The sequence below is a fragment of the Candidatus Planktophila sp. genome, from assembly GCF_036734405.1.
Lineage (GTDB): Bacteria > Actinomycetota > Actinomycetes > Nanopelagicales > Nanopelagicaceae > Planktophila.
Genome location: NZ_DAIMYR010000002.1, coordinates 286,286 through 343,956, shown reverse-complemented (window position 1 = coordinate 343,956; position 57,671 = coordinate 286,286). Strand labels below are relative to the sequence as shown.

The following is a 57,671-nucleotide window of genomic DNA, read 5'->3' as shown; positions in this document are numbered from 1 at the left end:
CTATCGACCGGCTTTACATTCTTGCCACACTGATTGTCTTCTTGATTCGCGACATAGTTCCAGTCTGGATGATTGCAATAATTCTTGGGCGCGATCTAATCCTGGCCGTGATCACATTGCTTATGAATCGCAAAGGGTTGCCACCTTTTACGGTCACCTATCTTGGAAAAGCTGCAACCTTTAACCTCTTGTACGCCTTTCCCTTCTTGCTGTTGGCTCAATCCGATGGCGCGTGGGGGAGCATCGCATTTGTTGCGGGGTGGAGTTTTGCTATCTGGGGAATTGCCCTCTACATTTCGACAGGTATCAGTTACGCGCGCGAAGGTATTTCGCAGATGAGAGGAAACCGTGTCATCAATTCCTAATGAGTTTTCCTACACTAAGGAACATGAGTGGGTTTCTTCAGAAAACCTGATTTACACAATGGGTATTACTGATTACGCACAAGCTGCACTGGGCGACATTGTTTATGTACAACTGCCTGCAATAGGCGAGGCAGTAACTGCAGGAAAAGTTTGTGGTGAAGTTGAGTCAACAAAGAGTGTTTCAGAAATTTACGCACCTGTTACTGGAACGATTGTTGCCATAAATGATTCTCTATCTAATTCTCCAGAAACAATCAACTCGGACCCATATGGTGCTGGTTGGCTTGCAAAGATCGAGGTCGCGACCGCTCCGACAGACCTACTTACCGCGGCACAGTACGGCGAAATTACCGCTTGACCTTATCGCTCTAACTCTCTAGTGTCACCCTTAAGTTGACGTTAAGGAGGTAGGGCAGTGGCTGCAGAACAACCGCAGAACGAACTTACTTCCACAATCCACTTGGGTCTTCGTGAGGTTTCAGATCCTTCGAAAAACCACCTTGATGAGCAGTTAGCCCTTCTTTCCCCAGAGGACCGAGCTGTTATCGCGCAGATTCAAAGTTCTGCGGGTGAAAAGGCAATGATTTTGATTGCTCGCGGACCCAATAAAGGATCACGGTTCTTAGTGACCGCAGAAGGTGCATCAATTGGTCGTTCAGCAACTAGTTCGATTTTCTTAGATGACATCACGGTTTCACGGACACACGCAACAATTACTAAAGATGGCAATAGTTTTGTTTTAAAGGATGCAGGTTCTCTTAACGGAACTTACATCAACAATATTTCTGTCACCGAACATCTTCTTGTTTCTGGTGATGAGTTTCAAATCGGTAAGTTTCATTTGCTTTTCGTCGGTTCCAACTAGGGGAGTAGTCATGGCAGTTCCAGCGCGCGCATATTTGAGCATCGGTGAAGTCCTTAACCGTTTGCGTGGAGATTTTGCGGATATCACCATCTCAAAGATTCGCTTTTTAGAATCTGAAGGATTGATTGAACCGCAACGCACACCATCGGGTTACCGAAAGTTCACTAGCTCTGATCTAGAGCGCTTGCGTTATGTGCTACTTGCTCAACGCGATCAGTACCTACCGCTAAAGGTTATTAAAGATAATCTCGATGCAATCGATCGTGGACTACAACCTGCAGCAGTTGGCGGCGTGGCATCGCCTCGCACCCCAATTGGTCTAGCAACGATTGATGGCGAGATGGCACCAAGTGCCTTTGGTGACAGCAATGAGATGCGCCTTTCTCGCGAAGAGCTTTTAAAGAACAGCGGCCTGGCTGAGGAACAACTTGTTGAATTGGAAGGGTACGGATTAATTGCCCCTCGTGGACGTCATTACGATGGAGATGCTTTAACTATTGCTAAGGCTGTAACTGAAATGGGTGGCTTCGGAATTGAAGCGCGCCATCTGCGTTCATTCAAGTCAGCAGCAGATCGTGAAATTGGTTTAATCGAGCAAGTGATCACGCCGCTTACTCGACAAAAGAGCGCCGAATCTAAGGCTCGTGCTGAAGAGGTTCAAAAGGAGATTGCATCTCTTTCTATTCGCTTACACGCCGCGTTGGTTCGTGGCGGTCTCAACCGTCTTCGCTCTTGATTTATAGCGACAGAGGAAAGTTATGTTGATCCCTATGGAGGTCATCGGCGTTCGCGTCGAGATGCCTTCCAATCAGCCAATAGTCCTGCTCAAGGAAGTTGATGGCACACGTTTCTTGCCGATTTGGGTTGGAGCGGTAGAAGCCACCGCCATTGCTTTTGCCCAACAAGGAGTAGAACCTCCGCGGCCCTTGACCCACGATTTAATGAAGAACTTAGTTGAGCTCTTTGATGCGACGCTGATTGCCGTACATGTCACGGAAATCAAGGATGGAACTTTCTACGCAACCCTGAATCTAAGGGATTCAAAGGGGGAGCCTTTAAGTATCTCGGCCAGACCATCTGATGCGATCGCCTTGGCGGTTAGAACCCACAGCAATATTTTGGCCACAGAAGAACTGTTGAATGAAGTTGGCATTGAGATCCCTCAGGGGGAAGGCGAAAATCAGGAGGTCGAGAAATTCCGCGAATTCTTGGATCAGATTAACCCCGAAGACTTTGCCGGATAGCGCGGGAAACCCTCAACCTCTAGTAGAGGTTTGCTTCGTGTCGGTCGTTGTTTCCCCCCACGGCTAGCCGTACATTAATCTCACTCCCCAAGAGAATCGAGCATTCCCCGTGTCCCCAGAAGAGATGGAAATCGGCTACAGAGGCGCTACTGCCTGCTCTGCTGCTGGAATTAGCTACCGTCAGTTGGATTATTGGGCACGCACAGGATTAGTTGAACCAAGCATTAGAACTGCAAGTGGTTCAGGAACCCAACGCTTATACGGCTTCCGCGATATTTTGGTGTTAAAGATTGTTAAGCGTTTATTGGATGCTGGAGTTTCGCTGCAGAATATTCGCACAGCTGTTGAGCATCTTCGAAATAGGGGAGTCACAGAACTTGAGCGCATCACATTGATGAGCGATGGCGCATCGATCTATGAGTGTGCAAGCCCGGATGAGATTATCGATTTGTTGCAAGGTGGCCAAGGTGTCTTTGGTATCGCCGTCGGCAAGGTCTGGCACGAGGTCGAGGGATCGCTATCTGTCCTTCAGGGTGAAGTAAATGGTCAGCCAACAGGTGTTGAAAATAACGATGAGCTTTCGTTGCGTAGAAAGAGCAAAGGCGCCTAATTCACCTTATTCTTCAACCCTGCCCTCGCACACTTTGGCGAGAGGCCATGTATGGGATGAGGGATCGTAGTGAGCCATTCTTTTGAAGATCGACATATTGGTCCAACTTCAATTGATGAAGCCGCCATGCTTAAGCATCTTGGTTATTCAGATCTAGCCTCATTTATCAAAGATGTAGTCCCATCGAACATAGCAATTAACGGAGTCATAGAAAAAGCTTTGGATCTTGGTAAGAGTGAAGTGCAAGTTATCACAGAACTTCGTGAGATTGCTTCAGAAAATAAAGTTTTCCGTTCCCTGATAGGAACTGGATATTACGGGACTATCGTTCCACCGGTAATCAAGCGAAATGTTTTGGAAAATCCATCGTGGTACACCGCATATACGCCGTATCAACCAGAAATTTCTCAAGGTCGCTTAGAGGCGCTCTTTGCCTTTCAAACCATGGTGTGTGAACTAACGGGCTTAGATATTTCTAATGCGTCGATGCTAGATGAAAGCACGGCAGCAGCTGAAGCAATGACCTTGGCAAGACGTGCTTCAAAGTTAAGCGATGATGCAGTTTTCTTGATTGAAGAACATGTGCATCCACAAACTAAAGCGGTAGTTATCACGCGTGCAAAGCCACTTGGAATCACCGTTGTAGAAGTTGATTCCGGGCACGTTGTTCGCGATGGTTATGATGGCGAATTTTTCGGCGCCCTATTGCAGTACCCAGACACAACAGGCACTGTTATTGATTACACAACATTTGCCGAATATGCGCATTCAAAAAATGCTTTTGTGATCGCTGCAACTGATCTTCTGGCATTAACAATGTTGAAGGCACCAGGGGAGTGGGGCGCCGACATCGCTGTTGGTACCGCCCAACGCTTTGGTGTTCCCATGGGATTTGGTGGACCGCACGCAGGTTTCTTGGCGGTGCGAAGTGGTTTAGAGCGTTCCATGCCGGGCCGCTTGGTTGGTCAAAGCATTGATGCCACCGGCAAGCCTGCATTTCGTTTAGCACTACAAACCCGCGAACAACATATTCGTCGAGACAAGGCAACATCAAACATTTGCACAGCTCAGGTGTTGCTTGCAAACATGAGCGCTTTCTATGCGATGTGGCATGGACCAATTGGTCTGCGTGAAATTGCAGAACGAGTACATGGCTTTGCTGCTCGTCTGCACGCGGCAAGTGGTAACCGAGAAGATGTTATTTTTGATACGGTCCATATCGTCGTAAAGGATGCAAAGGCCATCCACGACAAAGCAACAGCTAAAGGCATTAACTTTGCCAGGGTTAGCGATACTGAAGTTCGAGTTTCATTTGATGAGCAAACAACTGAAGAATTATTTCATCAGGTTCTTGAGATATTTGGTTTGAAAGATGCAGCAGGGGAGAAGATCCCTTCCAAATTTTTGCGAACAAGCAAGTACCTAACACACCCGGTTTTCAACACAAATCACAGCGAGACCGGAATGATGCGCTACCTGCGTAACTTGGCGGATAAGGATCTAGCGCTGGATAGAACGATGATTCCGTTGGGTTCCTGCACAATGAAACTGAACTCTGTGACAGAAATGGAAGCGGTCACTTGGCCAGAGTTCTCATCACTTCATCCATTTGCACCTGCTGATCAAAGCATCGGTACTCGCAAATTGATTGCTCAGCTATCTGACTGGTTGGTTGCCATTACTGGTTACGACGCAGTGTCATTGCAACCAAATGCCGGAAGCCAAGGCGAGTTTGCTGGATTACTTGCGATTCGAAATTACCATGATTCACGGGGCGACCAGGCACGCACAATCTGCCTAATCCCATCTAGTGCCCACGGCACAAATGCTGCATCAGCAGTAATGGCGGGCATGAAGGTTGTGGTTATCGATTGTGATGAAAGCGGAAACGTTTCGGTTGCCGATATCAAGGCAAAAATTGCAGAACACGGCGATGCTCTGGCTGCGCTGATGATTACTTATCCATCTACACATGGTGTTTTCGAAACTGCGGTTTCCGAAATCTGCGAATTAATTCATGATGCTGGCGGTCAGGTTTATGTAGACGGCGCCAACTTGAACGCTCTGGTTGGCGTTGCTCAACCTGGAAAATTCGGCGCTGATGTTTCGCACTTAAATCTGCACAAGACTTTTGCGATTCCACATGGTGGAGGTGGCCCAGGTGTTGGTCCAGTAATTGTTCGTGCGCATCTTTCTCCATTTTTACCTAACCATCCGATGGATTCATCTGCTGGTCCTGCAACTGGTCCCGGACCAATTTCGGGCGCACCATTTGGATCAGCAAGCATCTTGCCGATTTCATGGGCGTACATCCGTTTGCTAGGGGGAGAAGGTCTGACCCATGCAACGCAGGTAGCGATTTTGTCTGCCAATTACATGGCAGCGCGTCTTGCTGATTCATATCCGATTCTTTACACCGGTGCTAACGGTCGAATTGCACATGAATGCATTCTGGATATTCGTGGATTGACCAGAGATTGCGGAGTCTCAGTTGATGACATCGCAAAGCGGTTGATGGATTATGGTTTCCACGCACCAACTATGTCTTTCCCGGTAGCTGGAACCTTGATGATTGAACCAACTGAATCAGAAGACATTCGGGAGATTCATCGCTTTATCGATGCCATGATTTCGATCCGTGCCGAAATCCAAGAGGTGCTAGATGGAAAGATCAGCATTGAAGATTCAGCGCTGCGCCACGCGCCGCACACAGCTTTGTCTGTTGTAAACAGTGACTGGGATAGGGGTTATAGCCGTGAAAAGGGCGGTTATCCGGTCGCTTTAGAGGGTCTTGTAGCGGGCGAATCAATTGGTTCCAAGATGAAGTATTGGCCGCCGGTATCGCGCATCGACGGTGCTCACGGAGACCGTAATCTGGTCTGCGCCTGCACGCCGATGGATGACTATCGCTAAGGGTAGTTGGCAATAGGAGAGGTTGGCGAAAAGAAGCCGTCCCTTTTCCTTTCTTACTTTACATAATGCAACTTATCGGCGTTATACATACGCTCGGCGGGCAACCATGAGCAGCACGAATAGCACGCCTACCAAGGCCCAGTCACCTGCTGCATCCCGAGGCGTTTTACCTTCCAATAGTTCAACTTCGGCGCGAATCGTTTCAGCCGTTCCCATAGAACTTTTCTGAAGAACTTTTCCATCTGAATTGATGACCGCGGAATAACCTGTTGTAGATACTGAAACGATATTTCTGCCATGTTCTATAGCTCGTACCCGAGTTATCGACAATTGCTGTGCACTTTCAGCTGACATTCCAAAGGTTGCACTATTGGTTTGAACCGCCAAAATATTGGCTGAGACGGCAGCTTCATGAAGTAACTGATCATCAACTAGTTCGAAGCAAATAATGGGTGCGATTACCGCAGATTTTATGGTAAAGAGAACTTGTTCTTGCCCGGGTTCAAAATCGGTAACCCGGTCGGTGTACGGCGAAATTTTAGAGGCCAAAGAGCGCAATGGAATGTATTCACCAAAGGGCGTCAAATGCTGCTTTATGTAGATAGGCGGAAGTTCTCCGCCCCACAAAATTGAGGTATTGAGAAACTTATTTCCTTTGCCCATGATCGCGCCGATTATTAGTGGCTTATCTACCGAATCCAGAGCTTTTTTTACATCCACATTGGTAAATGGATCCACATCGACTGCATTCTCTGGCCATAAAACAAAATCGACATTTGAATCTTTGGCGAGTTCAGCCTGCGTTCTTTCGAAATGATTGTTAAAGACTGCCTTAGCCCGCGAATTAAAATCCAGTCCCATTTGCGGAACATTTCCCTGGATCATTAACACTTTGGTGGTTGCTACGGGATTCAGATTAAACGGAATCAAAACAAGCAAAAAGGGAATCAAAGTAATTACTGCAAATTGTCGCTTTAGCGCAATAAACAGAATCAAACTCGAAATCAAAGCCAGTGCTGATAACGCAGAAGCTCCACCAATAGCTGCTATTTTCGAATACGGTGCGTCAGCTTGTGTGTAGGCGATACGTACCCAACCGAATCCCCCAAAAGGAAATCTATTTCTAATCTCTTCGAGCATTACATAGATCAGCGGGTAGGCGGCCATCCCCCAACGCGAAACCAGTGCAAGTGGTAGATAAAAAACAGAAAGTCCAAGCGCTAAAATTAACCAGGGTACTGAGCCAACAAAAGTGCTACTCCAATGCAAAACAATCAAATTCATTACTGATGCAAAGATGAATGTCGACAGTACTTTTCGCTTAGTTAGCGACAATGCAAACATATGAGCAGCTAAGGCAATCGGTGCTACCCACCACTTCCCCACCGGTTCAAAGGCAGCTGAAAGCAGAGCGCCGGATAAGGCCGAAAGAAGAAGTGCTACCAACCCAATGCACTGATCAAACGATCAACACTTGCCCCCAAGGCATAGCGCTCCTTGAATTGATAAATTTCTGAAAGATCTTTTGGTGCTTTCGGTAAAGTTAGATCAACTTTTGGTAACGGTGCATCGCGGGCAACGCGAACCAATTTAGGTGCAATCTTAAGATAATCCGCGCCGGCAATGATTTTTTTGGCTAACGCTGGCGGCAATGATTCGTGGGCTTGCATAGCACCAGCAAGCGCGTCCTCGGCGGTTGCAAAATTGTTGGCAATGACAGCTGCACCTTTTTCGCCAATCCCTTTGACCCCAGGTAATCCATCTGATGGATCTCCGCGGAACATCGCAAAGAGATCGTACCTATCGCCGGGAATTTGGTACTTGTCAGCAACGTATTTAATATCCACCAAATCATGTTGGGAAATTCCTTTAGCAAGATAAACAACCTTGATATCCCGAGCATCATCGACCATCTGGAACAAATCTCGATCTCCAGTAACTATTCGGATCGGGCCTTTTTCGATTTCGGCATACGTTGCCATAACATCATCAGCTTCGTAGTCGTCAACACCAACAACTGGGATACCAAACAAATCAAGTAAATCCAAAAGAATTGGAATCTGCGGAGTGAGAGTTTCTGGCTCCTCCTCCTCTTCCCCACCCTCTTCTTCTAAACGATTAGCTTTGTATTCAGGAAAAATATCTACTCTCCAACTTGGACGCCAATCGCCATCTAGACATGCAACTAAACGATCAGGTTTATACACATTCATTAAACGGGCGGTCATATCTACATAACCACGGATTGCATTAACTGAAGTGCCATCTGGTGCCAGCAATGTGTCAGGCATTCCGTAGTAAGCGCGATACCAAAGCGATGCGCTATCAAGGAGCATTAATGTCATATATCCCCCATTAGATAAGCAACTACTCCGCGGTCGATTCGCTTGACTGCATCTTTACAGACCGGGCGAAGTTTTTCACTAGCTCCACCAATTTGGTTTAATAAATCAACTAATTGCTTGGTGGAGCGAACAAAGTCACCGACTGACATATCGCTTCCCTTTAAGACACTGTTGAGTGAATTACCACTTGCCCATTTATAGGAGATAAAACAGAAACCTGCATCAGGTTCTCGTTGAGTTTTAACGCCAAAATCATTTTCAATCTGTTCCAACGCAGCCCACAAAGAAATAATTTCAGTCAGGGTGGATGTAACCTTTTGACTAGGAAGTTTGGGGGCAAGGTTCTCTTGTGAACGTGACTCAAAGATCATGCAGGAAACAACCGATAACAACTCAGTAGCGTTCAAGTCATCCAGAAGTCCGCGTCGGATTGATTCGGTGAGCAATAGATCGGATTCGGCGTAAATCTTGGTCAAGATCTTGCCCTGAACTGTTGGCTTTTCTCCGTCAATGTATTGCAAATGATCAAGCACCTGACATATTTGGTCGAAGGTTTTAGCTATTACATGTGTGCGATTTTCCACACGCGCAGTTAAGCCATCATTCTCGCGCGTTAACCGACCAGCACGCTCTGCTAAACGCGCATGGTCTTCGCGTTCGGCGCATCCGTGACTTGGGTGCGACTTTAAACTTTTTCGTAAATCTGCGAGCTCGCCTTCCATATGACCACGTTGTCTATTATCAAATGTCTTGCGCTGATCTCGACGACTCAATAAAACTTCTATTTCTTTGATAGAGCGTCTTAAACGTGCATATTCGGAAAAATCACCAAGATGACATTGCGCATCCTTCATTAACTCCTGGATCAATGTCTCATTCTTCCGAATCTGTCGAGTCAGTCCTACTACGGCGCGATCTGCCTGGAATTGCGCAAAGGATGATTCAAGTGATCTTCGTGCGGTTTCTCGGCCAAATCGTGCAATTAAATTGATTGCCATGTTGTAGGTAGGAGAAAAAGATGAGCGCAAAGGATACGTACGAGTTGATGCAAGGCCGGCTGCAGATGCTGAATCAACTGTGGGCGACCACTGAATGACTGCATTACCTTCGATATCGATTCCTCGGCGACCAGCACGACCAGTTAACTGCGTGTACTCCCCTGGAGTGATCGGAACATGGGCTTCACCATTGAACTTGATCAGCTTTTCCAAAACGACCGTTCTAGCCGGCATGTTTATTCCTAGTGCAAGGGTTTCAGTTGCAAACACTGCCTTAACCAACCCGCGTTGGAATAAGTCTTCTACCGCGCCTTTAAAACTGGGCAATAGGCCAGCATGGTGGGCGGCGATGCCTCGTTCTAGAGCGGTTAGCCACTCTTGAAAACCGAGAACTTCTAAATCTTCTTCGGCAATATTTTGGGTGTACCTAAGTGCGGTTTGGCGAATCTCAGTGCGCTCTTCCGGTGAGGTTAAGCGAAGACCGGCGTGCAAACATTGTTTTACCGCAGCATCACAACCAACGCGAGAGAAGATAAAGGTAATGGCCGGCAAGAGGTTTTCGCGTTGCAGCTTCTCAATGATTTCAGCCCGGCTCATTCGGTCGGAAGGCTCTGCAAACCTGCCCCGCCTGTTGCGACCTAAAGACGCTCGCCTGATCGCTTCACGCTCACGTTGAAGGATTTCGGGATTAATCTTTCCTGGTTGATCAAAAAGATCCATCAAGCGATTACCAATAAGGACATGCTGGAACAATGGAATCGGACGGATCTCACTGACGATGACTTCGGTTTCACCGCGGACCTCGCCCAACCATTCTCCAAACTCTTCAGCATTAGATACAGTGGCTGACAAGGAAATCACTTGCACGCTTTCCATAAGGTGAATCAAAACTTCTTCCCAGACCGCTCCGCGAAATTTGTCCGCCAGATAGTGAACTTCATCCATGACGACGCATCCCAAGTTGGTCAAAGTGTTTGAACCTGCATACAGCATGTTACGAAGCACCTCAGTCGTCATAACCAAAATCTCTGCTTCACCATTTATGCTGGTGTCACCTGTTAAGAGTCCCACACGATCTTCACCGAACTTAGCTACAAATTCTGAATACTTTTGATTGGACAACGCCTTAATTGGAGTGGTGTAAAAACATTTCTTTCCAGCCTGCAGGGCGAAGAATGCCGCGAACTCACCGACTACTGTTTTACCTGCTCCGGTCGGTGCGGCCACCAATACACCTTTTCCATCTTCAACGGCGTGGCAAGCTGCAACTTGAAAAGGATCGAATTCAAAATCAAAGGTGAGTAAAAATTCAGTGGTTACTGGATGCTGGCCCCGCAACTTAGCTGCTGCATAACGTTCCGCTGGCGTCGTCATGCGACCCACGTCCTTAGTGCGCCTGGAATACACTCAGCGGTTATTGGTAACTGTCCAATTCTTTCACCGTCGGCGTAGGCGACCGCCTTAGCTTCGATTGTCACATTTCGACTTCTTACTATTTCAACGGCTGGATGAGAAATGTGTGACCCAGCAAAAACACGTGGAAAAACTTTTATAAACTCTATTGTCGATACCGGATGCAAAACCATCACATCAAAAAGCCCATCGACGATGTTCGCATTTGGACATACCAACATCCCGCCACCATATGAGCGGCCGTTAGACACCGCAATCAGCATGGCTTCGGTCGAAATAGTTCGATCATCAAGAGTTATCTCGTAATGTCGTGGTTTGAATCGTGGAAGCTCGATTGCAATAGCCGCGTTGTATTTCATTGGTCCTTTAGGCCAAGCCATTGTGTTGGCTTTTTCGTTGACCACAGCATCAAACCCAGTAGACAAAATGGCACCAAACCATTCACCATCCACTAGTCCCAGATCGACCGCCGTCGGTTCTTGAGTCGTGATTGCTTCAAGTTGCAGATCGAAGGAATCTAGTTTCCACCCTAAAGTTCGGACAAAATCATTACCAGTTCCAGCGGGAATTATTGCTAGCGGAATCTGCGCTGAAACTAGCCGTTGTAGAACGTTGTGCAGAAGTCCATCTCCCCCAACTGCAATCACTCCAGGTGTATCAGGAAATTTTTCAATAAATTGTGAAAGGTGATCACCAAGTGCGACCGATGAGTTGCCAGTAATTATTGTGTACGGGATTCTTCTTTGCGTCAGCCAACCAGCCACATATGTTCCAACCGTGGTCCCCCTGCCCTGACCTGCTACAGGGTTGATCACCAAGGCCCACATAGGAAGACCCTATCGGCTATTCCTTAATAGATGTCGCTGGTTCAATCGCGGAGCTGCCAGTTTCTACTGAATCTGCTTTCTTATCTCGACGACGATCGACCAGGACTGCAATTAATCCAGCCATAAAGTAGAAGAGAATCAAAGGTCCGGATAAGAGGACCATGCTTAAAGGATCGGCGGTTGGTGACAGTGCGGCAACGAAAAAGAAAATAGTAAAGATCCAAATTCTCCACGGCCTCAAAATAGTTTTACCGCGCAAGAATCCAATGAGATTAAATGTCAGCAGGAAGATTGGTAATTCAAAAGCAAGACCTACAAAAAGAATGAGTCGAAGAACGAAATCCAAATAATCATCAAACCTAACTAGGTTGCTAATCGAATCTGGAGTGAAACCAAAAAGAGCTTTGATAGCAACAGGCAAAATGAAATACCCGAGAGTCGCGCCCATTGCGAAGAATGGTGTGGCTGCAGCAACAAACATCACGCTGGTTCGTTTTTCTTTTCTATGAAGCGCCGGAGCAATGAAGGCCCACAACTGATACAACCAGAAAGGGGCTGAAACGATTATTCCAGTTAGTAATGCAACCTTGATCTGCAAATCCAGAGGACCAAGAACACCGCTGATGTAAAGCGCGCCGCAACTAGCAGCCCCAGATTCTTGAGCGGCTCGTAAGTCGCATACTGGTTTAGCTAGGGTGACGATGATTGAATCGTAGAAATACCACCCTCCACTGAAAGCAACCAATACTGCAATCGCGGAACGAAGAACTCGTTTTCGTAATTCGCGTAAGTGGTCTAGAAGGGGCATCCGTGCTTCATTAACAGATGCCATTTATCTACTTCTCGGTTTTGCCGTCTTCTTCGATCACGGTGTCATCAGCCTTCATTTCCTTCATTTCACTCTTGAAAATGCGCATAGAGCGACCAAGTGAACGGGCTGAATCGGGCAAACGCTTAGCACCGAACAAAACAAGTACAACTATGAGAAGGATGACGATCTCTCTTGGACCCAAATTCATAACGTTAACTCCTTGGCTAATATTTGAGCCTAGGCTACATCAGATCCCTTTGAATGGGTAGGCGGTTTCAGCGTGCTTTGTAACGATCCAGCATCGATTGGGCCATCACCGCTATTGATTTTCTAATTTCTGGGGGCGACTTCAAGGACACAGCATTTCCTGAGGCCAAGACTGATCGCTCAACCCACTGCTGCGAAAAACTCTCAAATTCAAAGTGAGAATTTACAGCCAAATCGGTTTTCTTGAACCGCTCAGCGATCTCACGGGTAGGAGTTAGAACTTTAACCGCGCAGGTGTACCTCGAGTTTTGATTGGAGTTCAGGGGTACAGCATTAGAAACATCATGTGCCTTTGCACTTTGAATCCGATCGATTCGAAACTGCCTGAAGTCGGCTGCAGTTAAGCAATAAGAACTTAAGTAGCGTTGACCGTCCGCTTCGATAATTTCAATCGGATGAATAATTCGGCTACTGACTTCATCGCGATACAAGGAATGGTAGGAAATTTCTAGTCCGGATCTAGTTTTCATGGCTTCTGTGATCGCACTCGAGACATCTTGGTTAACAACTGATGTAGCCGATAATGCACTAGGAAGTTTTATTAAAGTTGCCAACCGCTGCGATAGAAATTCAATTCTTTCTAATAGGTCATTTCGATCCGCAGTTAAAGCCGAACGCAACAGGTCCAAACCGAGAAGAAGGGCCACTCCCTCATCAAAAGTTATAGATCGTGGCTTTGCGAGTGTGTCAGCGTTATGAATAGTTACGAATCCAGACTCGAAATCTAAGTCCATTAACTCCAGAGGCGTGTACCCAGGAAGCCCACACATCCACAAAGTCGTCAGGTCATCTGTCATTTGACCCTGACTTACTTCAAATACCTGTGATAGCTCCTTTAAAGAGATTCCTTGATGAGAACTAATGTAGGGAACAAGGTCCAAAAGCCTTGCCGTACGTTCTAAAGGCGAAGAGAATTTTTTAGCCATGATTTTTCACCAAAGCCTCAAGATGGGTTACAACGAGATCCCTTAGTACGGCAGGTTCTTGCACAAAAGCATCTAACCCATGCCACAACACCAATGAACATAAAGAATCCATGCTCAGAATCGGAATTCTGATTTGATCCCATTCTCCAAGTGAATGTGTTGACACAGCCAAGGCGCGAAGCGAAGCAGCTTTACCTACTCGGACATCAACTAGAGCAAATTCATTGACCGTTGATTCTGAAAAAGTTTTTCGAGGGTCAAAACCAATTGGGGTTTCAAAATCACTTGGTCCCGCGCCGGAAGTGATAGAACCGTGAATTCGATCTACTCTGAAGGTTCGAATCTCTTGGATGTCCTGATCAACGCCCGAGAGATACCAGTAACCATTACGAGTCGACAACGCAATAGGAACTATGTGCCGAGCGTTGACATTCAAAGCTGTATCTAGGTAGGAAAATTCAAGTAATCCCTTTTGCGCAATTGCCTTAGTGATCAGAGAAAGATCCTGTCCCCCATCACTTAACTTTTGAACTGTGCCGGGAATAGATATCTCATCACTTGGTATACCAATAGAGCGAAGTTTTAAGAGCGCTTTTTGTGCGGCATCCCCAAAAGAAGCTTCCTGCCACGCTTCTGCAGCCAATGAGAGCAATGAAACTTCAGTCGACGAAATGTCGCCCAATTCAAACTGATATTTTTCTTGCTTGATCCGGTAGCCCGCTTCATCATTGAATAAAGGATCAAAACTGCCGACTTCAATTTCAATTCCTAGCGAGCGAAGATCATCCTTGTCTCGTTCAAACATTCGTTCTTTTGTTTCAGCGCTACCATCGTAGCCTTCAACAGATTTGAAAATTTCAGATTTTGTGAGAAATCTTTTAGTTGCTAGTAGGGCGATGGTTAGATTGATTAAACGCTCAATCTTCCGAGACACCGTAAGCACCCTTCGCCGGACGTCGTCGACGTGCCAAAACTTCAACACCTGGAGCCATTCTGCGGCTTTGAATCAGAAAACCGGTGTGCCCAATCATGCGCTGTTGAGGACGTACCGCTAAACCTTCATGATGCCAACCACGAACAAGAGTTTCCGAACTCTCAGGTTCGGTGAAGCGTCCATCTTCCTTTAAAGCTTCTGCGGTAGCTGAAAGTTGAGTTGTGGTTGCCACATAAGCAAGAAATACTCCACCAGGACGCAATGCTCGTGCGGAAATATCGATGCACTCCCATGGTGCAAGCATGTCCAAAATCACTCGGTCGTATTCGGAATCAAAACTCTGATCCTGTAGATCTCCTACCGTCAAAGACCAGTTTTCAGGGGCAGATTCGAAATAGGAATCGACATTGGAGCGAGCGTTATCAGCAAAGTCTTGCCTACGTTCAACCGAATGCACTGTTCCAGTTGGTCCTGTAGATCGCAACAAGGAAATAGTCAACGCACCGCTTCCTACGCCGGCTTCAAGTACTCGTGCACCTGGATAGATATCAGCAACTCCAACAATCATTGCTGCATCTTTTGGATAAACAATCGTCGCCCCGCGCGGCATAGTTAAGACGTAATCAGCTAGTAAAGGTTTAAAAGCGGTGAATTTCAATCCGGCAGTTGTGCTAACTACCGATCCTTCCGGCATACCAATCAACTCATCGTGGGTAATCCACCCTTTGTGTGTATGCCACTCTTTTCCAGGGGTAATCGTGAAGCTGTACAACTTTCCCTTTGGATCGGTCAATTGAATGCGATCGCCGGCTCCGAAATACCCAAGATTAGACACGGGAGCATCTTAGGCGAAAATGTTGCGCAAAGTACGAGTATCTTCAGTCAGGTGAATGAAGCAAACAATCTACGTCTATCACCCAGCGCGGTGAGCGAGTACGTGAATTGTCCGCAGCTCTATAAGTACCGCAAGATTGAGAAGTTACCTGAACCGCCGTCGCTAGATGCTGAACGTGGAACCCTGGTTCACACAGTTTTGCAGGATCTTTTTGAATATCCGAGCAATGAACGAACACCACAAACCGCGATAGATCTATTACCTTCGCGGTGGAGCGCTCAATTGTCGCAAAAACCAGAGCTTGTTGAAATGGTTTCCAATGAAAAAGAATGGCTCGATAGAGCCTCTTCACTGTTGACGACCTATTTCACTCTTGAAAATCCTGCAACCTTTGAAGCAACGCACCGTGAAATGCATTTAGAGAATGATTTTGACACAAATGTTTACTTGCACGGCTACGTTGATCGTTTGGATATTGCACCCACTGGCGAAGTTAGGATCGTTGACTATAAGACTGGCAAATCGCCAAAGCCCGGTTGGGAAGAGAAAGCTCTGTTTCAACTTCGAGTATATGCACTTCTTTATTGGAAGAAAACAGGCGTACTCCCCCGACTGCTGCAACTGATTTATCTGGGTGATGGTCGAGTCGTAAAGAGCAATCCGACGCAAAGTGAAGTTGAATCCGTTGAGAAAGTTTTACATCGTGTTGCAAAAGACATTTTCACTTCAATAGATAAAGAGTATTGGCCACCCAAGCCTTCACGTTTGTGTGACTGGTGTTACTTTAAAAAGATTTGCCCGGCGCACAATAATTAAATTGTGGCGGAAAAGTCTTCAAGCAAGTGCTGAAGTTTTTCATAACTCAACTGTTCTAAGGAAGAGATTACGCGAACTTTTGCTGATTCTTGGATAGTTACTAGGTGTGGAACCGCAATTAAATACGCCCCACTGGACATGGCCGCATTCATACCGGTCAATGAATCTTCAAAAACCAAACAGTTTTGTATGTTTGAAGCTGTCATCGTTGCGGCTTTTAGGTAGCAATCTGGATGTGGCTTTGTATTGGGGACGTCATCTGAACTTATGGAAAAAGGGAACAACTGATGACCCAAGTTATCCAAAACGGCGTCAACGATGATGCGTGGACTAGCTGAGACTAAACCAGTTTTAACGCCTCTACTTTGTAGATCACGAACTAGATTCAAGGCACCCGGCATGGTGGGAGTATTACCTCGCATTTTCAGAGCTTGGGTGTCAATCAAAGTCTGCGTGAAGTACTCAGGTGTTTCCGCGCCATTGCATTTGTCATGCATGTATTTGCCAACGCGCGATAGAGGTCCACCAAGGCAGGCAACTTGATCCTCGTCGGTCCAGTTGTATCCAAACTTACGGGTTACCTCAATCTCAGACTTAAACCATTCTGGTTCTGAATCAACCATAAGGCCATCCATATCGAAAAAGACCGCGTCAAAGAAACCGGCGCTCATTAGTTTGCGTTGAAATATTTAGCTTCAGGGTGATGCACGATGATGGCAGATGTTGACTGCTCAGGATGTAGTTGGAATTCTTCAGAAAGTTCCACACCGATTCGACCTGGATCCAGCAGTTCGCAGAGTTGTATTTGTTGCTCTAAATCTGGACAGGCTGGATAACCAAATGAATAGCGCGAGCCTCGGTATCCCTGATCCAAGATCCCTTGCAAATCAGATGAGTCATCATTCTTAACTGACAGTTCTTCACGAACACGGGCGTGCCAGTGTTCAGCCAGGCTTTCGGTTAACTGAACTGAAAGACCATGCAGCTCCAAATACTCACGGTAATTATTAGCTGCAAAAAGTTTAGCCGCCGCTTCGCTAACCGTTGAACCCATAGTGACCACATGGAAAGCAACAACATCAGTTTTTCCTGACTCCTTCGAGGCAAAGAAATCACTGACACATAAACGACGATCCCGTGTTTGTCGTGGGAAAGTAAACCTAGTTCGCTCTTGTCCTTTTTGTTCACCTTCGTGATGCAGAATTACTAAGTCATTTCCTTCGCTGTAACATGGAAAATATCCATAAACCACTGCAGCGTTAAGCCAGCCACTTGATTGAACTTCATTGAGCAGTGAGCGCAAGCGCGGCCGACCTTCGGCTTCAACCATGTTTTCATACTCGCCGCGATTACCCTTTAGGCCCCACTGACCCACAAACAAAGCTCGCTCATCCAACATCCCCGCATAGTCGCTCAGTTGAATGCCTTTTACGACGCGAGAACCAAAGAAAGGCGGATTTGGAATATCAACATCAAGTGCAACATCACTACGACGAGTATCAATCGGAAGATCTTCATTCTTGACCCGAGTGTTGGCAACTTTTCTCTCGCGAAGTGCGGGCAAAGCCGCACCAGGTTCACCACGCTTTACCGCCATGATTGAATCCATTAGGCGCAAACCTTCGAAAGCATCACGGGCATAGCGAACTTCGCCTGGAAACAGCGCTGCTAAATCCTGTTCCACATACGCACGCGTAAGTGCAGCGCCTCCAAGAACGATCGGCCATTTTTGGTCCAACCCTCTTGCGGTTATCTCCTGAAGATTCTCCTTCATGATTACCGTTGATTTAACAAGTAACCCACTCATTCCAATAGCGTCTGCATTTGAATCTATTGCACCGTCAATAATCTGATTAATGGTTTGCTTAATGCCGATGTTCACAACTCGGTAACCATTGTTAGTAAGAATGATGTCAACCAAATTCTTACCAATATCGTGCACATCGCCCTTTACGGTTGCGAGCAACATGGTGCCGCGACCTTCATCGCCTGTTTTTTCCATAAAAGGTTCGAGCTGAGCCACAGCGGTCTTCATTACTTCAGCGCTCTGAAGAACGAAGGGCAACTGCATCTCACCCTTGCCAAACAGTTCTCCAACGATCTTCATGCCTTCTAGTAAATGACTGTTAATGATTTCTAGTGGTGGCGTTCCTAAAGCCATCGCTTCTTTCAGGTCATCGTCTAGGCCAACTTTCTCGCCATCAATAATTCGGCGCTGAAGTCGCTCATATAGCGGCAAGGCGGCAAGCGCTTCGGCACGAGCATTTTTGCTAGTTGCCAGTTCTACGCCATCAAATAGTTGCAAAAACTCCTGAAGTGGATCGTAGGTGCACTCATCACCATTGAAAGTACGGCGATCATAAATGAGATCTAGTGCTACCTGTTTTTGACGCTCATCAATTCTTGCCATCGGCGTGATTTTTGAGGGATGGACGATGGCCGAATCAAGACCAGCTTGAACGCACTCATGAAGGAATACGGAGTTGAGAACTACGCGTGCTGCAGGATTCAAACCAAAGGAAACGTTGCTTACGCCAAGTGTCGTTTGCACTTGCGGGAACTCCGTTTTCAAGCGACGAATAGCTTCGATTGTTTCGATGCCATCCTTACGAGTTTCTTCCTGACCGGTTGCAATTGGAAAGGTAAGACAATCGATCAAGATGTCGCCAACGTTCATACCCCAGTTATCTCGAAGATCAACAATCAAGCGACGAGCTACGCGTAATTTCCACTCGGCATCACGTGCTTGACCTTCTTCATCAATAGTTAACGCGACAACGCTTGCACCATGTTCCTGAACAAGCGGCATGATTTTTGCAAAACGTGATGTTGGACCATCACCATCTTCGTAATTGACTGAATTGATAACGCAGCGACCACCTAGATGCTCTAGCCCAGCTTTCAAAACAGCCGGTTCGGTTGAATCAAGAACAATTGGAAGGGTGCTTGCGGTAGCAAATCGTGAAGCTAACTGACTCATGTCTGCTGCCCCGTCTCGACCTACGTAATCAACGGACAGATCCAACATATGCGCACCATCTCGAATCTGGTCACGCGCGATTTCTACGCACTTCTCCCAGTCCTCAGCCAGTAAAGCATCTCTAAAAGCTCGTGAACCATTCGCATTGGTTCGCTCACCAATTGCTAAATATGTTTTGTCCTGTCTAAAGGGCACATACTGATACAAAGAAGAAGCCCCAGGATCTAGATCAGGGGTTCGTGTTGCAATTGGTTTACCACTAACTTTTTCGACGACAGCTGACAAATGTTCAGGTGTGGTTCCACAGCAACCACCGACTAGTGAAATCCCATAATCGTTAACAAAACCCTCGAGTGCTACAGCAAGTTCATTAGGTCCAAGTGGATAGGAAGCTCCGTTTGCACCTAGCACCGGCAAACCGGCATTTGGCATTACAGAGATAGCCACTTTGGCATTTTTGCTCAGGTAACGAAGGTGTTCAGACATTTCAGTGGGGCCGGTTGCGCAATTTAGGCCGATCAAATCAATTCCCATAGGTTCTAATGTGTTGAGCGCCGCACCGATTTCAGAACCTAGAAGCATCGTTCCAGTTGTTTCTACAGTTACTTGCGCAATTAAGACAATATCGCGATCAGTTTCACCAATAGCTAGTCGACAACCATTGATCGCTGCTTTAACTTGCAGTAAATCCTGCGAAGTTTCAACCAATAAAGCATCACATCCGGAATCAGACAATCCCTTTGCAGCTGTGTAATAGGCAATCTTTAAATTCTCATATGTTGTGTGTCCAAGACTTGGAAGTTTCGTTCCGGGTCCTAGTGAGCCCAGAACGAATCTAGGTTTTGCAGTCGTAGAGAAAGCGTCGGCAGCCGCTCTCGCAATTTTTCCTCCGGCGAAGGCAAGTTCATAAATTCGATCTTCAATTCCATAGTCGGCTAAGTTGGACCAATTGGCACCAAATGTGTTTGTCTCAATCGCATCTACGCCTGCAGCTAGATATTCATTATGAACGGAACGAACAATGTCGGGGCGACTAACATTTAAAATCTCATTGCAACCTTCGTGATTTTGGAAGTCTTCTAAGGTTGGATTTGCGGCTTGGAGCATGGTGCCCATAGCGCCATCTGCGACAACTACCCGCGATGCTAAGGCTTCACGAAGCAGCCCAGGACGCTTGGTAGATGTACTCATTTGCCCAAGGTTACCTTAAGGTTGCTTTCATGGAGATTCATCAGATTCCTCTTCTCAGAGAACCCATCATGATCATGGCCTTTTCGGGGTGGAATGATGCAGCAGAAGCGGCATCTGGAGCCGTTGAGCATTTGCTATCTGGTTGGCGCGATAAGAACGATGATGTTCTTCCCGAATTGATTGCAAATGTTGAATCCGAGGACTTTTACGACTTTCAAGTAAATCGTCCTGTCGTATCTGTCGATGAATCTGAGATTCGTAGCATCACCTGGCCATCCACCCAAGTGTTCGGAATGGCTATTCCGTCGATGAGTCGGGATTTAGTGATCGTTACAGGCGTTGAGCCATCCATGAAATGGAAGAGTTTTACTTCTGACATTTTAGATCTTGCAGATGATCTAGAAGTTTCATTGATTGTTTCTCTTGGTTCGCTGTTAGCAGACGTTCCCCACACGCGACCAATCACAGTCACCGGAACCGGTGCCCACCCATCAATAGCACACCGACTTGGTGTGTCGGTATCAAAATACGAAGGTCCAACTGGAATCTTGGGAATTATTCAAGATGGTTGCATGCGCAGAGGAATTGACGCAATTTCTTTGTGGGCCGCGGTTCCTCACTATGCAGCAAATGCGCCTTCTCCTAAAGCCACGCTAGCGCTGATTAATACTTTAGAAGAGTTTTTGAACATAAAGATTCCTTTATCGGATTTGCCGGATCGCGCCGATGCGTGGGAAAACGAGGTGAATGATTTAGCCGCTGAAGATTCCGAAATCGCTGAATATGTAAAAGCGCTAGAAGAAAGTAAAGACGCCGCCGAACTTCCAGACATATCAGGTGACACGATTGCTAAGGAATTTGAACGATATTTACGAAGACAACAGGAAGATTAAATCTTTAAACCCAAAAGTGCATCCAGCGCAACCCTTAATTGATCGCTATTTCCACCCTGTGCACCTGAAAGCGTCAAGGAGCTCCAGCTTTTAAGTTGAGACACAATTAGTGGTGTATCCAAATCATCGCTAAGTGCCACGACCATAGAATTGATTAAATCTTGAGTTGGTGCGCAATCTTGTTGTGCAAGTGCAGCGGTCAGTTGATCAATCGCCTCTTGCGCCTCTTGCAAAACATCATCACTCCACATTCGGTCGGATCGGTAATGATCCGACATGAGCGCCCAGCGAATGACCATGGGGTCAACGCCATCAGCAATCAGACGGGAAACAAAGACCAGGTTTCCTTTGCTCTTACTCATTTTTTCGCCATCAAGACCGATCATTCCGGCATGTACATAAGAAGCAGCTAGCTCCTTGCCATTAATAACTCGCGCTTGAGCGGCACACATTTCATGATGAGGGAAAATCAGATCACTTCCCCCACCTTGAATATCAATCAAAGTTTCTTCCAAATCGGACGGCTCTAAATACTCCAGCGCAATTGCGGTGCATTCAATGTGCCAACCGGGTCTACCTTTTCCTAAACTCGAATCCCATCCAGGTTCATTTACTCTTTGAGACATCCATACGAGGCAATCAAGTGGATCAGATTTTCCTACGCGGTCAGGGTCTCCCCCGCGCTCTTTGAAAATTTCCAGCATTTTGGCTTGGGAAAAGTTTGATCGACTTCCGAAATCAGGATCCTTCTTGACCGAAAAGTACAAGTCACTGTCAACCGGATAAATACTGGATTGCTCTTCTAACTCTGAAATCGCTTGTACTACCAATGGAATCGCCTCAACTGCGCCGATGTAATGTGCAGGAGGTATAACTCTTAAATGGACCATGTCCGAGCGGAATAAATCAATCTGTTGCTGCGCTAATTCGCTCCAGTCAACACCATCTCGATTAGCTCGCTCCAAGAGTGGATCATCTATATCTGTGATGTTCTGAACATAGGAAACGTGCGCTCCAGTTGCTCGCAAGTAGCGATTAATCAAATCAAAGGTTAAGTACGTTGCTGCGTGTCCCAAATGGGTTGCATCGTATGGCGTAATTCCACACACATACATTCGATAGGTGCGCTTCTTTTCCAAGGCTTTCTTGCTCGATGTTGCGGTATCGGTCAAAACCAAAGCGGGAAAATCTTTAACCTGGACCACACTAGGAACAGCTACCTCAGTCCAAGAATTCATGGGCTAATCGTATTACTAAGTTAGAAAGCCGGCCACGGCACTGCTGGCCAATTAGGGTTGGGCTGAGGAAAGGTACCTTCATTTAATAGTCGCTGGACTCTTGCTGCCAGGGCGTCTATCTCTTGCGTCGTTAACAAGGTTTCCAATTGTGTTCGCAACTCACCTTCGAGAGAGATTACTGCTTTCTTGAGTATTTCAATTTCGTTGGTGGTTAAGAAATCACCCGCCCATTGCCAAAGAACGGTACGCAGTTTGTCTTCGACGTGGAAAGTGACGCCATGATCGCAGCCAAAAACAACATCATCATTGATTGGCAGAAGATGACCAATTTTTCGATCTGTATTATTTATAACCGCGTCAAAAAGTGCCATCGCACGAAGTCCCGGATGATCAGTTGCGAAGAATTTTGCTAGATCGATACTTTCATCAATGGTGATCCACTCTTGCGCCATGCCTTCGCCGTAAGGACCGTCTCGCAAAACAGTTAGAGGCACAACGTTAAAGCCGAGATACTCGCTTACTAGATATGCAGCGTATTCACGATGAGCTAAGTAGCCATCTGGAAAATCCCAAAGTGGTCGCTCACCAGCTTTTGGTTTATAGATGCACACCATTTCTTGGCCAGCTATATCAGCTATTGCATACAAAGTTGCGTTAGATGCATCTACTAAACGACCGGTCACACGCAGAACGCCGTCTCGGAGATTAATTAACTTAGCGTCGGTAGCCATTAGCCCTAGGACACAAATGCCCTCTTGGATCAATCGGTATCCCACAGAAAGGGCATGGTAAACGGCCAGCGTTTACTACTGCTTTTGACCGTTGCGCAAAGGCTAAAGCCATTCCTAAAGAAAAGTTGATTTCAAGAACCTGACCTTCGGCCTCTTGCTCATCATCTTCTAATTCATAGAGTTCGAATGAGAGAAGCTGCTCTGCCTCATTCCAGGCCAATGAGATTGCTCCGACCTGGAACTCTTCATCCACCGGTGTATCTAACGGGGCGTCATCTTGGGGTTCAGTGGTTACCGATATTAAGGGACTGCTCTTTCGGACTTCGGCAACTATTAATTCAAGACGATTTGCGATTGCTTGTACCTGTGCTTTTTCCAGCGCGACACTGACAATGCGATTCTTATCTCGCGCCTGAACAAAGAATGCACGCTCACCTGGTGCACCGATAGTTCCTGCGACGCATCTTTCAGGATTGGTAAAGACATGTCTCACTTACCAGCGCCCCCGCCTAGTAAGTTCTTCGATCGCTTGGGATCAAGCAGCAAATCCGTAACGACTGCGCGTGTGTCATTGACCAGCAAAATTCGGGGTTTGATCCCGGAGAATTCAAGGATTGAAACGGATGCCGGATCAATCACAATTCGCTGAAACTCATCCAGATGCATTCCTAATGCCGATGCGACGATGGATTTAATAACATCACCATGGCTCACAAAAACCGCCACTTTCGAATCTGGCAACGAGGCAGCTTGATGAACTGAAGTCATTGCTCGGGACTGCATCGCGGCAATTCCTTCGCCTTCTGGAAAGTACATTCGACTAGGTGACTCTTGAACCGTTTTCCATTCCTTTTTTCGCGCCAAAGAAACCAGTCGCTTACCGCTCCATTGACCGTAATCAACTTCGTTGAGATTTGGATCAATCATGGGTACGAACATCGAGTTCGCTGAAAGCACGCAACCGTTGAGCCACGGTGAGATTGTTTCAAAACATCTTTCCATCGGTGAAATACGTAGCTGTGCTACTGGGAAACTTCCTAGACGAGCGGAAAGTTCCTCGGACTGTTTTATTCCCTTAGGCGACAAGTGAACATTAGGGATTCGACCGGACAACACACCTGAGGCATTGGACTCGGAGTGAGCATGTCGAATTAAAACTAGGCGCATAATGAAAGGCTATCGCAGCTTTTGCTATCAGGCCTTGCTAAGGTCACGCCATGGAAAAACGACGAGCGGGAAACAGCGGCTTAGCTCTCTCTCGCCTCGGTTTGGGAACAATGACCTGGGGTCGTGATACCGATGAGATAGAAGCGGCAGACCAATGTCGAGCTTTCTTAGATGCAGGTGGCAATTTCTTGGATACCGCCGCAACATACGGCGATGGAGATAGTGAGCGCGTCATCGGTGGTCTGGTAGGAACGCTTTTCCCAAGGGATGAAGTCATCATTGCCACCAAAGCTGGAATCAGTTTTTCCGAAGGTGTTCGTAAGGTCGATGCGTCACGACACTCTTTGATCGCCGATCTTGATCGCTCACTGAATCGTCTTGGAACTGATTTTGTAGATATTTGGCAGGTTCATAATTGGGATGAGACGACTCCCCTAGATGACACCTTATCCGCGCTGGATTACGCATACACAACTGGACGTGCGCGCTACGTAGGAGTGAGTAATTTTTCGGGTTGGCAGTTAGCCCGCGCTGCGACTAAACAGCAATCAAATTCTATGAAGGCTCCTTTAACGACAGTTCAGAGTGAATACTCATTGCTCAATCGATCGGCAGAGTATGAACTAATTGATGCAACCCTTGAGTGTGGTTTAGGTTTTTTGGCATGGGCACCATTGGCTCGCGGTGTTTTGACCGGAAAGTATCGCAAAGGAGTTCCAAGTGATTCACGTGGCGCAGCACCGCATTTTGCAAAGCATATTGAACCTTATCTCGATGCTCGTTCATCAAAAATTGTCGAAGCGGTAGCAGTTGCCGCCGAAGGTTTAGGTTTCTCACCGCTTGAGGTTGCACTAGCGTGGGTACGAGATGCACCAGGAGTTACTAGTGCGTTGATCGGTGCCAGAACTGGAGCACAACTTCGTGGCGTTCTAAAGAGTGAAGAGATTTCACTTCCTGGAATCGTCCGAACAGCCCTTGATGAAGTAAGTCTTTAGGCGTGTTCTAAAAAGTCTTTCAGAACTCTAGTACCGAAAGTTAGACCTTCTACGGGAACTCTTTCGTCAACACCATGAAACATCGCCATGAAATTGAAATCCGCATCCAATTTCAAAGGCGAAAATCCATATCCGATGATTCCTAGATCAGCTAGAGCTTTATTATCCGTTCCACCGCTCATGACATATGGAACTGGGATAGCAACAGAGTCTTCTTTTATAAGTGCATTGCACATGGCATCGACCAGATCGCCTTCGAAAGGAACTTCAAGTGCTTTGTCACGAGTGATGGTTTCGACAGTAACGTTCTCACCGATCAAGCTTTTAATTGTTGAATTGAGTTCATCCTCAAATCCAGGAATGAATCGACCATCGATAACCGCACTTGCTGAACCAGGAATCACATTTGCCTTATATCCAGCATCCAACATCGTTGGATTTGCGGTGTTTTGCAGCGTTGCACCAATCATGGTTGAAGCGAAACCGATCTCCTTGAGCAAAGGACGTAGATCCTCTTCGTTGTATGGCTTACCTGTCTCTTCTGCAATGCGCTTAAAGAAAGCTTTCACAGTCTTGCTATAACGTTGTGGCCATTCGAAGCGGCCAATCTTCGCAACTGCCTCTGTTAGGCGCGTGATTGCATTGTCATCATTCATCATGGAGCCATGACCAGCGCGACCTTGTGCAGTCAGGCGCATCCAGTGAATTCCTTTTTCGGCTGTTTCAATCAGATAAAGACGCTTTCCACCAGTTACGGTGACTGAGAAGCCACCAACTTCAGATACTGCCTCTGTGCATCCGGCAAAAACCTCGGGATGATTCTTCACCATGAAGTGAGAACCGAAAACACTGCCAGCTTCTTCATCGGCAAAGAACGCTAGAACAATGTCGCGCTCTGGAACGAAACTAGTTCGCTGCCAATCCCTTACAGTTGCAAGGATCATCGCATCCATATTTTTCATATCTACAGCGCCACGTCCCCAAATAAATCCATCTTTAATCACAGCAGAAAATGGATCAACAGACCAATCATCTGCATTAGCGGGAACAACATCAATATGTCCGTGTACTACTAAACCTGGACGTGCCGGATTGCTTCCCTTAATGCGTGCGATCACATTGCATCGCCCTGGTGCAGATTCATAGACAGTTGGTTCAATTCCAACTTCAGTCAACAACTTTGCGATGTATTCGGCTACTTCCTTTTCATCACCTTTGCCATCTCCAAAATTAACGCTCGGAATTCGAATTAATTCCTGACAGATTCGGATGGCCTCTAGTTCAAGTTCGCTGTGTGTAGTACTCATTTCGCTATTCTCGCACCCAATTGCTATCCTTTGCTATCACTTAGTCCGGGTGGCGGAATTGGCAGACGCGCTAGCTTGAGGTGTTAGTTCCCGCAAGGGATTAGGGGTTCAAGTCCCCTCTCGGACACATGAAAATAGATGATGCACTATCGCTCATCCGCGAAATTCCTGATTATCCAAAACCAGGTATTCGCTTTCAAGACATAACACCTTTATTAGCCAACGGCGAAGCATTCATTGCAATTACTGAAGAATTCGCCACCTACGCCGATTCCTCTACTTTGATTGCTGGCATTGAAGCACGCGGATTTATTTTTGCATCAGCGGTAGCCAACCACTTACGAAGTGGCTTCGTTCCTATTCGAAAAGCGGGAAAACTTCCACACTCGACAATTTCTGAGAGTTATGGCCTTGAATATGGCAATGATACTTTAGAACTGCACATTGATGCTGTTACACCTGGTTCCAAGGTTCTGCTGATCGATGACGTTTTAGCTACAGGCGGAACAATCAGTGCGGCGATCGAATTAATTCAGCGGCTCGGTGGGCAGGTCACTCATGTACTCGCGCTCCTTGAAATCAGTGGGCTTCCTGGACGAGAGAGACTTAATCAAAAATACCCAGAGATTCCCGTTACTTCGCTGCTAGTTTCTTAGCACTATGGCAGGATGCGCCACATGGCTGAATTGATTTACTACTGCGGAACCATGGATAGCGGAAAATCCACTCTCGCTCTTCAAACCGCGCATAATCATCAAAGCCGAGGACGTACAGGGTTGATTTTCACCAACAAAGATAGAGCCGGTTCTGGCGTCATCTCATCTCGTTTAGGTCTTTCCAGTCCTGCAATAGAAGTTTCGCCAGAACTAGACATTCATAAACTGGTTGTAGATAAATTGTCTATGGGTGAACGCGTCGATTACATCATCTGTGATGAGGCTCAGTTCTACGAAAGTGTCCAAATTGATCAATTAGCTCGCGTTGTGGATGGTCTCGGAATCGATGTTTTCGCATTTGGAATCTTGGCCGACTTTAGAACCAAACTTTTTCCAGGTTCGGCGCGATTAGTCGAACTTGCAGATCGAGTAAATACTCTGCAAGTGGAAGCGCTGTGTTGGTGCGGCTCCCGTGCAACGCACAATGCGCGAACAGTTGGTGGCGTAATGGTTGTAGAAGGCGAACAAGTTGTTGTTGGAGATGTTACGCCGGATGCAGCGGTAGCCTATGAAGTTCTCTGCCGCAGACACCACATGCGTCAAGTTACTGCCCGAGCATCACGTGCGGCTCACACATCTTCCATCCCCCTACCGTTCAAGGAGTAATAATGAAATCACGCGGTTATGCAGCTCTTTCAGCAAAATCCGACCTTACTGCCTATGAATTTGATCGTAGAGCAGTTGGCGAATATGACGTTGCTTTAGATATTTCATACGCAGGCATCTGTCATAGCGATATTCACCAGGTTGCCGAAGAGTGGGGTCCTGCAATATTTCCCATGGTTCCTGGCCACGAAATTGCCGGTGTTGTGACCTCTATTGGAAGCAAGGTGACAAAGTTTTCAGTTGGCGACAAAATCGGCGTTGGAGTCTTTGTTGATTCGTGTCGTAAGTGTGCAAGTTGTGTTCAAGGATTGCAGCAATACTGCGTTGAAGGAATGACGGGAACGTATAACGGATTGGAGCGTGACGGAACAACTGTTGCGATGGGCGGTTATTCCAATAATTTTGTCATCAATCAAGATTATGCGGTACGAATCCCTGACAACTTGCCAATCGAAGGAGTAGCGCCTCTGCTGTGTGCTGGAATTACCTTGTATTCACCCATCAAACACTGGAAAGTTAAATCCGGCATGAAGGTAGCGGTGATGGGGTTGGGCGGCCTGGGACACATGGGTGTTAAGTTTGCAGTAGCAATGGGCGCCGAGGTCACAGTCTTGTCTCACTCCCCTAGCAAAGAAGCTGATGCAATCGCTATGGGCGCACATCATTTCGTGAGTACCAAAGATGCAAGTAACTTAGCTCCGCTAGCTAAAACATTCGATCTTATTTTGAACACGGTAAGTGCCGAATTGGTTATCGGCGACTACCTGAATCTATTGAAACTAGATGGCACACTCGTAGTAATTGGTCTTCCGGGTAAACCATACGAAGTACATGTTGGAACTTTGCTCAATGGTCGTCGCTCCATTGCAGGCTCAATGATTGGCGGAATTCCGGAGATGCAGGAAATGCTTGATTTCTGTGCTGAACATTCGATCGTAAGTGATGTTGAAGTTATTAAACCGGATTACATCAACGAGGCGTACAAGCGAACCGTCGCAAGTGATGTCAAATACCGCTTCGTGATTGATGCAGCCAGTTTTTAAAGGGCGTGCACAGCAAGGGCTAGAATCGGTGCAATGGCTAAAGCCGGCAACAGGTTTCCAACCGCAACGCTTTTAATGTTGAGTAATTTTAAGGCGATACAAATCAACATAATTCCACCAACAATTGTCATGGCGTCTACTTGATAGCCAGCTAAAACTTCACCCAGTCCGAAGCCAATAACTGTCCATACTCCTTGATAAATACCAACAGGTATCGCTGAAACAGCAACTCCCCAACCAAGTGAAGTGGCAAAAGCCATCGCAGCGAAAAAGTCGAGCGTACTTTTGAGGATCAACTGATCTATACCAGTTCCCATTCCATCACTAATACTTCCTAGGATCGCTAGCGGTCCGATAGCAAAAAGTAGTGAGGCGGCAACAAAACCTTCAACAAAATTTGATTCACTCGATGCTCTAAATCGAATTCGCAATCGTTCGCCCAAAGAATCTAATCGGTTTTCCAGTTTCAAAGCCGAACCGATCAGGCCCCCAATTAACAGCGAGCCTAAAACCACCAGCAAACTCCAGCCTTGTGGAAGGGCGTTGTTGTAACGATCTGACCACAAAGGGATCAAAGCTGTTGCTGCGCCGAGCAAGGTAACCAGACCCAGAACATCTGTTAACAAAGTTCTGGTTCTTATAGGCATTCGATTTCCAACAAGAACACCGAGAGAGGCCCCAGAAACAATCGTTATGACATTGATGATTGTGCCGATACCAGGAAACATTTGCTGATTATACTCATGCAATGTCTAACCCATTTCTAGAGTTCTTGCGTCCGCATAAAACCGTTCCACAGACCCCTTGGACCGCTAGTTCTCGTTGGGACTTAAAGCCCTTTCGTGTTGGTGTTCTTTTCTTTGGCCTTTTCATTTTTGGATTGGGCGATGCACTAGTTATTCAAAGCACGATCGGTAATGGCTCTTGGTCAGTGTTGGCACAAGGTGTTTCCGGAAAACTTGCTATCACTATGGGCTGGTCCACTTTTGCGATAAGTACCTTGGTTTTGTTGTTGTGGATTCCACTTCGAGAAAAACCGGGCTTTGGAACTATTTCAAATATCGTAATTATTGCTTTCGCGATTCAAGTTGGGGTTACTTTTTTTCCAGCACAAAATAATTATGCAATCGGCATTGCTTATTGTCTGATTGGAATTGCTATGGTCGGTTTTGGTTCTGCCCTGTACATAACATGTGGCTTAGGGCCAGGTCCTCGCGATGGTCTGATGACCGCCCTTCACAACCGTTCGGGTGTGCGAATAGGTCGGGTTCGATTGGCTATAGAGAGCTCGGTCTTGATCGCTGGCTGGCTTCTGGGCGGAACTGTGGGCCTTGGAACTGTGCTCTTCACCCTGCTGATTGGCCAATCTATCGCCATCGCCTTGGGAGTCGTTTCTCGGGTTACTTCCAGGTAACACATAGGATAAAGATCTTCCCAAGGGTTGTGCGCCCTACCGCACACGGGGTCGCAAACACCCCCGTTAACAAAATTAGAAGGGCACTACTTCATGCTGGATTCATATTTCAAAATCTCTGAGCGGGGCTCTTCAATTGCCCAAGAGGTTCGAGGCGGACTCGTAACCTTCTTCACGATGGCCTACATCGTGGCTCTTAATCCAATTATTTTGGCGTATTCGCCAGATGCAAATGGTCAGTTCCTCTTCGGTGGAGATGCACCAGCACCTGCAATGGTTGCAGCGACAACTGCACTAGTAGCTGGTGTAATGACAATCCTTATGGGATCGATTGCCAACTATCCATTAGCAATTGCCACCGGCCTTGGTCTCAATACTTTCGTAGCAGTTGGTATTGCATCGAAGATGTCATGGGGCGCAGCAATGGGTCTAGTTGTTCTAGAAGGTTTGATCATCTTGGTATTGGTGCTCACCGGTTTCCGTGTAGCAGTATTCAAGGCGGTTCCACCACAGATCAAGATCGCAATCTCAGTCGGTATCGGTCTATTCATTGCGCTAATTGGTCTTGTTGATGCAGGGTTCGTACGCCGTACCGCTAGTGGTCCAGTTCCAGTAGGTCTAGGTGTCAATGGCAATCTTGTTGGCTGGCCAACAGTTGTCTTCGTTTTTGGAACTCTTCTTATTGTCGCGCTTATGGTGCGCAAAGTTAAGGGTGCGATCCTTATCGGAATCGCTGCCGCTACTGGTCTAGCGATTGCTATCCAACAAGCTTTCAACATCAAGCCGAACTTCACTCCAGGAAATCCCCCAACCATCGTAGACGGCGGTTGGCAGCTAGGAATTCCAACGGTTCCAAAAGAGGTAGTTGCTGTTCCAGAGTTTGATTTCACTGGTCAGTTCGATCTTTTCGGTGCATTCAGCGTAGATAATGTTTCTCTCATCGCTGCAGTCTTGCTTCTTTTCACATTGCTGCTATCAGACTTCTTCGACACGGTCGGAACAGTTACAGCAATTGGTCACGAATCAGGTCTTGCTGACAAAGATGGAAACGTAGATAACATCCAAAAGATTCTTTTGGTTGACTCTGTAGCAGCTGCTGCAGGTGGTGCAGCCGGTATTTCTTCCAACACCAGCTACATTGAATCAGCAGCAGGTGTTGGTGAAGGCGCACGTACTGGTCTTGCATCAGTTGTGACAGGAATTGCATTCCTGCTCACCACCTTCTTGGCCCCACTAGTTGCAATCATTCCTTATGAGGCTGCAACACCTGCTTTGATCATTGTCGGATTCTTGATGATGTCTCAGATCAAGAATATTGACTGGGATGACATGGGTATCGGAGTCCCTGCCTTCCTAACAATCATCTTGATGCCATTTACTTACAACATCTCAGTAGGTATTGGTGCAGGATTCATTACTCACGTAGTGATTCGTTTGGTCCAAGGTCGTGGCAAAGAGGTTCATCCTTTGCTTTACCTAGTATCAGGCTTGTTCATGGTGTACTTCTTGTCTTCACCACTGAATGCTTGGCTTGGCTAAATAGTTCAATAAGAGAGGCCCCCGGGAAACCGGGGGCTTTTTCTTTTACCAAGAAATAGTGTTGTGTCCCTTTAACAATAGCTTCGCGTTGATTTGAGAAAAGGGCTTTGATCCGAAGAATCCGCGATAAGCAGACAATGGACTGGGGTGTACTGAGGCAACAACGTTTTCATCTGGAAAGAAACTCTTCAGCTCTAACGCAGACTTACCCCACAACACGGCAATCACATCGTTTTTCCCAAGGATCTGCGCCACGGCAGTGGTGATCTCTTGCCAACCTAACTTTTCATGCGCCAATGATTTACCTACATCGGTAGTCAAGATTCGATTGATCAACATAATTCCCTGGTCACACCAATCACTGAGATCTCCCTGACTTCGGGTTATGCCAAGATCGCTCTGTAGCTCTTTAAAAATGTTGCGAAGTGAAGCGGGAAGCGATGTAACAGTATTTTCAACTGAAAAAGCTAAGCCATGCGCATGACCTAAAGTCGGATAAGGATCTTGGCCGAAGAAGACAACGCGCGTGGAAGATAAGGGCTGACTGAGGGCTCTAAAAATATAGTCATAAGAAGGGGCGATATCTCGTTGCTGAACATAAGCATCTATCGTCTGGATGAGTGGCTTAAGCGAAACCAACTCCTGTTGCCACTGCGGGTGCAGTTGCTCAAACAGAGGCACGGGCGAAGAAACGGCCAGCTTCAGGTGTCACCGTAATGGATGTACCAAAAACAGCGGAAACATGCTCTGAAGTAATAACTTGATCGATGGGGCCAGACACTGCGACTAAACCATCTTTGATAAGCAATGCGTGCGTAGTGCCGACAGGTATCTCTTCAATGTGATGTGTTACCAGGATCGTTGCCGGAGCCAGCGGGTCGGCCGCAAAATTGGCGAACCGCTTTAGCAAATCTTCTCTACCGCCTAGATCAAGACCGGCAGCGGGTTCGTCAAGTAAAAGAAGTTCTGGATCTGTCATCAATGCCCGTGAGATTTGCACACGCTTTTTCTCGCCTTCGCTTAAAGTTCCGTAAAGACGATCACCTAATTCCCGAACACCGAAGTTAGTAAGTAGCGCCATCGCCCGCGATTCATCCCAAAGGTCATAGCTCTCGTTCCAGCGTCCCAGAATTGCATAAGCGGCAGTCAGTACAACATCTTTAACCATTTCATCGCCAGGGATGTCTTCGGCTATAACAGAGCCACACAACCCAATTCTGGTTCTTAGCTCGAAAAGATCCACTTTTCCCATTTGTTTATCAAGTACAGAAACAGACCCCTGCGTCGGAAACATTTTTGTTGCCAAAATTTGAAGAAGTGTTGATTTGCCAGCGCCATTGGGACCGAGAACAACCCAGCGTTCTCCATGTGAAATCGAAAAGTTGATTGGTCCCAGAATTACTCGATCGCCACGGCGAACCGAAACCTCGTTGAGAGTTAGGACTGAGCTACTCATAGATGCAAAAGATACTGGTTAGATCGCTCAATCGTGCGTAAACCCCGCGAAAAGCATTAGTGATTCACGATAAACTATCCCCCTTATGACAACATCTAGCCGCGAGGCGGAGCAGTTCTCTGGATTAATCCTTCTTACCGGCGAGGATAAGCCTGGTTTAGCCCATGCACTCTTCACAGCTCTTTCGCCATTTTCGGTAGCGGTAATCGATCTTGATCAAATCATCATTAAAGACCGTTTGATTCTGACTCTCCAAATTTCTCTAAATCCTGCGCATCAAAATGCCATCGAAGAGGATCTCAACCTTCTTGCCAGTGATCTAGCAGTCGATATCGCCGCAGTGTTTTCTTCCTCGCCTGCTCAGCGAGAAAAGCCAACATGCTTAATGATTAAGTTGAGTTCTGAGAAGTTGCACCCTAAGCATTTGTCCGAAATTACCCAAGCACTTTTTAACGCTGGAGCAAACATTGAAGATCTCACACGAACTGCGACATTTCCGCTTGAAGTAACAATTAAACTCTCTGGGATTTCGCAGAATGATCTACAAACATCCCTGGCGGTTCTTCAAAATTCAACAGAGTTTTCATTGACCATCGGTGCCTAACGATGACTTTACGAAAAAGATTAGTCCAGTTAGATGTCGATTCCACATTCATACAACAAGAAGTGATCGAACTTCTGGCGGCCAAAGCTGGGGTGCTAGATGAAGTCGCTCGAATTACGCAATCTGCTATGCGCGGCGAATTGGATTTTTCTCAGAGTTTGATTTCTCGCGTGGCATTGCTTAAGGGTCTTCCTGAAGATTGCATCAGCCAGATTGCGCAAGAAATCCGATTAACCGATGGTGCGGCCGAGCTGGTGTCGCTTTTGCATGAGCAAGGCCATTATGTTTCCTTGGTTTCAGGAGGCTTTTCCAACATTCTGCAACCACTTGTTGATGAACTCAAAATTGACTTCTATAGGGCAAACTTGCTTGAAGTTATTGATGGACACTTAACCGGCAAGGTTGTTGGCGCAATCATAGATCGGGCCGCTAAAGCCGACGCTTTAAAGGAATTTGCACAGAAATGTGCAGTTGATTTGAGTGACACAGTGGCCATTGGAGATGGCGCAAATGATTTGGACATGATGGCTATCGCCGGAATCAGTATTGCTTTTAACGCCAAACCTATTGTTGAGGCTGCAGCCGATTACTCCATTAAAGAGCAAACTTTGCGTTCAGTTCCCTCACTTATCCAGTTATAAACTACAAGCGACAAGCGTGGATATCTGTCACCAAGATACCGCGCGCTCCAAGTGTCCATAGTTCATCCATCACACGATTTGTGTCTTTCCTTAACACCATTGCTCTGACCGCAACCCAATCTTGTTTCTGCAATGGAGAAATTGTCGGCGACTCTAAGCCTGGTGTGATTGCACATGCCTGATCTATCAAACTCTTTAGTACGTCGTAATCAAGCAGAACGTACTGGCGCGCAGTCACAACTCCCTGAAGACGTCGAATAAGAACTTCCAGGCCTGCAGGAACGTCGGTTCCTTTCCGCTTAATTACAACTGCCTCACTGACTAATATCGGATCGCCAAAAACCTGTAACCCGGCTTGTCGCAGAGTATTTCCAGTACTGACAACATCTGCAATCACATCTGCAACACCAAGCCGGACAGAACTTTCAACAGCTCCATCTAGGCGAACTATGTGTGCTGATATTCCAAAACTCTTTAGCGTGTGTTCGACCAAGCCGGGGTAAGCAGTGGCTATTCGCTTGCCTGCGATGTCGGCAATCTTCCATTCCTTCCCAGTTGGTGCTGCGAATCGAAAGGTAGAACTACCAAAATCCAAACCAAGAATTTCCTCGGCAGATGCAACTGAATCAATCAGCAAGTCTCGACCGGTTATTCCCGCTTCCAACTCCCCTGATCCCACATAAATTGCGATATCTCTAGGACGCAAGTAATAAAATTCGACGGAATTATCAGGGTCAACCAAAACCAAGTCGCGGACATCTGTGCGCTGTCGATAACCAGCCTCTTTCAAAATCTCGACAGAGCTCTCTGCCAACGAACCCTTATTTGGAACTGCGATTCTTAACATGGGGCCCCTTACAAGTATTTATAGATGTCGTTGAGTGATAATCCGCGTGCAAGCATCAAAGTTTGGAGGTGATACAAAAGTTGACTGATTTCTTCGGCTAATTCTTCATTGCTCTGGTGTTCAGCGGCTAACCAAACCTCTCCGGCCTCTTCCAAAATCTTCTTTCCGATCGCGTGGACTCCAGCGTCTATTGCTGCGACCGTCCCGGAACCTTCTGTCCCCTCGGAAACTTTCTGGCTTAATTCGAGCCAGAGCTCTTCAAAAGATTTCATTGGGATAGTTTACTTGAGCCATCAATCTCGCGTTGCGAATTTTCTTAGCTCCACAACCATCTGCGCGGGATCAGGAGCGTTAAATACAGCACTGCCAACCACAAAGGTGTCTGCGCCAGCTTCAAGGGCTATCTCAATGGTTTGCATCGAAATCCCACCATCAACCTGCAGCCAGATCGGCCGATCACCTATCAATGTGCGGGTCGTTCTCACCTTTCCCATCATATTTTCCATAAATTTCTGCCCACCAAAGCCAGGTTCTACAGTCATAATTAAAAACATATCGACCAAATCGATGTATTCGGCATATTGCTCAATCTGCGTATTGGGCTTTATTCCTAAGCTCGCACGTGAGCCCGCTTGTCTAATGTTCTTAAGCGTCTGAGGGATGTTGGCGGTGGCCTCTGCATGAATCGTTACCGAGGCACATCCAAGCTCTGCATATTGAACGGCGATCAAGTCAACATCGGCAACCATTAAATGCGCATCAACTGCTAGCGAAGATTCCGTGATGATCTTCGACGCAGCATCAAAATCAAAGGTGAAATTAGGAACAAATACATCATCCATAACATCAAGGTGGAGCAGATCTGAAACGGCTGCGATCGAATTTATTTCCTCGTTGAGCCTGGAAAAATCAGCGTTAAGAATGCTCGGAGTGATTCTGATTTCCTTAGTCATGTTCCTATTTTACTCGCTACTCTTTTTGAAAAGGGCTAAATACATTGCATCCGTACCTGCGCGGTGAGTCCACAAGGACATGGCTTGGTCTCGGACACCGCCTTCCAAATTTTGCGGCATGAAGGGGTCGACCGCGATTTGTTCGACATTTGCAAACTTTTTCTTGATATCTGCCACTTGGATCGAAGTTTCAGCCAGATGGGGTGAGCAGGTCGCATAACCCAGAACGCCTCCAACATTGAGCGCAGATATCGCAGATTCAATCAACTCTCTTTGCAAGGCAGTAAGTTCTCGTAAATCTTGAAGAGTGCGACGCCAACGAACTTCAGGACGTCGACGTAACGCCCCTAATCCAGTACACGGAGCATCAATTAATATTGCATCAAATTTCTCGCCCGCATTTGCGATATCGCGACCATCCCCGACTAAAATTCTGTCACCATTTACAACTTGCCGCACAAGTTCGGCTCGAGCCGCCGAAACTTCATTTGCAGTAAAGGTGATTCCTCGTTGACGTGCTATCGCGGACAAAAGTGCAGCTTTACCGCCCGGTCCTGCGCACATATCTAGCCACGATGTTCCACCTGCTGCAGCTGCAAACACGGTTGCAACTAATTGTGAGCCCTCGTCTTGAACACCAATTTTGCGCAACTTCACTAGATCTAGTGCGCCGGGATTGCCTTTCCAATGTGCACCGTAGGAAGAATATGTCGTTGGTTCTGCGCCAATATCCATCAAATCCTGTTGTGTAGAAAGTCCTGGCCAAGAAACTAACGTAGGTGTTGCGGCTTCATTGTTTATAGCTAACGCCGATTCAACTTCCTGCCAATCTTTGAGTAAATCAAAGTAGGCAGAAACAATCCAGGTTGGATGCGAATATTGAATTGCCAATCGCTCTACTGGATCTTTTATCTGCTCCAGAGGCGCAAGCCAATCCTCTTTTGAGGTGCGAGTGACATTCCTGAGCATTGCATTTACAAAACTTGCCTTTGATTCACCGATTCTTTTGCGTGCAACTTCTACAGTAGAGGCAACTGCCGCATGATCCGGCACCCGCATTTCGTGCAGTTGGTGCACACCCATGCGACAGATATCAACTATTCCTGAATCAACTTCGGTCCAGGGCCTGTCACTTATCTGCGAAAGAACCCAGTCGTGTTTTCCTTGCATACGTATGGTTCCGTATAGCAGTTCTGTAACTAAAGATCTGTCCCGATCATCTAAATTGCTTGAATTTAGTGCCTGTGGCAAAAGAAGATTTGAGTAACCTTCATTACGATTGACTTCAGTAATTAAATCAAATGCCAATAGTCGCGACGCATCCGGTTTTGGTGACTTAAAAGTATTTCTTCTGGCCTCAGTCAAAACTTTCTCCACCTTTAAGTCGAGCCCCTCGCGCCCAATCAGCCGCATTCATTTCTTTTTTCCCCGCCGGTATTACTGTCAGGAGCTCAATGCTGGTGTAACTTCCAGATCCCACAAGCACTTTCTGTCCATCCACCGCTATTTCTCCAGGCTTTACAACGTTGGCCTCAGATAGAACCGCTGCCGTAATTTTGAAAGGTTCGGCTTTCCAGGTACACCATGCTCCTGGTTCGTAAGTGAATGCTCGAATTGAATTTATCAAAGTTTGTGCATCGTGCGAAAAATCTAGCATCGCTTCTTGTTTAGATATCTTCGGAGCCATACTAGATGGGCCCTTTTGTGGCGATGGTGAAGCACCTGCTGAAATCATTTGTAACGCTGCGCCCACAGCGCTTGGTCCCTCTTGCGCAAGAGCGTCAAGCAGTTCATAGCTGCGCCACTTTGGGTCTATAGCTATTGAACGTTGGGTGTAAATCGGACCAGTGTCCATTCCCTTTTCCAGTTGGAATACAGAGATTCCCGTAACGCTCTCGCCATTTTGCAGAGCCCTTTGCGCTGGCGCTGCGCCCCTATATGCCGGAAGCAGTGAAAAGTGCAGATTAATGAATCCATATTTGGGAAGATCTAAGATTGTTTGAGGCAACAGGACCCCATAACCAATCGTGACTATGCAATCTAAATGATCTATGACTCCTGCTAACTCTTGTGAGGATTCAGGCTTCACAATTGGAATTGCGTGACTAGTGGCCCAATCTGCCACTGCGGTTTGTTTCATAGTGCGACCGCGACCGGAGGGTTTATCGGGTTGAGTTATAACCAGGTCGAGCTTGTGTTCGCTACCGATCAGCCAATCCAAAGTAGGAATCGCGACATCCGGAGTAGCAGCTACTCCGACCAACATTAGGTGTTCCGTCCGAAAATTGAGTGCGGTGAATCTTTAACTTGAATAGATTGACCTTTTTCAGCAGCTAAGTTGAACCAATCGGACTCACGAATTTCCTTCATCGCTAACTTTCGATCTTCAGCTGACAACTTATCGATAAAGAGAATCCCGTTGAGATGATCCGTTTCGTGTTGTAGGGCTCGAGCTAAAAAATCAGTGCCTTCAACGGTGATTGGTTCCCCGTACATGTTGAATCCCTGGGCAACGGCGCGCATCGCTCGCGGAGTCTCATACCGCAATTCGGGAAAAGATAAGCAACCCTCTTCACCGTCTTGCAGTTCTTGGCTAAGAGTTAAGGTGGGATTTATCAGGTGACCCAGAGCCTCGTCGACATCCCAAACGAAAACACGTAGTGGAACACCTATCTGAGGTGCAGCCAAACCAGCGCCAGGAGCATCCAGCATGGTGTCAGTTAAGTCTTTAACCAAAGTGCGTAGCTCTTTGTCAAAATCCACCACAACTGAGGCTGGTGTTGTTAACACCGGATCACCGAAGAAGCGAATCTCTTGAATAGACATGAATACAGTCTACCAATTCCTTAGAGCGAATATGGATCGATTCTTAGAGTAAGCAAATCCTTTTTCGAGATACTGCGTTTTCTTTGCAGTTCGTGCAGGATCTTGCCCAGATCCGAGCTTTGACTATGGGATGCATGTACCACTATTTTCGCCGCACCTTTTGGCAAAAGGGTTGCACCAAAAATTCGAGTGCTAGCAGGAAGTCGACCGTCTGCTAGAGCCTTCTTCAATCCTGAAACAATCGGCGCAGCAGCTGATTGCTCAACAACTAAAACAGCAGACATAACCGATGGAGGTAGTTCTAACTCTGCTCTGTCGGCTAGTTCGCGTTTCAATAGCGGTGCAATGTTCCACCTAGCAATCGCAGCAATGACCGGATGCGAGTCATCTAAGACTAGAAGGACCTGCCCATCTTTCTTAATTAACGACGCACTTTCAAAAAGAAGTTCTCTGGCTCGCTCTTGCCCATTGATGTCGGTGTGAGAGAAAAATCGAATCGCATCAAGAACGACCACCGCTGCATAACCGCCTTCAGCAAATGGCTGTGCCCCAGGCGTAGATAGAACTAGTGCTGGCCTAGCGTCAACACTTTCTTTGATGACATCGCCTGCAGAAATCACAACCGGAAAACCGGGAAAAGCTCGAGAAATTTCCTCTGCCGCTCTTTCGATTCCACGGCCAGCTAAGTACTGTTTATCACGATCACAGAAGCTACATCTCCAAGCTGCAAAAGTTTCACCACAATGAACACATGCTGGGGCTAAACCTTTAGAAGCAACACTTAATCTTCCACCGCATTTACACACAGCAACATTTCGACAATGTGCGCACAGAAGTGCGTTGCCGTAACCCTTGCGCGGGGCAACAAAAAGCACTGGGCCAATTTTCAGCGCTTTTTTAATTTCGGAAAAAATTCGACCGGGTAGCAGAGCTCCATCCGATGGTGAGAATGCCTGAACATTGACCTGAGTTCGCTGATTACTGAACTTGGTAGCACCCCTATCAATGTCGTAAGCAACGCGTGTTGAAGGTGTAAAGCCCGCAAAAACTAAAGCCACCCCTTCCATTTCTGAACGTAGCCGAGCAATAGTCGATGAGTTCCAACCAGGAGACCTCAGTTCAAAATGATCTGGTGAAGATTCCTTGTAAATGATGATGGCGGCAAGGTTTCTAACCGGTGTGAAGATCGCACTACGAGTTCCAACGACTATTGATCCTTCCAAGCGCATAGAGAGCAGGAAATTTCGATAACGCTCTTCGCGGGTACTCGAACTTGAAAGCTTGAGTACATTGCCAAAAGATCGCGACAATTTTTCGACGATCAGGTCAACATCCTTCTCATCTGGAGCAATAACCAGTACAGAGCCGAGTTTTTTGAAATTTTCTACCAGTTCAGCGACTTGATATTCCGGCGAAAGAAATGGACCGAAACTCTGAAATACCGGAATGACAGCGCCGGCCTTGGGTTTAATCTCGGAAACAAAGACTGACAGCTCTTTATCAACACTAGCTACTCTGGGCGGGATAGCAGAGCGCACCAAGTCCCATGGATTGCAGCAATAAAATTCTGAGGCTCTATCAATTAATGCAAAGCTTGATGAGGTTGCGACTGGGTGGGGTGACAAAACCTTTGTTATGGGCTTCAGAAGACCAGCTTTGTCGGGGGTTGCAACACGCGAAACAACAATCCCTTCCGTTTCGCGAGAGCCAAAAGGTAACTGCACTCGGACTCCCGGAATTACTGCATGGCTCAATTTTTCGGGAACTGAATAGTCATATAACTGATCTAGATGGAAGACACCTGTATCAACTCGCACCCGTGCAACTGGAAGCACATCAGCTACTGGGCCTGAAGGCGCGGTAGCGACCTCGGCCCTTAAGCGAAATAGCCGAGGTGCTGCCACCGATTACTTAACTGCGTTTTGGAGTGCAGATACTCGATCGGTTCTTTCCCAAGCAAATTCAGGAAGTTCACGACCAAAGTGACCATAGGCACTTGTGAGTGAATAAATAGGACGCAAAAGATCTAGATCTCTAATGATTGCAGCTGGACGAAGATCAAAAACCGATAAGACAGCTTCTTGAATTTTTGCAACGGGAACAGTTTCGGTTCCGAAAGTTTCCACAAAAACTCCTACTGGTTGTGCTTTACCAATTGCGTAAGCAACTTGCACCTCGCAGCGACGGGCAAGACCTGCAGCTACAACATTCTTAGCTACCCAGCGCATCGCATATGCAGCAGAACGATCTACCTTAGATGGATCTTTGCCACTAAATGCTCCACCACCATGACGGGCCATGCCACCGTAAGTATCTACGATGATTTTACGACCAGTTAAACCGGCATCTCCCATCGGTCCACCAATAACAAAGCGGCCTGTTGGATTAATGAGCGTACGTACATCCTTCTTTGGGAGATCTATCGTGGAGATAATTGGATTGATTACATATTCAATAATTTCAGGTGTTAACTTCTTAACAACATCTACTTCCTCGGCATGCTGACTTGAAATAACAACCGTATTTAAAGCAACGGCGCGATCGCCTTCATATTCAATAGTTACTTGTGTTTTTCCATCGGGGCGAAGATAAGCCAATTCGCCGGATTTGCGAACCTTAGTTAATTGCTGGGCTAAAGCATGTGCCAACCAAATAGGAAGTGGCATTAACTCTTTTGTGTCATCGCATGCGTAACCAAACATCAAGCCTTGGTCACCCGCACCTTGCAGATCTAAAGGATCTACAGCTGATGTCACGCGGTGTTCGTAAGCATCATCGACGCCTTGGGCAATGTCTTGGGATTGCTGACCAATTGAAATTGAGACACCGCAACTGTTTCCATCGAAACCTTTATCAGATGAGTCATACCCAATGTTTAGAACTGTATCTCTAACAATTCCCATCACATCTGCGTATCCATTGGTTGTAACTTCACCCGCGACGTGAACTTGACCTGTAGTAATAAGTGTTTCTACGGCGACTCGGCTTTTCGTGTCCTGAGATAACAAAGAATCAAGGACTGCATCTGAGATCGCATCGGCAATCTTGTCTGGATGGCCTTCGGTAACTGATTCTGAGGTAAAGAGACGCTTTGACATAGTTTTAACCTAACTGCCGGATGGCATGATCAAGAAGTACATTACTGAGAGCGTCTTTGGAGACTTCCTTGACCGCTATATCCGCTTCATTGCGTAAGAGAATGGTACCCATAGTTGTGTCCTGGCCAAAGATTGCCCCGCCAGAAACATCATTTACATAAATCACATCTAGGCCTTTAGCATCTAACTTCCTGCGAGCCTCTTGCAGGTGCTCTTTGGTTTCTGCAGCAAAACCAATCAACACTCGACCCTCTTTCCGTGGGGCTATTTCAGCCAGGAGATCAGGATTCCGCTGCAATTCAATACTGCTCAGAGTCGACTTTTTTATCTTCTCATCTGAAAAATGCAATGGACGAGCATCCGCAACTGCCGCGCTCATGATCAGGATATTGCAAGCGTCAAAATTTGCCTGTAATGCTTTCTGCATATCCAAAGTAGTCTCAACAGGAATCACTTCGACCCCAGAGACTGCTGATACATCGCAGTTTGCGGCAATAAGTTGCACCTGTGCACCGCGATTTTTAGCTGCATTTGCAAGGGCGATCCCTTGTTTTCCTGAAGATCTATTGCCGATAAATCGCACCGGGTCGATAGGCTCACGAGTGCCACCGGCTGTTACTAAAACTTTGACGCCCTTTAAATCTTGAACCTGCCCTGTCATTTGATCAAAGCGGGAAATTATCCCTGCAGTTTCAGGGAATCTTCCAGGCCCGACATCACTTCCAGTTAAGCGACCAACTTCAGGATCCATCACAATGAAACCACGTTGCTTAAGTGTGTTTACATTTGCCATAGTTGCGGGGTCTAACCACATCGATGGATGCATCGCAGGAACAATCATCTTTGGAACATCGGAAGCCAAGACTAAATTGGTTAAAAGATCATCGGCCCTGCCCATAGCTAAACGAGCGATTAAATCTGCCGTCGCTGGGGCGATAAGAAAGAAATCAGCACGCTCGGCTAAAGCGATATGAGGAACGGTATGAACACTTTCCCAGACTTGGGTGTTTACAGGACGTGATGAAAGCGCTTCCCATGTAGCTGTTCCGACGAAATTCAATGAGGCTGGAGTCGGAACAACGGTGATTACATAACCGCGATCTTGCAATCGACGGAGTAGCTCACAGGATTTGTAGGCGGCAATGCCTCCACCAACTCCGAGAATAACCTCACGACCTTGGAGTGTCATTTAAAACTACGCTGTTGGCTCGAGGTTTTCGATCGTTAGAAGACCTTCGTTGATTTCGCGAAGAGCGATTGAAAGTGGCTTCTCGTGAACATGTGTTTCGACAAGGGGTCCGACGTATTCAAGGAGACCCTCACCAAGTTGGGAATAGTATGCATTGATCTGACGGGCGCGCTTTGCTGCGTACAAAACCAAGCTGTACTTTGAGCCGCTCTTGTCTAGAAGTTCATCAATAGGTGGATTTGTAATGCCATCCATGGTTGTCCCCGCTTCTGTGATCAATCTGATGTTGTCGTGCCCGAACTAATTCTGGGCTAACTCTATCAGTTTTTGGACAACGCTCTCGACCTGGTCATTGACGAGGATCACATCGAAAAATGCCGCTGCCGCTAGCTCATCTTGGGCTAGTTCTAACCTTTCAGCCCTGCGTTGCTCACCATCTGTGCCTCGACCTTCAAGGCGTGCGACCAATTCTTCCCATGTCGGAGGCTCAAGAAAAACTAGTACCGACTGCGGCAAGTGAGCCTTAACTTGCTTAGCGCCTGCAATTTCAATCTCTAGCAAAACATTCTTTCCTTGTCGCAATGCATCTTCAACTTGCTGTTGTGGGGTTCCATAGCGATTGCCTGCAAATTCAGCCCATTCAAGGAACTTTTCATCGGAGATCATTTGTGAAAATATTTGATCAGAGACAAAAAAGTAATCTCGACCTTCGACTTCATTTATCCGCGGTGTGCGAGTTGTGAAACTAACACTCACCCAAAAATCTCCGGCCTCACGAAGTTTTTTAGCAACAGTACTCTTTCCCACTCCCCCAGGACCAGATAGAACTAACAATCTTCCAGGTTTTACCGCGGCATCCGTCTTTACAAACTCGTTGCGAAGTTCCTTTAATTGATGCCGGCCTAATCCCTGAATTCTTCGGGTAGGAGAAATGTTTAGCCGTTCCATCAAAGAAATAACACGTATTTTTCCTACACCCGCCAAAGATTCCAATAACTCCTTAACGCGCATCTTGCCGATAGCTTCATCGGTTGAGGCAAGGGAGAGAACTTCATCGATACCTACTTGACCATTTTTTATCTGGCTCTTTATTTCAGCTCGCCTCTTTCTGGAGGCAGATGCTTTCGCTAACGCAGCTGCTCTTTGTTCGGCAGATAACTGTGGAGGCGTTCCCATGGGCTAAATCTAGTGGAGATTAAATTAAGCGTGAGCCAATCTCCTGCGCCCGTTCCTTCATGGCTTGCGCGCCAATTGTCCAACTCTGTGTAATCGGTCGGCCAATCACAACCAAGTTTGCGCCTGAAGCGATTGCATCCTCCGGAGTCATAGTTCTTTGCTGATCATCAGTGCCGACCATGTCTGACGGGCGAACACCTGGAGTGATGATGATCGGCGCAACGCCAACCTCTTTCCGGACCGCGGCTATTTCTAGCGGAGAACACACGATTGCTCTTGCACCAGCTGCTACTGCAACTTTTGAAAGACCGACGGCAGATTCCAACGCAGTGAATTTGAAACCGACCTCAGAGACATCTTTTTCGGACAAAGATGTCAGGATAGTTACGCCGGTAATGTTGGTTTTGGGCATCACATCAACGGCGGCTTTAATCATCGCCTCTCCTCCCGATGCATGAACCGTCAAGAATTTAGGAGCCAGATGTGCCACCGCTTTTGCTGCTCCACTTACTGTGTGTGGAATATCGTGGAGCTTCAAATCTAGAAATATATCGGAATCAGTTTCTGCTTGTATTGCTTTAACACCCTCTGATCCAAAGGTGAGAAAGAATTCGAGACCAAGTTTAAAAACTGAAACATGTTCTTGCGTAGCTTTTACCCAACTGATGGCGGTTTGAAGATCAGGTGTATCTACCGCCAAAACGATTGGTGCTTTACTCATTGACTTCGCCTTCCGCGGCGCGATGGGCATACCCAACAGCTTGCTTCAGCGAAGTGAAACCTCTGTCTAATAGCAACTGCTTTAGTTCAGTTTGTATCGACATGATTGCCGTTGGATTTCCAAAACTTGCCGTACCAATTGACACGCCACTTGCACCAGCAAGAATCATTTCTAAAGCATCCTTGCCTGAAGCGATTCCACCCATTCCAAGGATTGGAATCGCAGGTAACGCCGCATGTACTTGGTAAACAGCGCGAACCGCAATAGGACGAATCGCAGGTCCGGATAAGCCACCTGTTTTCCCACCCAGGTGTGGGCGCATGGTGTCCACATTAATTACCATTCCAAGAACTGTGTTAATCAGGGCTAGACCGTCAGCACCCGCATCAATTACACCTTTAGCAATCGATACTAGATCAGTTACATCCGGAGATAGTTTTGCAATGATTGGAAGTTCTCCACCGATTGTTCTGCGCACTCCGTCAATAACACGTCGGGAAGATTCAGGATCGCAGGCAAAAACTAGGCCACGATTTTCAACATTAGGACAAGAAATATTTACTTCGATGGCACTTATCCCAGAGACAGAACGAAGTTTGCGCGCAAGAGTTGAATACTCTTCTACAGTTTCTCCAGCAATCGAAACAATTATCCGCGCCTTTTGTTCAACTAAATAAGGTACATCCTTACTCAAGAACGCATCAATACCCGGACCTTGTAAGCCAATTGAATTGAGCATGCCACTTGGCGTTTCAGCCATTCTGGGAGTTGGTCGACCCGCGCGCGCCTTTGACATGACTGACTTAGTTACGACTCCACCCATATCTTTCAGGGGGAAAAATTGGGCTAGCTCGCGACCTGAACTGGCACAACCACTTGCAGTAAAAGTTGGAGCAGGAAACCAGGCATTGCCGATAGTTGTAGAAAAATCCAATGAACTCATTGCTGCTTACCTACTTGCTCCCACTGAACTTTAGCTCCGTCCATTACTGGGCCATCAATACATGAGCGCAGCATCGACACTGTTCCGTCTTGATTTGTAACAGGCAAGACGCAGGTCATGCAGATGCCAATTCCACAAGCCATCGATTCTTCAACGGCGCATTGGTGAACTACATCAAGCCGGTCGGTAATCTTGGTAATTGCAGCAAGCATTGGCATTGGACCACAGGAATAAATTACTGCGACATTAAGATCCTCCACAATTTCTGCGATCGGGTCAGTAACACGTCCGGCAGTTCCCATAGAGCCGTCTTCGGTGTAAATCCTCATCGAATTTACAGAGCGTTTGCCTTCCATTGGCGCGTAAATTTTTGATCCTGTACTTGCACCAAGAATCATGTCTACTCTGCATCCGCGAGAATTCAAGATTTCCGCTAAACCAAAAAGCGGAGCAGAGCCGTATCCCCCGCCCACAAGAAGAACTGGAACCGGTTCAGTGGGTATACCAAATGCAGTTCCCAACGGTGCGACTAGGTCCAAAACATCGCCTTCACCTTGGGCACACAACCACTTACTTCCTTGACCATGTGGGGCAACAATTAATTCCATTGTTCCTCCGACAGTTGAACTAGTGGAGACACGTGAAATTGCAAAAGCACGCCTTAAAACCATTCGTGATGAATCACCTCCGACGCTGATCGCCACAAAATTTCCAGGTTTACAGAGGGCGGCGATTTCGCCGACACTAATAAGTATTTGGTGATACTGACCTACTCGCTTGTTACTAAGAATCGGTGCGATTAATTGTCGTGCGTTTTTATTTATTTCTGACATTTAGGCAAGCCATTCTTGAAGGGACTTGATACTCAAGGGACTTGATTGCAGGAAGGAAATAGCATCAACTGCTGCACTAAAGCCAGCGGTGGTTGTGATGCATGGAATTGAACGTTGCACAGCTGCTGTACGAATTGCCCAACCATCTGCCCGGGTTCCGCGACCCACTGGTGTGTTAATCACTAGGTCGATCTCCCCTGCGTTGATGATGTCCACAATCGTCTTCTCGCCTAAAGTGCCTGTGCCATCTGAATGCTTTCTTACCGTTGTGCACTCTATTCCCTTGGTGCGCAAAAACTCGGCAGTTCCATCCGTGGCAAGTATATGAAATCCAAGTTCAGAAAATCCTAACGCTGGTTCAACACCTGTTGCTTTATCTTTATCGGCAAGTGAGATGAACACGGTTCCAGCCTTAGGTAAAGGTCCAAAAGCTGCAATCTGACTCTTCGCGTAACTCTCTCCAAAGGTCGGAGAGATTCCCATGACTTCACCGGTTGAGCGCATCTCTGGACCCAAAACTGCATCAACGCCACGTCCGTCAGTTCTGCGGAACCGGTTCCAAGGAAGGACTGCTTCCTTAACTGAAATACCTCGCGCCATACCGTCACCTTGTGCTGGAAGAATTCCGTCAACTCTAAGTTGAGCGATGGTGTGCCCAACAGAAATGCGCGCCGCCGCCTTTGCCAATGCCACTCCTGTTGCTTTACTAACAAATGGCACCGTGCGAGATGCACGTGGATTGGCTTCTAGAACGTACAAAGCATTTTCAGCTATTGCGAATTGAATGTTAATGAGACCGCGTACATCTACTCCGCGTGCGATCTTTTCCGTAGCAATTCGAATCTGTTCCCGTTGTTCCTCTGTGACCGTCATCGATGGCAAGACACATGCGCTATCACCACTATGGATGCCCGCTTCTTCAATGTGTTCCATGACTCCACCCAAGAAAAGCTCTACTCCATCAAACAGTGCATCAACATCGATTTCAATTGCGTTATCTAAAAAGCGATCCACTAGAACCGGGTGATCCGGCGTAATGTCAGTTGCGCGTGTAATGAAACCACCCAAAGCGGCATCATCGTAAACAATTTCCATTCCACGTCCACCTAAAACAAATGATGGGCGCACTAGAACGGGATAACCAATTGATTGTGCGATAGTTGTTGCCTCTAATTGCGAAGACGCCATTCCAAACTCAGGTGCTCTTAAGCCTTGCTCGGCCAGAATGTTGCCGAATGCACCACGCTCTTCTGCAAGATTTATTGAATCAGGCGAGGTTCCTAAAATCGTGACTCCATTTGCTTTCAGCCCGGCTGCTAGACCTAGAGGGGTCTGGCCACCTAGTTGTGTGATAACTCCCAGAACAGGACCAGCAAGTGTCTCGGCGTGAACAACTTCGAGAACATCTTCAAGGGTGAGCGGCTCGAAGTACAGGCGATTACTGGTGTCGTAATCTGTTGAAACTGTTTCTGGGTTGCAGTTAATCATGATCGTTTCATATCCTGCATCACGTAAGGTGAAAGATGCGTGCACGCATGAATAATCGAACTCGATACCTTGTCCAATTCGATTGGGACCACTACCTAAAATAATTACAGCTGGGGTTGTTCGCGGGCGAACTTCAGTTTCTTCTTCATAGCTTGAATAGTGATATGGCGTAAATGCCTCAAATTCAGCAGCACATGTGTCAACTGTCTTATAGACCGGTCTAATGCCTAAATGATGTCGCGCTTTGCGAATTTCATCCTCGGTCACGCCCCGCAGAGCTGCTATCTGGGCATCCGAAAAGCCCTGGCTCTTTGCGGCACGAATCAATTCGGAACTGAGTTCACCTGGTTGAGCAATGACAGCTGCCTGGGCGTTTATAAGTTCAATTTGGCGCAAATACCACGGATCTATCTTGGTTGCCGCAAATACTTCATCGATAGATGCACCAGCCCACATTGCTTTCTGAACTTGTTGTAAGCGATATTCAGTTGGGATTTTCATGGACTGCATCAGTTGCTCAAGTTCGGCCGGGGTCACAACTGGCCACGCAAAGATTGCTTCCTTACGCTCCAATGATCGTAGCGCTTTCATTAAGGCTTCTGAGAATGAGCGTCCGATGGCCATGGCTTCACCGACGCTCTTCATCGTTGTCGTTAAACGTGGATCGGCATCTGCAAACTTTTCGAAAGCAAAGCGTGGCAATTTAACAACGACATAATCCAAAGTGGGTTCAAATGATGCCGGTGTGACCTTGGTGATGTCGTTGGTGATCTCATCTAATGTGTAACCGATAGCCAACTTAGTTGCAATCTTTGCAATCGGAAATCCCGTCGCTTTTGATGCTAGCGCACTAGATCTAGAAACTCTTGGATTCATTTCGATCACAATTATTCGACCATTTGATGGGTTGACCGCGAACTGGATATTACATCCACCGGTATCAACACCGACTTCCCGAATAATGTCCATCGATAAATCACGAAGCTTCTGATACTCAACATCAGTCAGGGTCATCGCCGGGGCAACTGTGATCGAATCTCCGGTGTGGACACCCATAGGGTCCAGATTCTCAATTGAACAAACGATAACAACATTGTCTTTGTTATCTCTCATAACCTCGAGTTCGTACTCTTTCCAACCAATGATCGATTCCTCAAGCAGCACTTCAGAGGTTGGACTGTGTCGAAGACCAGCACCTGCAATCTGGCGCAGTTCTGCTTCATCAAAGGCTATTCCTGAACCTAGGCCACCCATTGTGAAAGATGGGCGAACTACAACGGGATAGTTTAATTCAACCACTGCAAGCAGAATTTCTTCCATTGTGTGACAGATGCGAGACTTTGCTGACTCTCCGCCCACCTTTTCAACTATTGCGCGAAAAAGTTCACGATTTTCCCCGCGATTAATTGCATCCACATCAGCACCAATCAAGCGAACTCCATATTTTGCAAGAGTTCCGCGTTGGTAAAGGCCAATCGCAGCGTTTAGTGCTGTTTGTCCACCCAAAGTCGCAAGCACCGCATCTGGCTTTTCATGAGCAATGATTTGTTCAATAATTTCCGGAGTAATCGGTTCGATATATGTTGCATCTGCGAATTCAGGATCGGTCATAATCGTTGCCGGGTTTGAGTTCACCAGAATCACTCTGATTCCTTCTGCACGCAGAACTCGGCAGGCTTGTGTTCCTGAGTAATCGAATTCACATGCCTGACCAATAACGATCGGTCCACTACCAATTACCAAAACACTCTTGATAGATGAGTCCAATGGCATTATGCGACCACCTTTTTGGACATCAAATCTATGAAACGATCAAAGAGATAGGAAGCATCATGTGGTCCGGCCGCGGCTTCTGGGTGATACTGAACAGAAAATGCCGGACGATCCAACAGAGCTAAACCTTCAACAACTCCATCATTAAGGCAAGTATGCGTCACTTCGCCACGACCATAAACCGTTGAGAACTCACTATCAGTTGGTGCTTTTACCGCGAAGCCATGATTGTGTGCGGTGATTTCAACCTTACCGGTGTTCTTATCCATCACTGGCTGATTAATCCCTCTGTGCCCAAACTGTAATTTATATGTTTCAAAACCTAAAGCACGTCCCAAAATTTGATGACCGAAACAAATACCAAAGATAGGAATTTCGGCCAACAAAAGTTCTCTAACAACTTCGATCACATCGCTCATCGTCGAAGGATCGCCAGGTCCATTAGAGAGAAAAACGCCATCGGGATTGATTGCCATGATTTGATCTACTGTCGAATCAAAGGGCATGACATGAACTTCGACACCACGCTCAGCTAAAGCGCGAGGCGTGGCTGCTTTTATTCCAAGATCAAGGGCTGCGATAGTAAATTTCTTCTGACCCAATGCTGGGACTACGTACGCTGTCGGAGTCGATACATCTTTCACGAGAAAAGCCCCCGCCATGGCTTCAGCCTTGCGGACTTCTACCACCATTTCTTCCCGAGAAAGTTCTAGCCCCGAAAATATCCCAACTCGCATAGCTCCACGATCACGCAAATGTCTTGTGATTGCTCGTGTGTCAACGCCTTGAACGCCAACTACTCCTTGAGCTACCAGTTCAGCCTCAAGATCATTCTGCGCCCGCCAGTTTGAAGTTAGCGATGAAGGATTGCGGACAACAAAGCCTGCGACCCAAATCTTTTCCGACTCATTATCGAAATCATTGACTCCAGTATTGCCGATATGTGGCGCAGTCATAACGACTATCTGTTTGTGATACGAAGGGTCGGTCAGAGTTTCTTGGTACCCAGTCATGCCTGTCTGGAAAACTGCTTCACCAAAGCTCTTCCCAGTACATGCCCACGAGGAGCCTTCAAAAATTCGCCCGTCATCTAGAACAAGGAAAGCAGTTGCCATTATTTGCTCTCCTTTTCGACGATAGAACCATTATTTAGTGTTTGTTTACCTTTGAAGAAGGTATGCAGCACTAGTCCGGGTAGTTCATGGCCATGGTAGGGAGTATTTGATGAGTTTGATAGAACCAAATCTCGATCCACTCTCCAACTCTTCGTTGGGTTGATCACAGTCAGATTCGCTTTACTGCCAACCGAAACTTTCTGCCCCTGAAGAACATACCCACCAATTCGGGCTGGCGCATGACTCATGCGCTCTGCCACGTGATCCCATTTCATTAAACCCGTATCCACCATCGTTTTTTGAACGATTGAAAGAGCAGTTTCCAATCCCAACATACCAAAAGCTGCCTCCTGCCATTCGCACTCTTTATCCTCTAAAGGATGTGGTGCGTGATCGGTTGCAACAATGTCGATGGTTCCATCTGCTAAAGCTTCACGTAAAGCATGAACATCTGATTCAGTTCTAAGAGGTGGATTAACCTTGTAGATCGGATCGTAAGAAGAGGCCAGATCATCCGTTAGTAATAGGTGATGCGGCGTAACCTCTGCCGTCACATTTATTCCACGGGCCTTAGCCCAGCGAATAATTTCTACTCCGCCGGCAGTTGTTAGATGACAGATATGGAGTCTAGATTGAACATGATCAACCAGTAAAACATCACGAGCAATTATCGCTTCTTCAGCAACTGCTGGCCAACCTTTTAGTCCAAGTCGAGATGAGACTGCGCCTTCATTCATTTGCGAACCAACAGTCATTCGTGGATCTTGCGCATGTTGTGCGATGACGCCGCCGAACTTCTTTATGTACTCTAAAGCTCGACGCATAACTAACGGATCAGAAACACAATGCCCATCATCACTAAAGACTCTAACGTGGGCAACTGAATCTGCCATCGCACCGATCTCAGAAAGAGTTTGCCCCTTCAATCCCTCAGTGACCGCTCCAATCGGAAACACATCTAGCAAACCTGCCTCTTGACCTAAGCGATATACCTGCTCAACTACTCCGGCAGTATCGGCAACTGGAGAGGTGTTTGCCATCGCGGACAGTGCAGTAAATCCACCTTTAGCTCCTGCACGACTGCCGCTTAGAACTGTCTCGGCATCTTCGCGACCTGGTTCACGCAGGTGTGTATGCAAATCGACCAGACCCGGCAAAACAATGCAGCCTGCGGCATCGACAACTTCCTTGCTCTGCCCGGAAAAATTAGCGGTTATTTCAACGATTTCTTCACCCGAAATACAAACATCTGCCTTAGTTCCATCAGGGAGCTGTCCACCCTTGATTACATAATCTATTGCGCTCATTTAATTACTCCCTGATTCCAAAGCTCCACCGGTAAGAAGAACATACAAGATTGCCATTCTTACGCTTACACCATTTGTTACTTGCTCTGTGATTACCGAACGTGCACTATCTGCAACCTCAGCGGAAATTTCAAGCCCTCTATTCATTGGCCCAGGGTGCATAACAATTGATTCAGCTTTCATGGAATTCATGCGTTGCGTATTCAAACCAAAGTAGCGCGAATATTCGCGAGCGTTTGGGAAATAAAAATCAGTCATCCGTTCTTGTTGCACTCGAAGCATCATCACTACATCAACAAATGGAATAACTGCGTCTAAGTCATAGGAAACATTGCAAGGCCAGGTAGCGACCCCAACAGGAACCAAGGTTGGCGGTGCAACTAAAGTAACTTTTGCTCCTAGTTTTGAAAGTAGAAGTACATTCGATCGAGCTACCCGCGAATGCAATACATCGCCAACTATCGCAACGCTTAGGCCATCAAGATCACTTTTACCCATACCCAGGTGTTTGCGAATTGTGAAAGCGTCTAACAAAGCTTGACTTGGGTGTTCATGAGTACCATCTCCGGCATTTACAACACTTCCAGACATCCATTGCGAATCCGCCAAACGCTGCGCCGCACCGGATGCAGAGTGTCGAATGACCACAGCATCAGCGCCCATCGCCTGCAGTGTCATCGCGGTGTCTTTCAAAGATTCACCCTTGCTGACACTTGACCCCTTAGCCGAGAAGTTAATTACATCGGCTGACAATCGCTTGGCTGCGGCTTCGAAGGAGATTCGAGTGCGCGTCGAATCTTCTGCAAACAAATTTACGATTGTGCGACCACGAAGTGTGGGCAGCTTCTTAACTGCACCGTCGCTGACACGTGCTAGCTCGTTAGCAGTATCCAAAATCGAAATAGCTTCAGCTTTGCTGATATCTGCGATTGATAGGAGATGGCGCATTATTGCTCAACCCCTTCGATGCTAACTTCATCTCGACCATCTATCTCGCCCAATAAGACGCGAACAGATTGAGACTTTGATGTCGGTAGATTCTTGCCAACAAAGTCCGCCTTTATTGGAAGTTCTCGATGGCCTCTATCAACCAAAGCAGCCAATTGGACCGTGCGAGGGCGACCGATTTCTCCTAGGGCATCAAGTGCCGACCGAATTGTTCGCCCCGAAAAAAGAACATCATCAACCAGAATTACATCCATACCCTCGATTCCACATGTAGGAATGTTTGTAGGCATGATTGCTTTTGGTGGGCGAAGTCTTAAATCATCGCGGAACAAAGTGATATCTAACGTTCCACAGGGAACATCAGAACCTTCAATTTCAGAGATAATCGCTGCAATGCGCTGGGCTAAATGCGCACCACGAGTAGGAATCCCTAAGAGAACAATTGATGTAGATCCTTGATTTCTTTCTAGGATCTCATGTGAAATACGAGTCAACGCACGCTTAATGTCAGGTGCGGACAGGGCTACGCTCATATAAATCTCCTTTCCCACCTCTCTGGATGGGTCGTTAAAGGATGCAGGCGCGATACTAGCACCGATCTGAATCAACTGTGGATAACCAAAAAGTGTCGAGCCGAAGCTTTATACCCTGCCTGCATGAGCAAAGAAATCACGTTAGCGGCGCTGCAATTACGACTACGGGCGGTTCGAAGGTCAAAAGGCTTAACCCTTAGCCAAGTATCCAAACAGAGCAAAGGCTCCATCTCTGCAATCGCATTGGGGTCGTATGAGCGGGGCGATCGATCCATCAGTACCGAGAAGTTGATTGAGATAGCAGAACTCTATGGTGTTCCGGTCGCCGAACTTCTATCACCACCAGAAAAAGGAATCTCTGCGGGCCGCGTAATAATCGATATACGCAAGCTCTCCCGAAGTACAGAATCGACCTCAGAGGCGCCCTTGAAAATTATTCAACGCATAGCCCACATGCGGCATGACTGGAATGGTGAAGTAATCTCACTTCGAAGTAGTGATCTTCACCTGCTGCAGATCTTTGCAAATTTCACCGAAGAAGAAGTCGGAGTTTTCTTGCAGAACTTTGCACTTACTAAATTGAAATAGTGTCTCTAATGCTTGCGATTCGTCCTAAAACGCCATGAATATACTTTGATGAATCATCGCTGGATAACTCTTTAGCAAGTGCAAGGGACTCATCAATCGCAACACTGATTGGCACTTCTGTCGCCCAAAGAATCTCGTAAATTCCTAACCTTAGGATGTTTCGATCCACCGCAGGCAGACGGTCCATATCCCACCCCTGGGCGTAGGTTGTAATCAGTTCATCAATCTTGCGGCGATTATCAGAAACTCCGTGAACTAACTCCTTGGTGTATTCGCGTATTGGGCGGGCGTCAGGACCCTCATCTGGAACATCCCTAGAGCGCAAAGTCTCTACGAGATCGCTCCCGCGAATATCACTTTCATACAAAAGATCTAGCGCTTGTTTACGCGCTTTGCTGCGAGCTGACACTAGTTAGCGCGACCCTGATAAGACCCATCACGTGTATCAACCAAAACAATCTCGTCCTGCTTGATAAATAATGGAACTTGAATTTCAATTCCAGTTTCCACTGTTGCTGGCTTTGTACCACCAGAAGAACGATCGCCCTGAATACCTGGTTCGGTGTAAGTAATCTTCAAGGGAACAGATGCGGCTAGCTCGATGTATAAAGGGTTACCTTCGTTAACTGCCACGATGGCCTCAGTATTTTCAAGCATGTAATTGGCAGCATCTCCAACAGTGGCTGCGCTAATTGTCATCTGGTCATAGGTTTTGGTGTCCATGAAAACAAAATCATCGCCCTCTTTATAGAGGTATTGCATTTCACGCTTTTCTAGAATTGCAACATCTACTTTCACACCAGCGTTGTACGTTCTATCTACAACCTTGCCGCTTAGAACTGACTTGAGCTTTGTGCGCACAAATGCGGGACCCTTACCTGGCTTCACATGCTGGAACTCAACTACTGTCCACAATTGGCCTTCGATGTCCAAGGTCATTCCGTTTTTCAAATCATTTGTTGTTGCCACAGCTCATCCACCCGCTCTGTATCGATTGTGTTTACTTTTACGAAGGTTAAAGGATACCCGCTCCGTGGGTGTGCTTTGTTACTTTGAAAGCAGATTTGCTAGAGCAATGATGGCCAAAACATAGGAATTCGGACCGAAACCTCCGATAGTTCCATTGGCCACTCCTGAAATAACAGAGGTATGACGGAATTCTTCTCGGCTCAATGGATTAGATAAGTGAACTTCGATCAGTGGCGCTTTAACGAGCTCAGCCGCATCGCGAATCGCATATGAATAATGTGTAAAGGCTGCAGGGTTAATAATCACCGGAGTCTTATTGTCAGCGGCCTCATGTAGCCAACCAATGATTGTTGCTTCATCATCACTTTGTCGTACATCTGCTTCAAAGCCGTGCTTTGTCGCTGCAATGTCGATCAGGTTCTTTAACTCGGCATAATTGAGATCACCGTAGATTGAAGAATCTCGAATGTCTAAACGTGAAAGATTTGGACCATTGATTACCAAGATCTTCATGAGGAAATCATCTCATAAGCAGCATCGAGTTCGTTGGAAGTAACATCTTCTAAACGCTTTGTTGACCCTATGCCATCTAAGACGACAAAACGAAGGGTATTACCCCTGGCTTTCTTGTCCAAGGAAAGCAACGGCAATAACTTCGACCATGCTTGGCGATCAAAGGTAATTGGTAAGTCGTACCTTTTTAACAAATCGCGATGCATGGTTACTGTGGCTTCATCTATCAATCCACGAGCTGCGGCTAATTCCGCGACAAAAACCATACCTACCGAAACCGCTTCACCATGGCGCAACTGATACTGCGCGTGAATTTCTATGGCATGACCCAAGGTATGGCCGTAATTAAGCGCTTCGCGAGCAAAGCTTTCTTTGAAATCTGAAGAAACGACAGATGCTTTAACTGATATCGCTCGAGCGATAATTTCAATAAGTACATCACGATTTGAAAGAAGAGTTTGAGTTGAATTCTCAGAAGCTAACTTCAAAATCTGAGGATCAGATATAAATCCGCATTTAATGACTTCTGCCATTCCGGCTGAAACGTCTCTTGGCGAAAGTGTTCCTAGAAAATCAACATCAACAATCACTGAAATTGGTGAGTGGAAAGAACCAATCAGATTCTTTCCGTAATCTGAATTTATTCCTGTTTTTCCACCTACAGCTGCATCCACCATTCCAGCCAAAGATGTAGGAACGGCTATCCAATCAATACCACGCAACCAAGTTGCTGCGGCAAACCCCGTCAGATCCGTGATTGCGCCACCGCCTATTCCGACGATTAGATCCGAGCGGGTAAAACCAGCCGCGCCCAGCCAATTCCACAGATTAAGCAAAGTTGCGGTGCTTTTAGCTTCTTCACCATCTGCAACTGTAAAAACATGAAGTTCGCAATCAAGTGATTGTAAAGCGGTGAGATCTGGTGAATAACTAGATGAAATGATTACCGCTACACGTGTTCTTTCTTGAATCAACGGAATCAGTAAAGATTCCCATTGTCCACCAATCGACACAGTGTAATCGCGCTCAGCGGTGACGTTGATGTTTTTCATGCGAGCTTCTTCTTAATCTCAGCGACAATTTGATCAACACTCATGTCGTCAACTTTAATGCAATCACTTGCAAGGTTCTCGTAGATGGGACGTCGTTTGTCACTAAGGG

The 57,671-nt window shown here is 46.8% G+C and carries 60 protein-coding genes, 1 tRNA gene and 1 pseudogene (2 of these 62 running past the window's edge); 19 read left to right on the top strand and 43 right to left on the bottom strand.

Annotation, left to right across the window (positions count from 1 at the left end; all coding sequences use genetic code 11):
- From AC9UC2_RS03880 to gcvP, 7 genes are all read left to right on the top strand, one after another.
- A protein-coding gene (locus AC9UC2_RS03880; RefSeq protein ID WP_509525406.1) for a CDP-alcohol phosphatidyltransferase family protein crosses the window boundary here: on the top strand, positions 1-365 show its 3' portion. The gene continues 208 nt to the left of window position 1, outside the view; 365 of the gene's 573 nt are visible here — the last part of the coding sequence; its start codon lies off the left edge, out of view; the stop codon is at positions 363-365.
- Positions 349-723, top strand: a complete 375-nt coding sequence (gcvH, locus tag AC9UC2_RS03875) for a glycine cleavage system protein GcvH (protein ID WP_509525403.1) — start codon at positions 349-351, stop codon at positions 721-723. Before AC9UC2_RS03880 ends, gcvH begins: the two co-directional genes overlap by 17 nt.
- Before the next feature lie 57 nt (positions 724-780).
- Entirely contained in the window at positions 781-1,230 is a 450-nt protein-coding gene (locus AC9UC2_RS03870) for an FHA domain-containing protein (RefSeq protein WP_509525401.1), read from the top strand.
- A 10-nt stretch (positions 1,231-1,240) separates the two neighbouring features.
- A complete protein-coding gene (gene ftsR, locus AC9UC2_RS03865) occupies positions 1,241-1,966 on the top strand; it encodes a transcriptional regulator FtsR (protein WP_509525398.1) in 726 nt (241 codons plus the stop codon).
- Positions 1,967-1,991: 25 nt separating this feature from the next.
- A complete protein-coding gene (locus AC9UC2_RS03860; protein ID WP_509525461.1) occupies positions 1,992-2,474 on the top strand; it encodes a bifunctional nuclease family protein in 483 nt (160 codons plus the stop codon).
- A gap of 124 nt (positions 2,475-2,598) precedes the next feature.
- The gene (locus AC9UC2_RS03855) at positions 2,599-3,084 is read left to right on the top strand and encodes a MerR family transcriptional regulator (RefSeq protein ID WP_509525458.1); all 486 of its coding nucleotides are present in this window, start codon (positions 2,599-2,601) and stop codon (positions 3,082-3,084) included.
- Positions 3,085-3,153: 69 nt separating this feature from the next.
- A complete protein-coding gene (gcvP, locus tag AC9UC2_RS03850; protein ID WP_509525395.1) occupies positions 3,154-5,997 on the top strand; it encodes an aminomethyl-transferring glycine dehydrogenase in 2,844 nt (947 codons plus the stop codon).
- A gap of 81 nt (positions 5,998-6,078) precedes the next feature.
- Here the strand turns inward: gcvP and lnt are convergent, their stop codons facing one another.
- The 9 genes and pseudogenes from lnt to AC9UC2_RS03805 all read right to left on the bottom strand — a co-directional run bounded on the left by lnt (position 6,079) and on the right by AC9UC2_RS03805 (position 15,353).
- A complete protein-coding gene (lnt, locus tag AC9UC2_RS03845; RefSeq protein ID WP_509525393.1) occupies positions 6,079-7,443 on the bottom strand; it encodes an apolipoprotein N-acyltransferase in 1,365 nt (454 codons plus the stop codon).
- Positions 7,437-8,342: a 5'-3' exonuclease gene (locus AC9UC2_RS03840; RefSeq protein ID WP_509525391.1), complete on the bottom strand. Its 906-nt coding sequence runs from the start codon at positions 8,340-8,342 to the stop codon at positions 7,437-7,439. The genes lnt and AC9UC2_RS03840 overlap by 7 nt, the downstream gene beginning before the upstream one ends.
- Positions 8,339-10,714: a DEAD/DEAH box helicase gene (locus AC9UC2_RS03835; RefSeq protein WP_509525388.1), complete on the bottom strand. Its 2,376-nt coding sequence runs from the start codon at positions 10,712-10,714 to the stop codon at positions 8,339-8,341. The genes AC9UC2_RS03840 and AC9UC2_RS03835 overlap by 4 nt, the downstream gene beginning before the upstream one ends.
- Entirely contained in the window at positions 10,711-11,580 is an 870-nt protein-coding gene (locus AC9UC2_RS03830) for a diacylglycerol/lipid kinase family protein (protein ID WP_509525386.1), read from the bottom strand. Before AC9UC2_RS03830 ends, AC9UC2_RS03835 begins: the two co-directional genes overlap by 4 nt.
- A gap of 16 nt (positions 11,581-11,596) precedes the next feature.
- The gene (gene tatC, locus AC9UC2_RS03825) at positions 11,597-12,412 is read right to left on the bottom strand and encodes a twin-arginine translocase subunit TatC (protein WP_509525384.1); all 816 of its coding nucleotides are present in this window, start codon (positions 12,410-12,412) and stop codon (positions 11,597-11,599) included.
- A gap of 34 nt (positions 12,413-12,446) precedes the next feature.
- A pseudogene (gene tatA / locus AC9UC2_RS03820) lies at positions 12,447-12,599 on the bottom strand (Sec-independent protein translocase subunit TatA); the annotation flags it as partial.
- 67 nt (positions 12,600-12,666) lie between these two features.
- Complete coding sequence (locus tag AC9UC2_RS03815) at positions 12,667-13,584, bottom strand: helix-turn-helix transcriptional regulator (protein WP_509525381.1); 918 nt, start codon at positions 13,582-13,584, stop codon at positions 12,667-12,669.
- Positions 13,577-14,518: a helix-turn-helix transcriptional regulator gene (locus tag AC9UC2_RS03810; protein ID WP_509525379.1), complete on the bottom strand. Its 942-nt coding sequence runs from the start codon at positions 14,516-14,518 to the stop codon at positions 13,577-13,579. The genes AC9UC2_RS03815 and AC9UC2_RS03810 overlap by 8 nt, the downstream gene beginning before the upstream one ends.
- Complete coding sequence (locus AC9UC2_RS03805) at positions 14,502-15,353, bottom strand: tRNA (adenine-N1)-methyltransferase (protein ID WP_509525377.1); 852 nt, start codon at positions 15,351-15,353, stop codon at positions 14,502-14,504. The genes AC9UC2_RS03810 and AC9UC2_RS03805 overlap by 17 nt, the downstream gene beginning before the upstream one ends.
- Positions 15,354-15,404: 51 nt before the next feature.
- Here AC9UC2_RS03805 and AC9UC2_RS03800 point away from each other — a divergent pair, with 51 nt between their 5' ends.
- The gene (locus AC9UC2_RS03800) at positions 15,405-16,169 is read left to right on the top strand and encodes a RecB family exonuclease (protein WP_509525374.1); all 765 of its coding nucleotides are present in this window, start codon (positions 15,405-15,407) and stop codon (positions 16,167-16,169) included.
- Here the strand turns inward: AC9UC2_RS03800 and AC9UC2_RS03795 are convergent.
- Positions 16,166-16,840 carry an HAD family hydrolase gene (locus tag AC9UC2_RS03795; protein WP_509525372.1) on the bottom strand — a complete coding sequence of 225 codons (675 nt, stop codon included), beginning with the start codon at positions 16,838-16,840 and terminating at the stop codon, positions 16,166-16,168. The two genes, AC9UC2_RS03800 and AC9UC2_RS03795, sit on opposite strands and share 4 nt — an antisense overlap.
- Positions 16,840-20,340, bottom strand: coding sequence for a methionine synthase (gene metH, locus AC9UC2_RS03790; RefSeq protein ID WP_509525370.1), 3,501 nt, complete (start codon positions 20,338-20,340; stop codon positions 16,840-16,842). Before metH ends, AC9UC2_RS03795 begins: the two co-directional genes overlap by 1 nt.
- Positions 20,341-20,369: 29 nt before the next feature.
- Between metH and AC9UC2_RS03785 the strand changes: the two genes are divergently transcribed.
- Entirely contained in the window at positions 20,370-21,233 is an 864-nt protein-coding gene (locus AC9UC2_RS03785) for a PAC2 family protein (protein ID WP_509525367.1), read from the top strand.
- Here AC9UC2_RS03785 and mshC read toward each other — a convergent pair.
- The 4 genes from mshC to AC9UC2_RS03765 are packed head-to-tail and all read right to left on the bottom strand — an operon-like array spanning position 21,230 to position 24,369.
- Positions 21,230-22,471 carry a cysteine--1-D-myo-inosityl 2-amino-2-deoxy-alpha-D-glucopyranoside ligase gene (gene mshC, locus AC9UC2_RS03780; RefSeq protein WP_509525365.1) on the bottom strand — a complete coding sequence of 414 codons (1,242 nt, stop codon included), beginning with the start codon at positions 22,469-22,471 and terminating at the stop codon, positions 21,230-21,232. The genes AC9UC2_RS03785 and mshC overlap by 4 nt on opposite strands.
- A 20-nt stretch (positions 22,472-22,491) precedes the next feature.
- Positions 22,492-23,202, bottom strand: a complete 711-nt coding sequence (locus AC9UC2_RS03775; RefSeq protein ID WP_509525363.1) for an Rv2133c family protein — start codon at positions 23,200-23,202, stop codon at positions 22,492-22,494.
- On the bottom strand, positions 23,186-23,695 hold the full coding sequence (locus tag AC9UC2_RS03770; RefSeq protein ID WP_509525360.1) for an Rv2134c family protein: 510 nt from the start codon (positions 23,693-23,695) through the stop codon (positions 23,186-23,188). The genes AC9UC2_RS03775 and AC9UC2_RS03770 overlap by 17 nt, the downstream gene beginning before the upstream one ends.
- Positions 23,692-24,369 (bottom strand): Rv2135c family putative phosphatase, encoded by a 678-nt coding sequence (locus AC9UC2_RS03765; protein ID WP_509525357.1) that lies wholly within the window; start codon positions 24,367-24,369, stop codon positions 23,692-23,694. The genes AC9UC2_RS03770 and AC9UC2_RS03765 overlap by 4 nt, the downstream gene beginning before the upstream one ends.
- A 50-nt stretch (positions 24,370-24,419) precedes the next feature.
- Here AC9UC2_RS03765 and AC9UC2_RS03760 point away from each other — a divergent pair, with 50 nt between their 5' ends.
- Entirely contained in the window at positions 24,420-25,364 is a 945-nt protein-coding gene (locus AC9UC2_RS03760) for an aldo/keto reductase (protein ID WP_509525355.1), read from the top strand.
- On the opposite strand, the gene AC9UC2_RS03755 is transcribed toward AC9UC2_RS03760, so the two are convergent.
- Positions 25,361-26,671, bottom strand: a complete 1,311-nt coding sequence (locus tag AC9UC2_RS03755; protein ID WP_509525353.1) for a M20/M25/M40 family metallo-hydrolase — start codon at positions 26,669-26,671, stop codon at positions 25,361-25,363. The genes AC9UC2_RS03760 and AC9UC2_RS03755 overlap by 4 nt on opposite strands.
- A gap of 43 nt (positions 26,672-26,714) precedes the next feature.
- Between AC9UC2_RS03755 and AC9UC2_RS03750 the strand changes: the two genes are divergently transcribed.
- From AC9UC2_RS03750 to AC9UC2_RS03735, 4 genes are all read left to right on the top strand, one after another.
- Positions 26,715-26,798 (top strand) — tRNA-Leu (locus AC9UC2_RS03750).
- A 1-nt stretch (position 26,799) separates the two neighbouring features.
- The gene (locus AC9UC2_RS03745; protein WP_509525352.1) at positions 26,800-27,327 is read left to right on the top strand and encodes an adenine phosphoribosyltransferase; all 528 of its coding nucleotides are present in this window, start codon (positions 26,800-26,802) and stop codon (positions 27,325-27,327) included.
- Between the two features lie 21 nt (positions 27,328-27,348).
- On the top strand, positions 27,349-27,993 hold the full coding sequence (locus tag AC9UC2_RS03740) for a thymidine kinase (RefSeq protein ID WP_509525351.1): 645 nt from the start codon (positions 27,349-27,351) through the stop codon (positions 27,991-27,993).
- Positions 27,994-27,995: 2 nt separating this feature from the next.
- Positions 27,996-29,036: an NAD(P)-dependent alcohol dehydrogenase gene (locus AC9UC2_RS03735; RefSeq protein ID WP_509525350.1), complete on the top strand. Its 1,041-nt coding sequence runs from the start codon at positions 27,996-27,998 to the stop codon at positions 29,034-29,036.
- Here AC9UC2_RS03735 and AC9UC2_RS03730 read toward each other — a convergent pair.
- Positions 29,033-29,764, bottom strand: coding sequence for a DUF554 domain-containing protein (locus AC9UC2_RS03730; protein WP_509525349.1), 732 nt, complete (start codon positions 29,762-29,764; stop codon positions 29,033-29,035). The genes AC9UC2_RS03735 and AC9UC2_RS03730 overlap by 4 nt on opposite strands.
- 20 nt (positions 29,765-29,784) lie before the next feature.
- Here AC9UC2_RS03730 and yczE point away from each other — a divergent pair, with 20 nt between their 5' ends.
- Positions 29,785-30,450: a membrane protein YczE gene (gene yczE, locus AC9UC2_RS03725; RefSeq protein ID WP_509525347.1), complete on the top strand. Its 666-nt coding sequence runs from the start codon at positions 29,785-29,787 to the stop codon at positions 30,448-30,450.
- Between the two features lie 93 nt (positions 30,451-30,543).
- Positions 30,544-31,989, top strand: a complete 1,446-nt coding sequence (locus AC9UC2_RS03720; protein WP_509525345.1) for an NCS2 family permease — start codon at positions 30,544-30,546, stop codon at positions 31,987-31,989.
- Between the two features lie 45 nt (positions 31,990-32,034).
- Here AC9UC2_RS03720 and AC9UC2_RS03715 read toward each other — a convergent pair whose 3' ends face one another.
- Positions 32,035-32,670, bottom strand: a complete 636-nt coding sequence (locus AC9UC2_RS03715; protein ID WP_509525344.1) for a uracil-DNA glycosylase — start codon at positions 32,668-32,670, stop codon at positions 32,035-32,037.
- Positions 32,657-33,445, bottom strand: coding sequence for an ABC transporter ATP-binding protein (locus AC9UC2_RS03710; protein ID WP_509525343.1), 789 nt, complete (start codon positions 33,443-33,445; stop codon positions 32,657-32,659). The genes AC9UC2_RS03715 and AC9UC2_RS03710 overlap by 14 nt, the downstream gene beginning before the upstream one ends.
- Before the next feature lie 85 nt (positions 33,446-33,530).
- On the opposite strand from AC9UC2_RS03710, the gene AC9UC2_RS03705 reads away from it, so the two are divergent.
- Both AC9UC2_RS03705 and serB read left to right on the top strand, forming a co-directional pair.
- Complete coding sequence (locus AC9UC2_RS03705; protein WP_509525342.1) at positions 33,531-34,049, top strand: ACT domain-containing protein; 519 nt, start codon at positions 33,531-33,533, stop codon at positions 34,047-34,049.
- A gap of 2 nt (positions 34,050-34,051) precedes the next feature.
- Entirely contained in the window at positions 34,052-34,690 is a 639-nt protein-coding gene (gene serB, locus AC9UC2_RS03700; RefSeq protein WP_509525341.1) for a phosphoserine phosphatase SerB, read from the top strand.
- Between the two features lies 1 nt (position 34,691).
- Here serB and hisG read toward each other — a convergent pair whose 3' ends face one another.
- From hisG to pyrR, 19 genes are read right to left on the bottom strand one after another with little or no spacing between them, the layout of a single operon-like run.
- Entirely contained in the window at positions 34,692-35,537 is an 846-nt protein-coding gene (gene hisG / locus AC9UC2_RS03695) for an ATP phosphoribosyltransferase (protein WP_509525340.1), read from the bottom strand.
- Between the two features lie 8 nt (positions 35,538-35,545).
- Positions 35,546-35,809, bottom strand: a complete 264-nt coding sequence (locus AC9UC2_RS03690; protein ID WP_509525339.1) for a phosphoribosyl-ATP diphosphatase — start codon at positions 35,807-35,809, stop codon at positions 35,546-35,548.
- A gap of 21 nt (positions 35,810-35,830) precedes the next feature.
- Positions 35,831-36,490: a ribulose-phosphate 3-epimerase gene (gene rpe, locus AC9UC2_RS03685; RefSeq protein ID WP_509525338.1), complete on the bottom strand. Its 660-nt coding sequence runs from the start codon at positions 36,488-36,490 to the stop codon at positions 35,831-35,833.
- Positions 36,491-36,499: 9 nt separating this feature from the next.
- A complete protein-coding gene (locus AC9UC2_RS03680; RefSeq protein WP_509525337.1) occupies positions 36,500-37,867 on the bottom strand; it encodes a transcription antitermination factor NusB in 1,368 nt (455 codons plus the stop codon).
- Positions 37,848-38,756, bottom strand: coding sequence for a methionyl-tRNA formyltransferase (gene fmt, locus AC9UC2_RS03675; RefSeq protein WP_509525336.1), 909 nt, complete (start codon positions 38,754-38,756; stop codon positions 37,848-37,850). Before fmt ends, AC9UC2_RS03680 begins: the two co-directional genes overlap by 20 nt.
- Positions 38,756-39,316, bottom strand: a complete 561-nt coding sequence (def, locus tag AC9UC2_RS03670; protein WP_509525334.1) for a peptide deformylase — start codon at positions 39,314-39,316, stop codon at positions 38,756-38,758. The genes fmt and def overlap by 1 nt, the downstream gene beginning before the upstream one ends.
- Before the next feature lie 20 nt (positions 39,317-39,336).
- A complete protein-coding gene (locus AC9UC2_RS03665; protein ID WP_509525332.1) occupies positions 39,337-41,220 on the bottom strand; it encodes a primosomal protein N' family DNA-binding protein in 1,884 nt (627 codons plus the stop codon).
- 3 nt (positions 41,221-41,223) lie between these two features.
- Positions 41,224-42,414, bottom strand: a complete 1,191-nt coding sequence (metK, locus tag AC9UC2_RS03660; RefSeq protein ID WP_509525330.1) for a methionine adenosyltransferase — start codon at positions 42,412-42,414, stop codon at positions 41,224-41,226.
- A 4-nt stretch (positions 42,415-42,418) separates the two neighbouring features.
- Complete coding sequence (coaBC, locus tag AC9UC2_RS03655) at positions 42,419-43,603, bottom strand: bifunctional phosphopantothenoylcysteine decarboxylase/phosphopantothenate--cysteine ligase CoaBC (RefSeq protein WP_509525328.1); 1,185 nt, start codon at positions 43,601-43,603, stop codon at positions 42,419-42,421.
- 6 nt (positions 43,604-43,609) lie between these two features.
- A complete protein-coding gene (rpoZ, locus tag AC9UC2_RS03650) occupies positions 43,610-43,858 on the bottom strand; it encodes a DNA-directed RNA polymerase subunit omega (RefSeq protein ID WP_018207237.1) in 249 nt (82 codons plus the stop codon).
- 45 nt (positions 43,859-43,903) lie between these two features.
- Positions 43,904-44,779, bottom strand: a complete 876-nt coding sequence (gene gmk, locus AC9UC2_RS03645) for a guanylate kinase (RefSeq protein ID WP_509525326.1) — start codon at positions 44,777-44,779, stop codon at positions 43,904-43,906.
- A 19-nt stretch (positions 44,780-44,798) separates the two neighbouring features.
- Complete coding sequence (gene pyrF / locus AC9UC2_RS03640) at positions 44,799-45,500, bottom strand: orotidine-5'-phosphate decarboxylase (protein WP_509525325.1); 702 nt, start codon at positions 45,498-45,500, stop codon at positions 44,799-44,801.
- Entirely contained in the window at positions 45,493-46,443 is a 951-nt protein-coding gene (locus AC9UC2_RS03635; protein ID WP_509525324.1) for a dihydroorotate dehydrogenase, read from the bottom strand. The genes pyrF and AC9UC2_RS03635 overlap by 8 nt, the downstream gene beginning before the upstream one ends.
- Positions 46,440-47,276 carry a dihydroorotate dehydrogenase electron transfer subunit gene (locus AC9UC2_RS03630; RefSeq protein ID WP_509525322.1) on the bottom strand — a complete coding sequence of 279 codons (837 nt, stop codon included), beginning with the start codon at positions 47,274-47,276 and terminating at the stop codon, positions 46,440-46,442. Before AC9UC2_RS03630 ends, AC9UC2_RS03635 begins: the two co-directional genes overlap by 4 nt.
- Positions 47,277-50,537: a carbamoyl-phosphate synthase large subunit gene (gene carB / locus AC9UC2_RS03625; protein ID WP_509525321.1), complete on the bottom strand. Its 3,261-nt coding sequence runs from the start codon at positions 50,535-50,537 to the stop codon at positions 47,277-47,279.
- The gene (gene carA / locus AC9UC2_RS03620) at positions 50,537-51,652 is read right to left on the bottom strand and encodes a glutamine-hydrolyzing carbamoyl-phosphate synthase small subunit (RefSeq protein ID WP_509525320.1); all 1,116 of its coding nucleotides are present in this window, start codon (positions 51,650-51,652) and stop codon (positions 50,537-50,539) included. The genes carB and carA overlap by 1 nt, the downstream gene beginning before the upstream one ends.
- Positions 51,652-52,959, bottom strand: coding sequence for a dihydroorotase (locus AC9UC2_RS03615; RefSeq protein ID WP_509525318.1), 1,308 nt, complete (start codon positions 52,957-52,959; stop codon positions 51,652-51,654). The genes carA and AC9UC2_RS03615 overlap by 1 nt, the downstream gene beginning before the upstream one ends.
- Entirely contained in the window at positions 52,960-53,907 is a 948-nt protein-coding gene (locus tag AC9UC2_RS03610; RefSeq protein ID WP_509525316.1) for an aspartate carbamoyltransferase catalytic subunit, read from the bottom strand.
- Entirely contained in the window at positions 53,907-54,440 is a 534-nt protein-coding gene (pyrR, locus tag AC9UC2_RS03605) for a bifunctional pyr operon transcriptional regulator/uracil phosphoribosyltransferase PyrR (RefSeq protein WP_509525315.1), read from the bottom strand. Before pyrR ends, AC9UC2_RS03610 begins: the two co-directional genes overlap by 1 nt.
- Positions 54,441-54,563: 123 nt before the next feature.
- On the opposite strand from pyrR, the gene AC9UC2_RS03600 reads away from it, so the two are divergent.
- The gene (locus AC9UC2_RS03600; protein ID WP_509525314.1) at positions 54,564-55,028 is read left to right on the top strand and encodes a helix-turn-helix domain-containing protein; all 465 of its coding nucleotides are present in this window, start codon (positions 54,564-54,566) and stop codon (positions 55,026-55,028) included.
- Here AC9UC2_RS03600 and nusB read toward each other — a convergent pair.
- The 5 genes from nusB to AC9UC2_RS03575 all read right to left on the bottom strand — a co-directional run.
- Positions 55,015-55,437 carry a transcription antitermination factor NusB gene (nusB, locus tag AC9UC2_RS03595; RefSeq protein ID WP_509525313.1) on the bottom strand — a complete coding sequence of 141 codons (423 nt, stop codon included), beginning with the start codon at positions 55,435-55,437 and terminating at the stop codon, positions 55,015-55,017. The two genes, AC9UC2_RS03600 and nusB, sit on opposite strands and share 14 nt — an antisense overlap.
- Positions 55,437-55,997: an elongation factor P gene (gene efp / locus AC9UC2_RS03590; RefSeq protein WP_509525312.1), complete on the bottom strand. Its 561-nt coding sequence runs from the start codon at positions 55,995-55,997 to the stop codon at positions 55,437-55,439. The genes nusB and efp overlap by 1 nt, the downstream gene beginning before the upstream one ends.
- Before the next feature lie 78 nt (positions 55,998-56,075).
- Entirely contained in the window at positions 56,076-56,510 is a 435-nt protein-coding gene (locus AC9UC2_RS03585) for a type II 3-dehydroquinate dehydratase (RefSeq protein WP_509525311.1), read from the bottom strand.
- A complete protein-coding gene (aroB, locus tag AC9UC2_RS03580) occupies positions 56,507-57,562 on the bottom strand; it encodes a 3-dehydroquinate synthase (RefSeq protein WP_509525309.1) in 1,056 nt (351 codons plus the stop codon). The genes AC9UC2_RS03585 and aroB overlap by 4 nt, the downstream gene beginning before the upstream one ends.
- On the bottom strand, positions 57,559-57,671 hold the 3' end of the coding sequence (locus AC9UC2_RS03575; RefSeq protein ID WP_509525307.1) for a shikimate kinase. The gene runs 391 nt beyond the window's last position; only the last 113 of its 504 coding nucleotides appear in the window; its start codon lies off the right edge, out of view; it ends in the stop codon at positions 57,559-57,561. The genes aroB and AC9UC2_RS03575 overlap by 4 nt, the downstream gene beginning before the upstream one ends.

Bases quoted from the DNA above. Each gene is read 5' to 3' on its own strand.
- ftsR (WP_509525398.1), top strand. From the start codon at position 1,241: ATGGCAGTTCCAGCGCGCGCATATTTGAGCATCGGTGAAGTCCTTAAC.
- AC9UC2_RS03855 (WP_509525458.1), top strand. From the start codon at position 2,599: ATGGAAATCGGCTACAGAGGCGCTACTGCCTGCTCTGCTGCTGGAATT.
- AC9UC2_RS03840 (WP_509525391.1), bottom strand. From the start codon at position 8,342: ATGACATTAATGCTCCTTGATAGCGCATCGCTTTGGTATCGCGCTTAC.
- AC9UC2_RS03835 (WP_509525388.1), bottom strand. From the start codon at position 10,714: ATGACGACGCCAGCGGAACGTTATGCAGCAGCTAAGTTGCGGGGCCAG.
- AC9UC2_RS03830 (WP_509525386.1), bottom strand. From the start codon at position 11,580: ATGTGGGCCTTGGTGATCAACCCTGTAGCAGGTCAGGGCAGGGGGACC.
- tatC (WP_509525384.1), bottom strand. From the start codon at position 12,412: ATGGCATCTGTTAATGAAGCACGGATGCCCCTTCTAGACCACTTACGC.
- AC9UC2_RS03815 (WP_509525381.1), bottom strand. From the start codon at position 13,584: ATGGCTAAAAAATTCTCTTCGCCTTTAGAACGTACGGCAAGGCTTTTG.
- AC9UC2_RS03795 (WP_509525372.1), bottom strand. From the start codon at position 16,840: ATGAGCGCCGGTTTCTTTGACGCGGTCTTTTTCGATATGGATGGCCTT.
- metH (WP_509525370.1), bottom strand. From the start codon at position 20,340: ATGAGTACATCTACCAAGCGTCCTGGGCTGCTTCGTGAAGCCTTAGCA.
- AC9UC2_RS03785 (WP_509525367.1), top strand. From the start codon at position 20,370: ATGGAGATTCATCAGATTCCTCTTCTCAGAGAACCCATCATGATCATG.
- mshC (WP_509525365.1), bottom strand. From the start codon at position 22,471: ATGAATTCTTGGACTGAGGTAGCTGTTCCTAGTGTGGTCCAGGTTAAA.
- AC9UC2_RS03775 (WP_509525363.1), bottom strand. From the start codon at position 23,202: ATGGCTACCGACGCTAAGTTAATTAATCTCCGAGACGGCGTTCTGCGT.
- AC9UC2_RS03765 (WP_509525357.1), bottom strand. From the start codon at position 24,369: ATGCGCCTAGTTTTAATTCGACATGCTCACTCCGAGTCCAATGCCTCA.
- AC9UC2_RS03760 (WP_509525355.1), top strand. From the start codon at position 24,420: ATGGAAAAACGACGAGCGGGAAACAGCGGCTTAGCTCTCTCTCGCCTC.
- AC9UC2_RS03755 (WP_509525353.1), bottom strand. From the start codon at position 26,671: ATGAGTACTACACACAGCGAACTTGAACTAGAGGCCATCCGAATCTGT.
- AC9UC2_RS03745 (WP_509525352.1), top strand. From the start codon at position 26,800: ATGAAAATAGATGATGCACTATCGCTCATCCGCGAAATTCCTGATTAT.
- AC9UC2_RS03740 (WP_509525351.1), top strand. From the start codon at position 27,349: ATGGCTGAATTGATTTACTACTGCGGAACCATGGATAGCGGAAAATCC.
- AC9UC2_RS03735 (WP_509525350.1), top strand. From the start codon at position 27,996: ATGAAATCACGCGGTTATGCAGCTCTTTCAGCAAAATCCGACCTTACT.
- AC9UC2_RS03730 (WP_509525349.1), bottom strand. From the start codon at position 29,764: ATGTTTCCTGGTATCGGCACAATCATCAATGTCATAACGATTGTTTCT.
- yczE (WP_509525347.1), top strand. From the start codon at position 29,785: ATGTCTAACCCATTTCTAGAGTTCTTGCGTCCGCATAAAACCGTTCCA.
- AC9UC2_RS03720 (WP_509525345.1), top strand. From the start codon at position 30,544: ATGCTGGATTCATATTTCAAAATCTCTGAGCGGGGCTCTTCAATTGCC.
- AC9UC2_RS03710 (WP_509525343.1), bottom strand. From the start codon at position 33,445: ATGAGTAGCTCAGTCCTAACTCTCAACGAGGTTTCGGTTCGCCGTGGC.
- AC9UC2_RS03705 (WP_509525342.1), top strand. From the start codon at position 33,531: ATGACAACATCTAGCCGCGAGGCGGAGCAGTTCTCTGGATTAATCCTT.
- serB (WP_509525341.1), top strand. From the start codon at position 34,052: ATGACTTTACGAAAAAGATTAGTCCAGTTAGATGTCGATTCCACATTC.
- hisG (WP_509525340.1), bottom strand. From the start codon at position 35,537: ATGTTAAGAATCGCAGTTCCAAATAAGGGTTCGTTGGCAGAGAGCTCT.
- AC9UC2_RS03690 (WP_509525339.1), bottom strand. From the start codon at position 35,809: ATGAAATCTTTTGAAGAGCTCTGGCTCGAATTAAGCCAGAAAGTTTCC.
- rpe (WP_509525338.1), bottom strand. From the start codon at position 36,490: ATGACTAAGGAAATCAGAATCACTCCGAGCATTCTTAACGCTGATTTT.
- fmt (WP_509525336.1), bottom strand. From the start codon at position 38,756: ATGTTGGTCGGAGTAGCTGCTACTCCGGATGTCGCGATTCCTACTTTG.
- def (WP_509525334.1), bottom strand. From the start codon at position 39,316: ATGTCTATTCAAGAGATTCGCTTCTTCGGTGATCCGGTGTTAACAACA.
- metK (WP_509525330.1), bottom strand. From the start codon at position 42,414: ATGTCAAAGCGTCTCTTTACCTCAGAATCAGTTACCGAAGGCCATCCA.
- coaBC (WP_509525328.1), bottom strand. From the start codon at position 43,603: ATGACACTCCAAGGTCGTGAGGTTATTCTCGGAGTTGGTGGAGGCATT.
- rpoZ (WP_018207237.1), bottom strand. From the start codon at position 43,858: ATGGATGGCATTACAAATCCACCTATTGATGAACTTCTAGACAAGAGC.
- gmk (WP_509525326.1), bottom strand. From the start codon at position 44,779: ATGGGAACGCCTCCACAGTTATCTGCCGAACAAAGAGCAGCTGCGTTA.
- pyrF (WP_509525325.1), bottom strand. From the start codon at position 45,500: ATGAGTAAAGCACCAATCGTTTTGGCGGTAGATACACCTGATCTTCAA.
- AC9UC2_RS03635 (WP_509525324.1), bottom strand. From the start codon at position 46,443: ATGAGTTCATTGGATTTTTCTACAACTATCGGCAATGCCTGGTTTCCT.
- AC9UC2_RS03630 (WP_509525322.1), bottom strand. From the start codon at position 47,276: ATGTCAGAAATAAATAAAAACGCACGACAATTAATCGCACCGATTCTT.
- carB (WP_509525321.1), bottom strand. From the start codon at position 50,537: ATGCCATTGGACTCATCTATCAAGAGTGTTTTGGTAATTGGTAGTGGA.
- carA (WP_509525320.1), bottom strand. From the start codon at position 51,652: ATGGCAACTGCTTTCCTTGTTCTAGATGACGGGCGAATTTTTGAAGGC.
- AC9UC2_RS03615 (WP_509525318.1), bottom strand. From the start codon at position 52,959: ATGAGCGCAATAGATTATGTAATCAAGGGTGGACAGCTCCCTGATGGA.
- AC9UC2_RS03610 (WP_509525316.1), bottom strand. From the start codon at position 53,907: ATGCGCCATCTCCTATCAATCGCAGATATCAGCAAAGCTGAAGCTATT.
- pyrR (WP_509525315.1), bottom strand. From the start codon at position 54,440: ATGAGCGTAGCCCTGTCCGCACCTGACATTAAGCGTGCGTTGACTCGT.
- AC9UC2_RS03600 (WP_509525314.1), top strand. From the start codon at position 54,564: ATGAGCAAAGAAATCACGTTAGCGGCGCTGCAATTACGACTACGGGCG.
- AC9UC2_RS03585 (WP_509525311.1), bottom strand. From the start codon at position 56,510: ATGAAGATCTTGGTAATCAATGGTCCAAATCTTTCACGTTTAGACATT.
- aroB (WP_509525309.1), bottom strand. From the start codon at position 57,562: ATGAAAAACATCAACGTCACCGCTGAGCGCGATTACACTGTGTCGATT.